17 protein-coding genes and 1 pseudogene (1 of these 18 running past the window's edge) are annotated in these 57,671 nt (G+C 63.8%); 12 read left to right on the forward strand and 6 right to left on the reverse strand.

Annotated features, from left to right (window positions below):
• The 9 genes and pseudogenes from CGA22_RS21645 to CGA22_RS21685 form a co-directional block, all read left to right on the forward strand.
• Positions 1 to 6,293 (forward strand): non-ribosomal peptide synthetase (locus tag CGA22_RS21645; protein WP_188258701.1); only part of this gene is annotated, 6,293 nt, incomplete at its 5' end.
• A gap of 3 nt (positions 6,294 to 6,296) precedes the next feature.
• Positions 6,297 to 19,874, forward strand: a pseudogene (locus CGA22_RS21650) (amino acid adenylation domain-containing protein); the annotation flags it as partial.
• Positions 19,875 to 20,535: 661 nt separating this feature from the next.
• Positions 20,536 to 21,798, forward strand: coding sequence for a glycosyltransferase (locus CGA22_RS21655; protein ID WP_041024151.1), 1,263 nt, complete (start codon positions 20,536 to 20,538; stop codon positions 21,796 to 21,798).
• 95 nt (positions 21,799 to 21,893) lie between these two features.
• Positions 21,894 to 29,159, forward strand: coding sequence for an amino acid adenylation domain-containing protein (locus tag CGA22_RS21660; RefSeq protein WP_041024152.1), 7,266 nt, complete (start codon positions 21,894 to 21,896; stop codon positions 29,157 to 29,159).
• A 90-nt stretch (positions 29,160 to 29,249) separates the two neighbouring features.
• Positions 29,250 to 30,437, forward strand: a complete 1,188-nt coding sequence (locus CGA22_RS21665; protein ID WP_041024153.1) for an FAD-dependent monooxygenase — start codon at positions 29,250 to 29,252, stop codon at positions 30,435 to 30,437.
• Between the two features lie 496 nt (positions 30,438 to 30,933).
• Positions 30,934 to 31,761, forward strand: coding sequence for a helix-turn-helix transcriptional regulator (locus CGA22_RS21670; RefSeq protein WP_041024227.1), 828 nt, complete (start codon positions 30,934 to 30,936; stop codon positions 31,759 to 31,761).
• 84 nt (positions 31,762 to 31,845) lie between these two features.
• Positions 31,846 to 33,270 (forward strand): AdeC/AdeK/OprM family multidrug efflux complex outer membrane factor, encoded by a 1,425-nt coding sequence (gene adeC / locus CGA22_RS21675; RefSeq protein WP_041024154.1) that lies wholly within the window; start codon positions 31,846 to 31,848, stop codon positions 33,268 to 33,270.
• Positions 33,271 to 33,276: 6 nt separating this feature from the next.
• The gene (locus CGA22_RS21680) at positions 33,277 to 33,483 is read left to right on the forward strand and encodes a hypothetical protein (protein WP_041024228.1); all 207 of its coding nucleotides are present in this window, start codon (positions 33,277 to 33,279) and stop codon (positions 33,481 to 33,483) included.
• Positions 33,484 to 34,011: 528 nt separating this feature from the next.
• On the forward strand, positions 34,012 to 39,621 hold the full coding sequence (locus tag CGA22_RS21685; protein ID WP_041024155.1) for a putative Ig domain-containing protein: 5,610 nt from the start codon (positions 34,012 to 34,014) through the stop codon (positions 39,619 to 39,621).
• Positions 39,622 to 39,919: 298 nt separating this feature from the next.
• Here CGA22_RS21685 and CGA22_RS21690 read toward each other — a convergent pair whose 3' ends face one another.
• From CGA22_RS21690 to CGA22_RS21700, 3 genes are all read right to left on the reverse strand, one after another.
• A complete protein-coding gene (locus tag CGA22_RS21690; RefSeq protein ID WP_041024156.1) occupies positions 39,920 to 41,500 on the reverse strand; it encodes an aldehyde dehydrogenase (NADP(+)) in 1,581 nt (526 codons plus the stop codon).
• Positions 41,501 to 41,513: 13 nt separating this feature from the next.
• Positions 41,514 to 42,506 carry an AraD1 family protein gene (gene araD1 / locus CGA22_RS21695; RefSeq protein ID WP_041024157.1) on the reverse strand — a complete coding sequence of 331 codons (993 nt, stop codon included), beginning with the start codon at positions 42,504 to 42,506 and terminating at the stop codon, positions 41,514 to 41,516.
• A 157-nt stretch (positions 42,507 to 42,663) separates the two neighbouring features.
• On the reverse strand, positions 42,664 to 43,986 hold the full coding sequence (locus CGA22_RS21700; RefSeq protein WP_041024158.1) for an MFS transporter: 1,323 nt from the start codon (positions 43,984 to 43,986) through the stop codon (positions 42,664 to 42,666).
• Between the two features lie 193 nt (positions 43,987 to 44,179).
• Here CGA22_RS21700 and CGA22_RS21705 point away from each other — a divergent pair, with 193 nt between their 5' ends.
• The 3 genes from CGA22_RS21705 (at position 44,180) to CGA22_RS21715 (ending at position 51,707) form a co-directional block, all read left to right on the forward strand.
• A complete protein-coding gene (locus tag CGA22_RS21705) occupies positions 44,180 to 45,916 on the forward strand; it encodes an IlvD/Edd family dehydratase (protein ID WP_041024159.1) in 1,737 nt (578 codons plus the stop codon).
• Positions 45,917 to 46,139: 223 nt separating this feature from the next.
• Complete coding sequence (locus CGA22_RS21710) at positions 46,140 to 46,859, forward strand: FadR/GntR family transcriptional regulator (RefSeq protein ID WP_041024160.1); 720 nt, start codon at positions 46,140 to 46,142, stop codon at positions 46,857 to 46,859.
• A gap of 141 nt (positions 46,860 to 47,000) precedes the next feature.
• Positions 47,001 to 51,707, forward strand: coding sequence for a dermonecrotic toxin domain-containing protein (locus CGA22_RS21715; protein WP_041024161.1), 4,707 nt, complete (start codon positions 47,001 to 47,003; stop codon positions 51,705 to 51,707).
• A gap of 162 nt (positions 51,708 to 51,869) precedes the next feature.
• Here the strand turns inward: CGA22_RS21715 and CGA22_RS21720 are convergent, their stop codons facing one another.
• The 3 genes from CGA22_RS21720 to pepN all read right to left on the reverse strand — a co-directional run.
• Positions 51,870 to 54,245 (reverse strand): efflux RND transporter permease subunit, encoded by a 2,376-nt coding sequence (locus tag CGA22_RS21720; protein ID WP_041024162.1) that lies wholly within the window; start codon positions 54,243 to 54,245, stop codon positions 51,870 to 51,872.
• A 43-nt stretch (positions 54,246 to 54,288) separates the two neighbouring features.
• The gene (locus CGA22_RS21725) at positions 54,289 to 55,341 is read right to left on the reverse strand and encodes a WD40/YVTN/BNR-like repeat-containing protein (RefSeq protein ID WP_041024163.1); all 1,053 of its coding nucleotides are present in this window, start codon (positions 55,339 to 55,341) and stop codon (positions 54,289 to 54,291) included.
• 518 nt (positions 55,342 to 55,859) lie between these two features.
• Positions 55,860 to 57,671 carry the 3' portion of an aminopeptidase N gene (pepN, locus tag CGA22_RS21730; RefSeq protein WP_041024164.1) on the reverse strand. 846 nt of this gene lie beyond the right edge of the window, so the window shows 1,812 of its 2,658 coding nt (coding positions 847–2,658); its start codon lies beyond the right edge, outside the window — the gene reads right to left on this strand; it ends in the stop codon at positions 55,860 to 55,862.

Here is a 57,671-nt window from a genome sequence, read left to right on the forward strand (position 1 = left end):
AGGACGGCGAAGTACGCCAACGTTTCGCTCCGGCCGACCTCGGTTTCACCTTGGTTGAGCATGACCTGCAAACCCTAGACGTCGAGGCCCGGCAACAGGCCGTCGAACAGCTGTCCCAGGAAGAAGCTCGCGCCGCGTTCGACCTGAGCACCGGCCCGTTGATTCGCGGACGCCTGCTGCGCCTGGCCGAAGACGAGCACATCCTGCTGGTGACCCAGCACCACATCGTCTCCGACGGCTGGTCGGTGGCGGTGTTGATCGGTGAGTTCAACGCGCTGTACGCCGCGTTCAGCCAGGACCGCGAAGACCCGCTGCCGCCCCTGGCCCTGCAATACGCCGACTACGCCGCCTGGCAACAGCAGCACCTGCAAGGCGAACGCCTGCAAGCTCAGACGCAATTCTGGAAAGAGCACCTCACCGGCGCCCCGGCGCTGCTGGAACTGCCGGCCGACCACCCACGGCCCCAGGTGCAGAGCTACCAGGGCGCCGCCCTGACACTGCAACTGCCCGCCCCGTTGAGCGCCCGCCTGCGACGCTTCAGCCAGCAGCGCGGCCTGACCCCGTTCATGACCCTGCTGGGGGCCTGGTCGATCCTGCTGTCGCGCCTGAGCAATCAATCGGAAGTCGTGATCGGCACGCCCGTCGCCAACCGTCCACGGCGTGAAACCGAAGCGCTGATCGGCTTCTTCGTCAACACCCTGGCGCTGCGCATCGACGTGCCGGCCGACAGCCCGGTCGAGCAGTTGCTCGAACGCATCAAAGCCACCACCCTCGACGCCTACGGCCATCAGGACCTGCCGTTCGAACAAGTGGTCGAAGCCCTGCAACCGGAACGCAGCCTCGGCCATAGTCCGCTGTTCCAGGCCATGCTGGTGCTCGGCAACACGCCACAAGACCAGGCTTTGGAATTGCCGGGTTTGAGCCTGAGCCCACTGGCCCAGCCGACCGGCACCACCCAGTTCGATGTGAGCCTGTCCCTCAACGACGACGGCGAAACCATCAGCGGCCAGTTCGAGTACGCCACCGACCTGTTCGACGAAAGCACCATCGCCCGCTGGGGCCAGCACCTGCTGCACCTGCTCGATGGGATGCTGGAGGACGCCACACAGCCGGTGGCGACTCTGCCGTTGCTGGATAACCAGCAACGCCGGCAATTGCTGGAGACGTTCAACCCTGCCCCCGTCACCCTGGATGAAAGCCCGAGTCGCTTCCCCCATGCCGTCTTCGCCGCACAGGCGGGTCGCACGCCGGATGCAGTGGCGTTGATCGGTGCCGGGCAAACCCTGAGCTACGCCGAACTCAATGCCCAGGCCAACCGCGTGGCCCACGGCTTGATCGCCCTGGGCGTAAGGCCTGACGACACCGTTGGCCTCTGTGCGCGTCGCAGCCCGGAGATGGTCATCGGCCTGCTGGGCATCCTCAAGACCGGGGCGGCCTATGTACCGCTGGACCCGCAATACCCGGCGCAACGCCTGAACCACATGCTCGCCGACAGCGCGCCGCGGGCCCTGGTGCGCCAGCAAGGCCTGGACGAGTTACCGGTGCCGCAAGGCCTGGCCACCCTCGAACTGGGCAGCCCGACGCTGCTGCTGCAGCCGGCCCATGACCCGCAAGTGAACGAGCTGAACTTCGGTCATCTGGCCTATGTGATCTACACCTCCGGCTCCACCGGTTTGCCCAAGGGCGTGATGGTCAAGCATCGCGGCCTGCGCAACCTGCTGGACTGGTACCTCGACGACCTGGCGTTCCAGGCCGGCGATGCGGTGCTGCTGGCCTCGTCCTATAACTTCGACCTGACCCAGAAGAACATCCTCGCCCCGCTGATGGTCGGCGCCTCGTTGCACCTGGCCGAAGAACCGTTCAACCCGAACGCCATCGTCGCCCAGATCGCCGAGGCCGGGATTACCCACCTCAATATGTCCCCCAGCGCCTTCCACGCCCTGGTGGATGCCGACCGGCACGCGGCACTGGCCTGCCTGAAACGGGTAGTGCTGGGTGGCGAACCGATCCAAGTCGCCATGCTGGAAAAACTGCCGCTGCCACGGCCGGCGATCATCAACAGCTACGGGCCGACCGAGTGCAGCGACGTGGTTGCCTGGTACACCGCCGACAGCGACCTTGAGCGCTACCGGCACCGGTCGATCCCCATTGGCCGGCCGATCCGCAACATGCAATTGCATGTGTTGGACAGCCACGGCCAGTTGCTGCCCCTGGGCGTGCCCGGCGAAATCCACATCGGCGGTGTCGGTGTGGCACGGGGTTACCTCAACCTGCCGCAGCTCAGTGCCGAACGCTTCATTGACGACCCGTTCAGCGAGCGCGCCGAAGCGCGCCTGTACAAGACCGGCGACATTGGCCGCTGGTTGCCCGACGGCACGCTGCAATACCTGGGACGCAACGACGATCAGGTGAAAATCCGTGGCCTGCGGGTCGAGCTGGGAGAAATCGAAGCCGCTCTCGCCGCCCTCGCCGGGGTCCGTGAAGCAGCCGTCGTCCCCCGCGATCACCAGACCGGCAAGCGCCTGGTGGCCTACCTGTGCGGCGAACCGGCGGCCGCCACAGAGTTGCGCGCCGAACTCCTCGGCCGCCTGCCCGAGCACATGGTGCCCAGCGCCTTCGTCGTGCTGGACGCGCTGCCACTCACCCCCAACGGCAAGCTCGACCGTCGCGCCCTGCCCGAACCGGATCAGGACGCCTACGCCAGCCAGGCCTACGAGGCACCGCAAGGCCCGGTGGAACAGACTATCGCCGATATCTGGCAACAACTGCTGGGCCTCGAACAGGTCGGCCGTCACGATGGGTTCTTCGAACTCGGCGGCCATTCGCTGATGGCGGTCAGCCTGATCGAACGCCTGCGCGAACACGGCCTGAACGCCGACGTGCGCAGCGTCTTCGGCGCACCGACCCTGCGGGACCTTGCCTCGGCCCTGACCGACACCACCAGTACGGCTTTCCAGGCCCCGGCCAACCGTATCCCGGCCGATTGCAGCAGCCTGACGCCGGACATGTTGCCCCTGGTGGACCTGACGGCGGACCAGCTCGAACGCATCGTCGCCGCGGTACCCGGCGGCGCCGCGAACATCCAGGACATCTATCCCCTGGCCCCGTTGCAGCAAGGCATCCTGTTCCATCACTTGCTCGGACACGAAGGCGACGCCTATCTGGTGCGCTCGTTGCTCGAGTTCGACGACCGCCAGCGCCTCGATGCCTTTATCGGCGCCTTGCAGCAGGTGATCGATCGCCATGACATCCTGCGCACCTGCGTGCAGTGGGACGGCTTGCCCCAGGCGGTGCAAGTGGTGCAACGCCAGGCCCGCCTGCCGGTGCACAGCGTCACCCTGGACAGCCACCAGGACCCGCTCAGCCAGCTCGAAGCCCTGAGCGACCCACGGCAACTGCGCCTGGATCTGCGCCAGGCACCGCTGATGCGGGCCTGCATCGCCCGGGATCCGCGTTCCGAACGCTGGATGCTGGCGCTGCTCAATCACCACATGGCAAGCGATCACGTCACCTTGGAAATCGTCCTGGAAGAAATCCACGCCATTCTCCACGGACAAGGCGACAGCCTGGGCACACCGCAGCCTTATCGCGACTTCATCGCCCAGACCCGGGCCACCCCGGCCCAGGTCCACGAGGCCTACTTCAGCCGCCGGCTGGCGGATGTCGATGCGCCCACCGCGCCGTTCGACCTGCTCGAAGTACAGGGGGATGGCAATCACATCGAAGAGGCCAGCGTGCAACTGAGCCTGGAACTCAACCTGCGCCTGCGGGCCCAGGCCAGGGAACGGGGCATCACCCCGGCGGCGCTGTTCCATGTGGCCTGGGCGCAAGTGCTGGCCCGCTGCACCGGACGCGACGATGTGGTGTTCGGCACCGTGGTCGCAGGGCGCCTGCAAGGCTCGGCGGGGGCCGAACGGGCCCTGGGGGTGTTCATCAACACCTTGCCGGTGCGGGTGCAACTGGCCGGGGCTGGCGCCAACGACAAGGTCCTGGCGACCCATCGCGACCTGATCGAACTGCTGGCCCACGAACAGGCCTCCCTGGCCCTGGCTCAACGGTGCAGCGACGTGCCCAGCGCCTTGCCGCTGTTCACCACCCTGCTCAACTATCGGCACCAGCGCGACGACAGCCAGTTGCAATGGCCGGGCATGCGCATCCTGAACAGCGCCGAGCGCACCAACTACCCGCTGACCTTGTCGGTCAACGACTATGGTGATGCCCTGGGGCTGACGGTACAGAGCGTCCGGGCGGTGGACCCGCAACGCATCTGTGCGCTGATGCAACGGGCCCTGGAACAACTGACCCAGGCCTTGATGTACACGCCGCGGATTCCACTCACGCAACTGGACGTGCTGCCGCCCCAGGAACGCAGCCTGCTGCTGGACACCTTCAACCAGACCCGCGAGGACTACCCGACGCACCTGTGCATCCAGCACCTGTTCGAAGAGCAGGTGCTCCGCACACCGGACGCCTGTGCCCTGGTCGATGCTCGGCAAGCCTTCACTTACGCCGAGCTCAATGCCCAAGCCAATCGCCTGGCCCATCACTTGATCGCCACCGGCGTCCAGCCGGGGGATCTGGTGGCGATCTGCGTTGAGCGCAGCGCGGCGATGATCAGCGGCCTGCTGGGCATTCTCAAGGCCGGCGGCGCCTACGTGCCGCTGGACCCGAGCTACCCGGCCGAACGCCTGGCGTCGATTGTCGAGGATGCGCGGCCACGCCTGCTGCTGGCCGATCCGGTCGGCCGCGCAGCCGTCGGCACGTTGCAGGAAGGCACCCGCTACCTGGCCATCGAACAGGCAATGGCGGCGCAGACGAGTACCCGCGATCCGCGCTGGGATGCCACCGGCCTGACCCCGGCGCACCTGGCCTACGTGATCTACACCTCCGGCTCCACCGGCAAACCCAAAGGGGTGATGATCGAGCACCGCAATCTGGTCGCCTCGACGCTGGCCCGGCGCACGGTGTATGGGCCATCGATCGACAAGCGCTTCCTGTTGCTCTCGTCGATAGCCTTCGACAGCTCCGTGGCGGGGATCTTCGGCACCCTGGTCAGCGGCGGCACCTTGTGCATCCCGGCGGCCGAAGCCGCTCGCGATCCGCAAGCCATCGCCCGCTTCATCGGCGAACAGGCCATCACCTCACTGCTGTGCGTGCCGTCCCTGGGCCGGCTGGTGTTGGCGAGCCTTGCCAGCGAAAACGGGCACGGCAGCCTGCGGGAGATGATCGTCGCCGGCGAAGCCTGCCCGGCGCAATTGGTACAGGAATGTGCGGGCCTGGAACCGGCCATCGTTCTGTACAACGAGTACGGCCCCACCGAGGCCACCGTCTGGGCCACGGTGCATCGTTGCACCGCCCAGGACCAGGGCACGGTACCGATCGGTCGTGCCATCCCGAACAGCCGCCTGTACGTGCTCGACGAACAGGGCCGGCCGGCCCCCCTCGGCGTGCCGGGTGAACTGTACGTGGGGGGCGCGGGCGTCGCCCGGGGCTACCTGGACCGTGCGCAACTGAACGCCGAGCACTTCCTCGCCGACCCGTTCAGCCCGGACGACGAGGCGCGGATGTACCGCACCGGCGACCTGGTGCGCATGCGCGCCGACGGCGTACTCGACTTCCTCGGACGCAACGACCAGCAGGTCAAGATCCGCGGTTTCCGCATCGAGCCCGGCGAAATCGAAGCCCTGATGCTGACCCTGCCGGGGGTGCGCGAGGCGGCCGTCATCGCTCGCGAAGACAGCCCGGGGGCGCTGCGCCTGGTGGCGTACCTGAGCGTCGAGCCGCATCTGGCCGGCCGCAACGCCAGCAGCACCTTGCGCCCGTACCTGACCTCGCAGTTGCCGGACTACATGGTCCCGGCGGCGTTCGTGGTGGTCGAGCAACTGCCGTTGAGCCCCAACGGCAAGCTCGACCGCCGCGCCCTGCCCGCGCCTCGCAGCGAGGACTTCGCCTACCGCGAGTACGAAGCCCCCAACGGCGAAACCGAAGAACTGCTGGCGCAGATCTGGGCCGACCTGCTGGGCCTGGAGCGGATCGGTCGGCACGACGACTTCTTCGAGCTCGGTGGCCACTCGCTGCTGGCGGTACAGGTCACCCTGCGGGCACGAGAAACCTTCGCCGTCGAAGTGCCCCTCAGGAGCCTGTTCGAACACCCATCGCTGCTGGCACTGGCCGACCTGATCAACACCCTGCAACTGGCCCAGTACGAGTCGGATGAATTGATGGACCTGCAACAAGAAATGGCTTCGCTGTCTGAAAGCGAACTGCTCGCTATCGTCTCCAAGGATGCTTAACAATTGAACGAACATAACGATAGTCTCGACCAGTTGAAACGTGCCGCACTGCTGCGCCTGCTCAAGCAGCGCGGCGCCACACGGGTCATCGAAACGGCTCCCGACGACATCACCGGCGCGGATCGCGAGGGCCCGCTTGCGCTGTCGTTCGCCCAGCAACGTCTGTGGTTCCTCGATCAGTTGGACCCTACGGCCAGCGCCGCCTATCACATCCCCGCCTCGCTGGTGCTGCGCGGCGCCCTCGACCGGACCGCGCTGAAGAGCGCCCTCGATCGTCTGGTGGCGCGCCATGAAAGCCTGCGCACCACCTTCCGCCGCGACGGCGAACAACCGGTGCAGGTAATCGCCCCGGCCGATTGCGGCTTCAACCTGCTGGAACAGGACCTGCGCCACCTGCCTCGGGACGAGGCCGGGCGGCAAGCCACTCGACTGGCGGAAGAGGAAGCGGCCCGAGCGTTCGACCTGCTGCACGGTCCGCTGATCCGCGGCACACTGCTGTGCCTGGCCGACGATGAGCATCGGCTGTTGATCACCCAGCACCACATCATCTCCGACGGTTGGTCCATTGGCCTGCTGGTCAAGGAATTCGCCGCGCTGTACCAGGCATTCAGTGCCGGCCAAGCCGATCCGCTGCCGCCACTGGCCCTGCAATATGCCGACTACGCCGCCTGGCAGCGCCGTCAACTGCAGGGCGAGCGCCTCGACCAGCAAGTGGAATTCTGGCGCGCTCACCTGGCCGGCGCCCCGGCGTTGCTCGCGCTACCCACCGACCGGCCACGCCCGGCGGTGCAAAGCTACCGGGGTGAAACCCTGGGCTTCGACCTGCCTGCCACACTGTCCGCAGCCATCGCCCGGTTCGCCCAATCTCGCGCCGCAACCCCGTTCATGACCCTGATGGCGGCCTGGGCGGTGTTGCTGGCACGGATCAGCGGCCAGCAGGACCTGGTGATCGGCACCGTTGCCGCCAACCGCGACCGCCAGGATGTGCAGTCGCTGATCGGTTTCTTCGTCAACACCTTGGCCCTGCGCATTCGCCTGGAAGCCAACCCGACCCTCGAGCAGGTGTTGCAACAGGTCAAGGACCTGATGCTGGAGTCCTCCAGCCGCCAGGACACCCCGTTCGAGTTGGTGGTCGAAGCCCTCAAGCCGCCGCGCAGCGCCAGCTACAGCCCGGTGTTCCAGACCATGCTCTACACCAACGCCGGCGGTGCCGGCGGCCAGTTGCACCTGCCGGGGCTGGACCTGGAGTTCCTGCCGTCGCGCAAGGACAACACCCAGCACGACCTGTCCCTGCACATCGACGAGGGTGGCCCGAGCCTGTCGTGCAGCCTGTCGTACTCCACCGCGCTGTTCGATGCCGCCACCGTCGAACGCCTCGCGGCGCGCTTCGAACGCCTGCTGCAGTGTTTCACCGAAGCGCCGGACACCCGCATCGGTGCATTGGAACTGGACCCGACCCTGGTCCTGCCGCCCATCACCACGCTGACGCCGATGCCGGAGCGCATGCCGCTGTCCTATCACCAGGAACGGCTCTGGTTCGTCGACACCTTCGAGACCGGTTACCTGTACGACGCCAACCCGGTCTATCACAACATCCCGTTGCTGCTGGAACTGACCGGCGAGATCAACCAATCGGCCCTGCAAACCGCCCTCGACGGCCTGCTGGCCCGTCACGACATCCTGCGTTGCCGGATCCAGAGCGACGGCGCGAGTGCCTGGCAGTGCTTCGACGGACCGGCAACCCTGCCTCTTGAACGAATCCAGGGCAACCCGGCCGACCTAGCGTCCCAGGCCCTGGCCGAGACCCGTCGGCCGCTGGCCATGAACGGCGGCAGCCTGGTGCGTGCCAGCCTGGTACAGGCGGACGAACGCAGCGCCGTGCTGGCGATTGCCGTGCATCATTTGCTGGCCGACCGCACCTCCATGCAACTGCTCAAGCGCGATCTGCTGGCCCTCTATGAAGCCGCCTGCGCCGAACGCAACGCCGAGCTGCCGCCCCTGCCGCTGGGCTATGGCGACTTTGCCGCCTGGCAACGCCAGCTCCCGGCTGCGGTGCTGGAGAACCTGCGGGCCTACTGGAGCTACCAGTTGCGCGGCAAGCTGCAAGCCCTGGAGCTGCCGCTCAATCGGCCGCGCATGGCCGTGCATGTATTCGCCGAAGCGACCCACGCCTTCACCCTCGAAGCGTCGCTGGTACGCCGCCTCGACAGCCTGGCCCGGGAAGTCGGCGTGAGCACCGACAGCCTGGCCCTCAGCGCCTTTACCGCGTTGCTGCGCCGCTATGCCGGCCACGACGAACTGGTGATCGGCACCACCGCCGCCTGCCGCGAGCCCGGCCTGAACGACGTGGTCGGGCCGCTGGACAACCTGCTGGTCATGCGCGGGTTCTGCGACAGCGACACCACCTTGCAACAGCTCTGGGAACAGACCAGCCACAACCTGACCCAGGCCCTGCGTCATCGCCACATGCAGTTCGACCAGTTGGTGCTGGCGCTGAATCCGGCCAAGGACATGAGCCGCACCGCGCTGTTCGACGTGCTGTTCAACTTCCAACGCGACAGCGACGCCAGCGCCCTGGCCGCGGGGCTGGCGGTCAGTACCCTGGAAAGCAACCTGGGCTACGGCAAGAACGACCTGCACCTGTTGATCAGCGCTGGCGAACAACGCTGGGCCGGGCATGTGGTGTACAACGCGGAGTTCTTCGACGCCGGGTTCATCCAGCAGCTGATGCGTCACTACGTGCGCCTGCTGGAAGCCTTTGTCGAGGATGCCCGGCAGCGCGTCGACGATGTACCCCTGCTGGACAGCGCCGAGCGGCAGCGGCAGATCATCGACTTCAACGACAGCGAAGCGGCCTGGCCCGACACCCTGACCCTGCAGCAGATTTTCGAGGAGCAGGCCCGCCAGACCCCGGAACGCATTGCCGTCAACCTCGGCGAAGAACAGCTGAGCTATCGCCAGCTCAACGAACAGGCCAACCGCCTCGCCCACCGTTTGCGCGCCGCAGGCGTGCGGCCCCAGGAACTGGTGGCCATCACGCTGGAGCGCTCGGTGCAAATGATCGTCGCCACCCTGGCGGTGCTCAAGGCCGGCGGCGCCTATGTGCCCATCGACCCGGCCTCGCCCCAGGAGCGCATTGCCTATGTGCTGCGCGACAGTGGCGCCCGCAAGGCCATCGCGCGCCAGGACATGGCGCCGTCACTGCAGGCGCTGGGTATCGAAGTCCTCGATCCGACCCTCGGCAACGTCGATGCCAGCGTCGCCAACCCGACCCACGTCAACACCCCGGAGCACCTCTGCTATGTGATCTACACCTCGGGTTCCACCGGTGAACCCAAGGGTGCGCTGCTCGAACACCGCAATGTCGTGCGCCTGCTGCACAACAACCGCCCGGACTTCCAGTTCAATGCCGAGGATGTCTGGTCGCTGTTCCACTCCAACGCCTTCGACTTCTCGGTCTGGGAAATCTTCGGTGCGCTGCTCCATGGCGCACGCCTGACCCTGGTGCCCGAGGCCTTGCGTCGGGATCCGGCAGCGTTGCTGGGCTTCCTCGAACGCGAGCAAGTGACCGTGTTGAACCAGACTCCTTCGGCGTTCCACCAGCTCAGTGCCGCCGCACTGGCGACGCCGGACGTGCGCCTGGCGCATTTGCGCTACGTGATTTTCGGTGGGGAAAGCCTGGAGCTGGGCAAGCTCGATGCCTTCCACCGTGCCTTCGGGCATGTGGCCCTGGTGAACATGTACGGCATCACCGAAACCTGCGTCCACGTCACCTACAAAGCCATTGGCGCGGCCGACATCGCCGCCGGCATCTCCAACGTCGGCCGGCCGATTCCGACCACCGTGGCCTACGTGCTCGACGCCCAGCAGCGGCTGCTGCCCGTCGGCGTGGCCGGTGAGATCTGCGTCGGCGGCCTGGGGGTCGGCCGCGGCTACCTGAACCGTCCGGCCTTGAGCGCCGAACGCTTCATTGCCGACCCGTACCGTCCCGGCGAGCGGCTGTATCGCTCCGGGGACTTGGGCAAGTTGCTGAACAACGGCGAGATCGTGCATCTGGGCCGGATGGACGCCCAGGTGAAGATCCGCGGTTTCCGCATCGAGCTGGGGGAGATCGAAGCCAAGCTGCTGGCCTGCGAGGGCGTGCGGGAAGCCAAGGTGCTGGCCCGTGATGATGCGAACCAGGGCAAGCGCCTGATCGCCTATCTGATTCCCCGTGCAGGCGCGGTGCTGGAAGTGGCCGCCTTGCGTAAGCAATTGGGCGCGACCCTGCCCGACTACATGATCCCGACGGCCTTCGTCAGCCTGCACACCTACCCGCTCACGGCCAACGGCAAACTCGACCAGGAGGCCTTGCCCGAGCCGGATCTGGGCGCCATGTCCGAGCGCGGCTACACCGCCCCCGAGGGCGCCACCGAAACCGCCCTGGCGCAGATTTTCCAGGAATTGCTGGGCCTGGAACGCGTGGGTCGTCATGACAGTTTCTTCGAACTCGGCGGGCACTCCCTGCTGGCTGCGCAACTGGTTTCCCGGGTGCGCCAGCAGTTGGGCTGCGAGCTGATGCTGCGCGAGCTGTTCAGCCACCCCACCGTGGAGGAACTGGCACGGGTGGTGGGTCAGCCGTACACCACCGAGGCCGAGACCATCGGCCTGGTCGACCGCAACGGGCCGCTGGCGTTGTCGTTCGCCCAGCAACGCCTGTGGTTCCTCGACCAGCTCGATTCCGGCGCCGGCAGCGCCTATCACATGCCGGCGGCCCTGCTGCTGCGTGGCGATCTCGACCGTGTTGCCCTCAAGGCCGCGCTGGACCGCCTGGTGGCCCGGCATGAAAGCCTGCGCACCACCTTCGAACGCCATGGCGAGCAGCCGGTGCAGGTCATCGCCCCCGCGGACTGTGGCTTCGCCCTGGCCGAACAGGACCTGCGCGCACTGCCCTATGAACAGGCCAGCATCAGCGCGTCACGCATCGGCAACACCGAGGCCCTGGCGCCGTTCGACCTGAGCCGTGGGCCACTGATTCGTGGACGCCTGCTGCGCCTGACCGATGACGAACACATCCTGCTGATCACCCAGCACCACATCATCTCCGACGGCTGGTCGGTGGGTGTGCTGGTCAAGGAGTTCGCCGCCCTCTACCGGGCCTTCAGCCAGCAGCAGCCCGATCCCCTGCCGGCATTGCCGATCCAATATGCCGACTACGCCGCCTGGCAACACCAGGCCCTCGATGGCGAACGGCTCAATCGCCAGGCCGAGTTCTGGCGCGAACACCTGGAAGGTGCGCCGGCCCTGCTGTCCCTGCCCACCGACCGCCCACGTCCGGCGATGCAGAGCTACCGGGGCGGCGACGTTGCGGTGACCATCGCCCCGGCATTGCGTGAGCGCTTGGAGCAGTTCTGCCAGGCACACAACGTGACCCTGTTCATGGCGCTGCTCAGCGCCTGGTCGGTGCTCATGGCGCGCCTGGGCAACGAACGGGACGTGGTCATTGGTGTACCGACCGCCAACCGCAGCCGCACCGAGACCGAAAACCTGATCGGTTTCTTCGTCAACACCCTCGCCCTGCGCGTAGACCTGACGCAGAACCCGAGCGTGGCGCAACTGCTGGAGCAGATCAGACAGACCACCCTGGCGGCCCACGAGCACCAGGACATTCCTTTCGAACAAGTCATCGAAGCCGTACAGCCGCCGCGCTCCCTGAGCCATAACCCGCTGTGCCAGGTCGCCCTGTCGCTGGACAACACCCCAGGCGGTGGCGAATTGAGCCTGCCCGGCCTGACCCTGGTGCCTGTGGCCCAGGCCCATGAAACCTCGCAGTTCGACCTGATGCTGACCCTGGGCAATGACGGCGGCACGTTGTCCGGCGTGATCGAATACGCCAGCGACCTGTTCGACCGCGTCACCGTAGAGCGTTTCGCCCAGCATTTCCAAATCCTGCTGGAAGCCATGGTGGCGGATGTCGAACAGCCCGTGCTCGGCTTGCCGTTGCTCAGCCCCGCACAGCGCCAGGCCTCGCCGGCGGCGTTACCGCCCAAGGCCGTGTTTACCCCCGAACCGTTGATTCATCAGCGCTTCGAACAACGCGCCGCCGCCCAGCCCCAGGCCATTGCCCTGGTCTTTGGCGACACGGCGTTGAGTTACCAGGCCCTCAATCGCCGGGCCAACCGCATCGCCCAGACGCTGCTGGCCCAGGGCGTGCGCCCTGACGACCGGGTGGCGATCCTGGCCCAGCGCGGCGTGGAAATGGTCTGCGCGGTACTGGCGGTGCTCAAGGCCGGTGCGGCCTATGTGCCGCTGGACCCGGCCTATCCCGCCGAGCGACTCGGCTACCTGCTGGACGACAGCAACCCCGTGGTGCTGCTGGCGCAACCGACGTGCCTCGCCGCCCTGCCCGAGCACGCCGTGCCGGTGGTGCGTCTCGACGATGACCTCACGGCAGATGAGCTGGCGGAACTGGACCGCAATCCGGACAGGCTCGGCCTGACGTCGCGACACCTGGCCTACGTCATCTACACCTCGGGTTCCACCGGTTTGCCCAAAGGGGTATTGGTGGAGCACGGCAACGTGGCGCGCCTGTTCGACGCCACCGCGGAACTGTTCGACTTCGGTCGCAACGACGTCTGGACGCTATTCCACTCCTTTGCGTTCGACTTCTCGGTATGGGAAATCTGGGGCGCGCTGAGCTATGGCGGCAAGCTGGTGGTGGTGCCGAGCGAAGTGGCCCGTTCACCCGATGATTTCTATGCACTGGTCTGCCAGCAACAGGTGACCGTGCTGAACCAGACGCCGAGCGCCTTCCGCCAGTTCATCGAGGCCCGTGAGCGCAGCGACCTGGAACACGGCCTGCGGGAAGTGATTTTCGGTGGCGAAGCCCTGGACTTCCGCAGCCTGCGGCCGTGGACCGCGCGCACGGCACTGTCCCGCACGCGCCTGGTGAACATGTACGGCATCACCGAAATCACCGTGCACGCCACCTACTACCCGGTCAGCCAGGATGAAATCGACGCGGGCGCGCCAAGCCTGATCGGCCCGCCATTGCCTGACCTGTGCCTGCGGATTCTCGACGACTACGGACAACCGGTGCCGGTGGGGGTCAATGGCGAGATCTATATCGGCGGCGCCGGTGTGGCTCGGCATTACCTCAATCGCGACAAACTGAGCGCCGAGCGCTTCATTCCCGACCCGTTCGCGACACACGCCGATGCCCGGCTGTACCGCACCGGCGATATCGCCCGCTACCGCGCCGACGGTGGGGTGATCTATGTGGGCCGCAACGACTCGCAGATCAAGATCCGCGGCTTCCGCATCGAGCTGGGCGAAATCGAAGCCCAACTGCTGGCCTGCGCCGAAGTCCGTGAAGCCCTGGTGACCGTGCGTGAAGACCAGCCCGGCGACAAGCGCCTGGTGGCGTACCTGATCGCCCATGAAGGGGTCGTCGTGGAGTCGTCGGCCTTGCGCAGCCAACTGGCGAGCGTGCTGGCCGAGCACATGGTGCCCAGCGCCTTCGTGACCCTGGCGAGCTGGCCGCTGACCACCAACGGCAAGCTGGACCGCAACGCCTTGCCGGTACCGGATGCCTCCGCCGCCGCGAGCCAGCGCTACGAGGCACCGCTGGGCGCCATCGAAATCACCCTGGCCAATGCCTGGCAGGAGCTGCTCGGGGTAGAACGGGTGGGTCGCCAGGACCACTTCTTCGAACTCGGCGGCCATTCCTTCCTGGTCATCAGCCTGATCGAACGTCTGCGCCAGGCCGACCTGCAACTGGACGTGCGCACGGTGTTCTCGGCGCCAACCCTCAAGGCCATGGCCGCGGTCCTGGCCGGCGGCAACAACACGCAGCGGGTCGTACCAGAGAACCTGATTCCCGCCGACTGCACCGCCATCGAACCGCACATGCTGCCGCTGGTGACCCTCAGCCAGCAGGAAATCGAACAGATTGTCGCGGATGTTCCCGGCGCCGCCGCCAATGTGCAGGACATCTACCCGCTGTCGTCGTTGCAGGAAGGCATTCTGTTCCATCACCTGTTGCAGTCCGAAGGCGATGCGTACCTGATGCGCACAGTGGTGACGTTCAGTCGCCGCCGGTTGCTCGATGACTTCCTCGCTGCGGTGCAGGTAGTGATCGACCGCCACGATATCCTGCGCACCGCCCTGCGTTGGCAGGGCCTGCCGCAGCCGGTACAGATCGTCCATCGCCAGGCGCAACTGCCGGTGGTGACCCTGGATTGCTTCCCCGGCGAAGACGCCTTGCAGATCCTGCGTGACACGACCGACACCCATCATCTGCGCCTCGACCTGCAGCGGGCGCCGTTGATTGCCGCATACATCATTCAGGACGAACCCCGCGGGCAATGGTTGCTGGCGCTGCTCGACCACCACCTGGTCAGCGACAACGTAACATTGCGGTTGATCATGCTGGAGATCCAGGCGGTCCTGGCCGGCCAGGCCGACAGCCTGCCGCCGTCCCAGCCTTACCGTAACTTCATCGCCCAGGCCGCCAGCGTGTCCCAGGCCGACCACGAAGCCTATTTCCGGCGCTTGCTGGCGGACGTCGATTCCACCACAGCGCCTTATGGTGTGCTGGATGTGCGTGGAAACGGCGCCGGGATCAAGCGCGCGGTCAAGCACCTGGGCGATGAGCTCAGTGCCCGCGTGCACCGCACGGCACGCCAGCAAGGGGTGCCAACCTCGGTGCTGTTCCATGCGGCCTGGGGCCTGGTGGTGGCCGCGACCAGCGGCCGCGACGACGGGATTTTCGGTACGGTGCTGTCGGGTCGCTCCCAAGGCACCGCCGGTGCCGACCACGCATTGGGGATGTTCATCAACACCTTGCCGATGCGCATCCGCTTGCAGCAGCACACCGTCAGCGACATTGTTCATGACGCCTACCAGCAATTGAGTGAACTGCTGACCCACGAACAGGCCTCCCTGGCCCTGGCCCAGCGTTGCAGCGCAGTGGACGCTTCATTGCCGCTGTTCACGGTGATCCTCAACTGCCGTCACGGCGACCTGGTGAACGCCTCCGGAGAAAACGTCGAGGACATGGGCGAGCACGAAGGCATGCATTTCATCGCCTCGGAAACCCGCACCAACTACCCCATCGAAATCGCCGTGGCGAATGTGGCTGGCGGCTTCTCCCTGACCGCCCAGTCCATCACCGGCATCGATCCGCAACGCATCGCCGCCTACCTGGGCCAGGCCGTGGCCGCCTTGGTGGACGCCCTGGAACATTCCCCCGAGCGCCTCGCCAGCAGCCTCGACGTGGTGCCCGCCAACGAACGCCAGTTGCTGCTCGAAGACTTCAACCGCACCGCCAGCGATTTTGGCCCGGCGCAACCGATCCACCAGCTCTTCGAAGCCCAGGTGCAGGCCAACCCCGACGCCGTGGCTTTGGTCTGCGAAGAGCGCCAACTGAGCTATCGCCAGCTCAACCGCCGCGCCAACCACTTGGCCCGGCAGCTGCTTGAACTGGGCGTGCAGCCCGATCAGCGCGTGGCCATCTGCACCGAGCGCAGCCTGGAGATGATCGTCGGCCTGCTGGGCGTGCTCAAGGCCGGCGCGGCCTACGTGCCCATCGACCCGGCCCACCCGGCCGAGCGCATGGCCTTCATGCTGCAGGACAGCCAACCCCAAGCACTGTTGACCCAATCAGCACTGTCCCTGCCGTCCGGGGAACTGCCGGTGGTGCTGCTGGACATCGTGGAATCGTTGCAAGCGGCGGACGATGCGGCGTTCGACAGCAACCCACAGATTCCAGGCCTGACCGCGGACCATCTGGCCTATGTGATCTACACCTCCGGTTCCACCGGCCAGTCCAAGGGCGTGATGGTCGAGCACCGCTCGGTGTTCAACTTCTGGCATGTGCTGACCCGCACCACCCACCAGCACTGCCCGACCCCGGCTACCGTTGCCTTGAACGCCGGGTTCTTCTTCGACATGTCGATCAAGGGCATTGCCCAGCTGTTCTCCGGTCATCGCCTGGTGATCATCCCGCAACTGATCCGCGCCAGCGGCAGCGAGTTGCTGGACTTCCTCGAACAGCACCAAGTGCATGCCTTCGACTCCACCCCGTCGCAGCTCGACACCCTGCTCGCCGCCGGCCTGCTGGAACGTCAGAGCTACCAGCCGGTGAGCGTGCTGCTCGGAGGCGAGGCGATCAACGCCGCCACCTGGGAGAAGCTGCGCAACTGTCAGAGCATTCGTTTCTACAACATGTACGGCCCCACCGAGTGCACGGTGGACGCCACCATCGACCTGATCCGCGACTTGGGTGAACGGCCGAGCATCGGCCGACCCTTCGCCAACGTCCAGGTCCACGTGCTGGATGCACGGGGCGAACCGGCACCGTTGGGGGTGGCCGGGGAAATCCATATCGGCGGCGTCGGCGTGGCCCGGGGTTACCTGAACCGGCCGGAGCTGAGTGCCGAGCGTTTCATCGCCGACCCGTTCAGCAGCGAGCCGAACGCCCGCCTGTACAAGACCGGCGACCTTGGTCGTTGGTTGGCCGATGGCACGCTCGAATACCTGGGCCGCAATGACTTCCAGGTGAAGATTCGCGGTTTCCGCATTGAGTTGGGTGAGATCGAGAATGCCCTGGTGGCTTGCCCAGGGATCCGCGAAGCCGTGGTGATCGCTCGTGAGGACAGCCAGGGTGACGCGGAGAACAAACGCCTGGTGGCCTATGTCTGCGGCGAACCGGTCCCGGCCGAGCAACTGCGCAGCGCTCTGTTGAGCGAATTGCCCGAGTACATGGTGCCCAGCGCTTTCGTACACCTGGACGCCCTGCCGCTCACCGCCAACGGCAAGCTCGACCGTCGTGCCCTGCCCGAACCCGGCCAGGACGCCCTCGCCAGCAAAGCCTACGAGGCGCCGCTGGGTGACACCGAGATCGCCATCGCCGAGATCTGGAAAGGCCTGCTGCACCTGGATCAGGTTGGCCGTCACGACGGCTTCCTTGAACTGGGCGGTCACTCGCTGCTCGCCGTGCAGTTGCTGTCCAGGCTGCGCCGCAAGCTGGGCGCGCGGATCACCCTGCGCGAGCTGTTCGACGCACCGACGGTGCGAGGCCTCGCCGCGCTGGTCCACAGTGCATCGCCCAACGAGGCGGCATCGATTCCACTGGCCAATCGCTCGGGACGGCTGCCGTTGTCCTTCTCCCAGCAACGGCTGTGGTTCCTCGATCACCTGGACCATGCGGCCGGCGCCGCCTATCACTTGCCCCTGGCCTTGCGCCTGACGGGTTCGCTGGACAAGGCTGCTTTACAAGCCACGCTCGACCGCCTGGTGGCGCGCCATGAAACCCTGCGTACCCGTTTCGAGTTGGTGGACGGCGAGCCGGTGCAAAAAATCGCCCCGGCCGACTACCGCTTCCAGCTGGAACAACAGGACCTGCGCCCGATGTCGGCCGACGAACGCACGGCCACGTTGGAGCACCTCGGTAAACTCAACGCCACGCAGTTGTTCGACCTCAGCCAGGGACCGTTGATGCGCGGCCAACTGGTGCAACTGGCGGACGACGAGCATGTGCTGTTCATGACCTTGCACCACATCGTCTCCGATGGCTGGTCCAACAGCGTCCTGGCCCGGGAAGTGAGCGTGCTCTACAGCGCATTCGCCCAAGGCCAGAAAGACCCGTTGCCACCGCTGGCGCTGCAATACGTCGACTACGCCGCCTGGCAGCGCAAATCCCTCGAAGGCCCGGCGCTGCAGGCGCAGATCGACTTCTGGCGGCAACACCTGGAAGGCGCCCCGGCACTGCTGAACCTGCCGCTGGATCGCCCGCGTCCGGCGATACAGAGCTATGCCGGCGGTATCGTCGACTGTGCCTTCTCGGCGTCCCTCAGTGCCGAGCTGCGTGCCTTCAGCCAGGCCCAGGGCACCACGCTGTTCATGGTGCTGCTGGCCGGCTGGTCGGTGTTGATGAGCCACCTGAGCGGACAACACGATGTGGTGGTCGGCACGCCGGTGGCGAACCGTCAGCGCCCGGAGCTGGAAGCGCTGATCGGTTTCTTCGCCAACACCCTGGCGTTGAGGGTCGATACCGGGCGCGACAGCCGCGTCGACGGGTTGCTGACACGGATCAAGGACCAGACATTGGCGGCCTACAGTCACCAGGACCTGCCCTTCGAGCAGGTGGTCAGTGCGCTGCAACCGACTCGCAGCATGAGCCACAGCCCGTTGTTCCAGGTGATGTTGAGCCTGGACAACACACCACCGGCGCCGCTGCAACTGCCGGGGCTGGCGGTGCAAACCCTGGAAAGCCCGCACAACACCACTCAGTTCGACCTGTCGCTGTCACTGGTCGACAATGGCGAGCGCATCGGCGGCAGCCTGCAATACGCCAACGACCTGTTCGACCGGGAGACCGTACAGAACATCGCCGGACTGTTCGCCAAGGTGCTGGAAAACCTGGTCACCGACCCGCAGCAGTCCATCGGCCAGTTGCTGGAGAACACGCCGCCGCTGGAGCGCTCGCTCACCGCCGTGGCCTCGCCGACCGGTACCGAAGACTGCCCGGTCCCGGCCTTGCCTTACGAAGCCCCACGGGGCGATACCGAAATCGCCATCGCGGCGCTCTGGCGGGACCTGTTCAAACAGGAGCGCATCAGCCGTCACGACGACTTCTTCAGCCTCGGCGGTATTTCGTTGATGGCGGTGCAGATGGCTTCGCGCTTGCGCAAGGTACTCGGCAAGCCCATCGCCGTGCGCGACCTGTTCGTCGAGCCGACCATTGCCGGTTTCGCCAGGACCCTCGATGGGCAAGCACGACCGGGGGCCAACAGCAACCTGGTGCCGATCCGTCGCAGCGGTTCCCAGCGGCCGCTGTATCTGGTGCATCCACTCGGTGGCGAGGTGCAATACGCACGGGACCTGGCGCCGTCGCTGGATCCCCAGGTTCCGGTCTATGGCCTGGCCGCCAGTGGCCTGGTGGCCGGAGAAGCGCCGCTGTCCGACGTTCCGTCCATGGCGACGCGTTACCTGGCGGGCATCCGCCAGGTCCAGCCACAAGGGCCGTACCGGATTGCCGGTTGGTCGGCCGGTGGTTTGATTGCCTATGAAATGGCCCGTCAACTGCTCGCCAGCGGTGAGGTCGTGGAATTCCTTGGCATCATCGACGCGTCGGCACGCCCTGAACCGGTGCCGACACAAGCGGTGAGCGAAGCGCAGTTCCTGATGGCCTGGCTCCCCGAGCAAATCGCCCCCGACCTGCTCGGACAACTGACAGAACTGGCGCAACACTCGGCCATCGACGCGATGCTGACGCTGTGCATCACCCACCGCCTGTTACCGGAGGAACTGCCCCACGACATCGACGCCGCTCTGCTGCGTACCCACCTGGGGGTTGCCTATGCGATGCGGCAGGCCATCGGCGCGTACGTCAGCCCATCGAGCCCGCTCAAGGTATCGCTGTTCACCGCGAGCGAACAGCAACGCAATGACCCGACCCTGGGCTGGCGGGGGTTGCTCAATGACCAGGTGAACGTGACCGCCCTTCCCGGCACCCACAACACCGTGGTCAAGGCCCCTCACGTGGCCCGGTTGGGCGAGGCAATGTCACAGGCCCTGAAGGATTGCGCCATGTCATAGGATCGGGGTTGCGCGGGTCAGTCAGCATGGACGCTGGCCGACTACCGCTATCGCGAGCAGGCTCGCTCCCACACGAGATTTGGGGTGGACGCAGCCTTTGCATCCACCCCAAGACCTGTGGGAGCGAGCCTGCTCGCGATGACGTCAGCACATTCAACATCCCCGTGGCAGACACCCCGCTATCGCGAGCAGGCTCGCTCCCACATTGGATGAGTGGTGTACGCAGCCTTTGCATCCACCACCTGACCCTGTGGGAGCGAGCCTGCTCGCGATGACGTCGGCACATTCAACATCTCCGCGGCAGACACCCCGCTATCGCGAGCAGGCTCGCTCCCACATTGGATGAGTGGTCTACGCAGACTTTGCACACACCACCAGCCCCTGTGGGAGCGAGCCTGCTCGCGATGACGGCGGCACATTCAACATCTGCATGACAGACACTCCGCTTTCGCGAGCAGGCTCGCTCCCACATTGGATTGAGAGGGGCACGCCTACCAACCGTCGAATGTCCCCATTTTCCGCCACAGACTTTTGCTTCCCGCCAATGCTTAATGCCCCCCGACAGGCTGAACCGTTTTAGTAGATGGACTCTACGGACGGGCTCTGATCGATGCTGATCAGGGAGGCCTACCACCGCAAGATCACTCTGGAGGGAACCTTAATGCATGTGATCATTACGGCCGTCGGCTCAGCCGGTGACGTTCATCCATTTGTCGGCATCGGCCGCACGCTCGTGGCTCGCGGGCATCGGGTCACGTTTTGCGCCAGCGCGGCGTTCGCGCCGTTGATCGAGCGCTGTGGTTTCAACTTCTTGCCATTGGGTACCCGTGAGGAATATGACGAGGTCATGGCTGACCCGGCGTTGTGGCATCCGCGCACGTCATTGCCCACCCTCTGGAAAACCATCGCCAGCACCCTGCGCGAACAGTACCGGCTGCTGGAACAGGCCTGTGACGACGAAACGGTCATGCTGGGGTCCTTGTGGGCATTCTCCGCGCGCCTGCTGCAGGAGAAACACGGTATCCCGCTGGTCACCGCGCAGGTGTCGCCGTTCGGTTTCTGGTCGGCCGCCGCGCCCGCGACCCATCCACCAGGCGCCAACCTGCCGGCCTTCGTACCCTATCCCGTGAAACGGCTGCTGCTGGGGGTGATCGAACGGGCATTTCTCGACCGGGTCATGGCCCCGGAGCTCAACAGCTTCCGCCAGGAACTGGGGCTCGCGCCGACCAAACGCATTATCAGCCAATGGATTTCCTCGCCTGATCGGGTGCTGGGGCTGTTTCCAGACTGGTTCGCCCCCGTACAACACGACTGGCCTGCCCAGACCGTCCTGACTGGTTTCCCGTTGTTCGATGAGTCCGGGCTCCAACCGCTCGACGCCGAACTGGAAGACTTCCTGAACGAGGCTTCACCGGTGGTGTTTACCCCGGGTTCGACCATGGTCAATGGCGAGCAATATTTCACCGCGGCGGTTCAGGCACTGAAATTGGTCAACCGTCGCGGCGTGTTTCTGACCAGCCAGCCGGTGGATCCTTCAGTGTCCAGCGAAGGCAGGATTCTGGTACGGCGCTACGTGCCGATGAGTCGCATCCTGCCCCACAGCGCGGCGCTGGTGCATCACGGTGGTGTCGGGACCACGGCCCTGGCCATGGCCGCCGGCGTGCCGCAGATCGCCACGCCATTCGCTCACGATCAGTTCGACAACGCCGCACGAATGGAGCGCCTGGGTTGTGGCTTGCGGGTCTTCCCGCCCGCCTCCGCCGAGTCGCTGGCGGCGGCACTGGACAAGGTCTTGAACAGCCAGGAAGTACGCGCCAGTTGCGACCGCTACCGCACACTGATTCCGAGCGGTGACAGTGCCAGTGAAGCAGCGGCCCTGCAGATCGAGGCACTCGCCCGGACTGCCAGGTCACGCGCAGCCTAAGGCAAGCATTGCCCAGCGTAATCATGGATGAAACAGCCACCGACAGAAGAACGCCAACCGTTTTTCTGTCTGGCTTTGAAAAAAGGACGACGAACATGGACGCGCTCTACCCGCTGACTGCCCCACAACTGGACATCTGGTTGGATCAAGTGCTGCACGGCGACAGCCCGCTGTACAACATAGGCGGGTATGCCTGCATCAACGGTCCGGTCGACGCCGCAAGGTTGAAACAAGCCATCGACCACGTGGTCAGTCGCCACGACGCCCTGCGCATTCAACTGGTGCCCGGCTCGGCGGATCATCCCCTGCCGCGGCAGCGCTTCCTGGAATCGGCCAGCGCACCGCTGACCTTGCACGATGTATCGGCAGAAGCCGATCCGCAGGCCAGCGCCCTGGCCCTGCTGCAAGTCAACCTGCAAACGCCGTTTTCCTTTGACGGCGGATTGCTGTTTCGCACGGACCTGATCAAGGTTCGCGACGACCTCCATTACTTTTTCGTCAACGGCCACCACCTGATCATCGACGGCTGGTCCTTCGCCATGATCGGCCGGGCGATCAGCGAGGCGTATACCGCCGCGCTGGATCCGGCGGAAACGCCACTGCCGGCGCCGACCTACCAGGCGTATGTCGACCAGCAGCGGAACGCCAAGAACTCACCTGCCTTCCAGCGACAGCGCCAGTACTGGCTGGACAAATACCGCAGCGTGCCCGAACCCCTGCTCGCGCCCCGTCACCCCGGTCGATTCGAGCAACGCCTGGCCCCCAGCCAGAACCACGCCTGGCGCTTGCCGCGGGCGCTCTACGATCGTCTCGGTGAACGGGCCAAGGCCTGCGGACAGGCGACGGTTTTCCACGCCATGCTGGGCCTGCTTTACGCATACTTCGCGCGGGTTGCGCAACGCGATGAGATCGTGATCGGCATGCCGATCCTCAACCGCGCCAATGCCGCACACAAGGCCACGGTCGGCCTGTTCGTCGGCATGAGTCCGGTACGCCTGAGCCTGGGCACCGAACTGAGTTTCAGCGAGTTGGTCGCCAGGATCGCCCTGACACTCAAGCAGGACTATCGCCATCAACGCTATCCCTTGAGCGAACTGAACCGTGAGCTGGGCCTGCAGAACCAGGGCCGGCGGCAATTGTTCGACCTGGTGGTGTCCTACGAACAAGACCAGGACACCTGGTACGGGGCCGCGCCCGCCCAACCGGTCAAGCTCAGCAACGGCTACGAACAGATGCCCCTGGCGATGCACATTCGCGAAGCCGCGCCGGACGACGATGTGTGGATGCACTTCATCTACAACGAGGCCTGGTTCGACGCGGCGCAGATCGAGGCCTTGCAACAGCGCTTCATGACCGCACTGCACGGTGTGGTCGATGATTTCGACGTGCCGGTCAAGGCCCTCGACATCATGCCGCCGGTCGAGCGCTACCGGGTGGCGAATGAATGGAACCACACCCCTGTCGACTACCCCAGGGACGTACTGCTTCATCAACTGATCGAAAACCAGGTCGCCGCACGCCCCGAAGCCACAGCGGTGCGTTTCGAAGACCGGACGCTGACCTACGACGAACTGAATCGACGGGCCAATCAGGTGGCCCACGCCCTGCTCGAAACCGGTATCGGCCCCGACGCACGGGTCGCCATTTGCCTGGAACGCAGCCTGGAAATGGTGGTGGGCCTGCTGGGCATTCTCAAGGCGGGCGGCGCCTACGTGCCCCTGGACCCGGGGTATCCTGCCGACCGCTTGCGCCACATGTTGAGCGACAGTGCCCCCAGCGCCCTGCTGACCACCCGTGTCTTGCTCAGCAGCCTGCCCGCCGTGACGATGCCGGTGCTGTGCCTGGACAGCGACCTCGAGCAGCTGTCCCGCCAACCACAGCACAACCCGGACCCCGTCGCCCAGGGATTGACCCCGCGACACCTGGCCTACGTGATCTACACCTCCGGTTCCACTGGCCTGCCCAAAGGCGTCATGAACCAGCATGACGGGGTGGTGAACCGATTGCTCTGGGCCCGCGACGCCTACCAGGTCGATGAACACAGCCGCGTCCTGCAAAAAACCCCGTTCAGTTTCGACGTGTCCGTCTGGGAGTTCTTCCTGCCGCTGCTCAGTGGCGCGCAACTGGTGGTCGCCGCTCCCGGCGGGCATCAGGACCCTCGCTACCTGCTGGACATCATGGCGAGCGCCGGCATTACCCTGCTGCACTTCGTGCCATCGATGCTGCAGGTCTTCCTCGATCAGGTCACGGCGCAACCATTGCCAGCCTTGAAGAAAGTCCTGTGCAGTGGCGAAGCCTTGCCCTATGCCTTGCAGACGCGTTTTTTCGAGCGCCTGCCAGGGGTACAGTTGCACAACCTCTACGGCCCCACCGAGGCGGCCATCGACGTGACGGCCTGGCAATGCCGACCCGATGTGCACCCAGGCATCGTCCCCATCGGCCGACCGATCGCCAATACCCAGCTGTACATTCTCGACGCCAACCTGCAACTGTTGCCGCCGGGCATCGCCGGCGAGCTTCACATCGGCGGCATCGGCGTCGCGCGGGGCTACTTGAACCGTGAGCAACTGACCGCCGAACGGTTCATCCGCGACCCGTTCCAGGCCGACCCACAGGCGCGCCTGTACAAGACCGGTGACCTGGGTCGCTGGCTGCCCGACGGCAGCATCGAGTACCTGGGCCGCAACGATTTCCAAGTGAAGATCCGTGGCCTGCGTATCGAACTCGGTGAGATCGAAGCACGCCTGGCGGCTTGCGCAGGCGTCAAGGAGGTCGTGGTCATTGCGCGCCAGGAAACCGAAGGCGATGCCTGTCTCAGCGCCTACCTGGTGGGCGAGCCCGGCTGTGTGTTGTCACCCCAGGCCCTGAGTGCAACCTTGCGCCAGCACGTGCCCGACTACATGGTGCCCCGGCACCTGATCCAGCTCGAACAATTGCCCTTGAACGCCAACGGCAAGCTCGACCGCAAGGCCTTGCCGGAACCCGCGCAATCCTTCGGCAGCACCGACACGACGGCGCCGCGCAATGCCCTGGAACAGACACTGGCCGAACTCTGGGCGGACAACCTGCAACGCCCCGTGCCCGGCGTCCACGACAATTACTTCATGCTCGGGGGCGACTCCCTGAAAGTCATCCACCTGCAGATCAAGGCTCGTGAACAAGGGATCGCCCTGACACTGGCACAGGTCTATCAGCACCCGACCATCGCTGAACTGGCCCAGAGCCTGCAGGCGCAGGCCGTCGCGCCGGCGGACCTGTCGCCCTCGGCCCATGTCGCCCCGTTCGCACAGGTGCCGGAGGCGATCCGCCTGGCCAATGAAGGTGAGTTCGAGGACGTTTTTGCCGCCTCGCAACTGCAAGTCGGGATGATCTACCACTCGATGATGCATCCGGATTCGGCGATCTATCACGACATCTTCCGCTACCGCCTGCGCCTGCGCTGGGATCCGCTCGCCTGGGACCGCGCCTGTCGCACGCTGATCCGCCGCCATCCGGCATTGCGCATGTCGTTCGACATCGGCCATGCCGAAACCCCCATGGCCCGGATTCATTCAAGGGTCGAGCCGCCGGTGCAGATCATCGATGCCGTGTCACTGAGCCCTGAAGCACGGGCCCAGGCGATTGCCGCCTACGTGGAGGAGCGCAAGCGCTACCGCGAAGACTGGCAACGGGCGCCGCTGTATCAGTTCTGCGTGTTTGTCGCGGCCCGGGAAATCGATCTGGTGTTGAGTTTCCATCATGCGATTCTCGATGGCTGGAGCGTCGCCACCCTCATGCGTGACCTGATCACGCTCTATACCTCGGAACCCGATACCGACGCACTGCCCGTGCTGACGACCACACCCGCCGACTTTGCCGCCCTGGAGCAGGACGCCATGACGTCCGACGTCCACCGGCACTTCTGGCGCGAATACCTGCACGACGCACCCGCCGCTTCCATGACCAGTTGGGTCTCCGTGGTCACCCCCGACCCGGCCCCACACCGCTCGGCCTGGCGGGAACTGCCCCCGGCCGACCTCGCGCGGCTCGAGGCGTTCTGCCGCGCCCAGGACCTGCCATTGCGCGCGGTCCTGCTGGCCGCCCACGGTTTCGCCCAAGCCATTCTGTCCAACCAGACGGAAGTGTTGTGTGGCGTCATCAGCCATGGTCGGCCGGAATTCGAAGATGCAGCCTCGGTGCTGGGCCTGTTCCTCAATACCCTGCCCATCCGCTTCAGTACCCAGGGCCGCAATTGGCTCGAAGTGATCCGCGCGCTGATCGCCCAGGAGCAACAGGTGTTCGCCCACCGGCGCTATCCGTTCGCCCTGATCCATCGCGAAACCGCCGTGGCCCTGGACGTGGTGTTCAACTACGTCGACTTCTATGTGCTCAAGGACATGCTGGCGCAGGACGAGGAAATCCTCACCGAATGGGACACCACGGAAGCCAGCAACTATGACCTGCTGACCACCGTGGGTCGCCATCCCGCCAACGGCTCGCTGATGCTGAAGATGGACTACTGCACGGCGCGGGTTGCCACCAGCCAGGTCGAGGCCTATGCCGATTACCTGCTGCGCACCCTGGAGCTGATGATCGCCGGGCCCGGTTCCGCGCCGAGCATACCGGCCTGGCTACCTGCCCCCGTCCAAGCCATGCCGACGGCGGTCACGCCAATGCCCCATGACAATCTGTCGTCCTTGTTGCTGGACCGCCTGGCGGGCCACGACGAGCAGATTGCCGTGAGCTTCGAGCAGACCCACTTGTCCTATCGCCAACTGAGCGACACCTGCGCGCAACTGGTGAGTTGGCTGCACCGACAGGGTATCGGCCAGGGCGATCGGGTGGCGATCATGATGCCCCGCTCGCCCGAACTGATCGTTGCCCTGCTCGGCGTCGTGCAGGCCGGCGCGGCGTATGTGCCGATTGACCTGAGCTATCCCCATGAACGTATCCGGCTGATTCTCGAAGACTCCCAGCCGAGCCTGCTGTTGTTCGCCGATGCGTCGGCCACCCTGGCGGCCACGCTGGCCGGCGAGACGGTCAAACGGCATTGGAACGACGTGGCCGCCGGGTTCGACGACGATCTGGCCCGCAGTCATGAGCTGGTCGCCCACATTGCCGCCGGCATCGCCGGCGAAGATAACGCCTACCTGCTCTATACCTCGGGCTCGACGGGACGCCCCAAGGGCGTGGCCATGCCGCACCGTGCACTGACCAATCTGGTGCTCTGGCAGAACCGCCAGCAGAACACCGGCATACCGTTGAAGACACTGCAGTACTCGCCCATTTCGTTCGACGTCTCGTTCCAGGAGATTTTCTCCACGCTATGCGGCGGTGCAGAGCTGGCCATGATCGACGAAGGGCTGCGCTATGACTTCATCCGGCTGCTGAAATTTATCCAGCTGCAAGACATCAATCGGCTGTTCCTGCCCTACGTCGCCTTCCAGGGACTGGCAGAAGTCGCCCAGCAACTCGATCTCCGCCCCGCCTCGCTGCGCCAGATCAGCGTGGCTGGCGAACAGCTGAAAATCACCGCCGAAATCCGCAACCTGCTGGATAGCCTCGACGATTGCCGAGTGGAAAATCACTACGGTCCGACCGAAGCCCATGTGGTCACTCGCCTGAAGCTGGAAGGCGCCGCGGCGTCCTGGCCGAGCATGCCGCCGATTGGCACCGCCATCGATGGGGTCCGCATGCATGTCTTGGATGCCACAGGCAACGCCTGCCCGGTCGGGGTCACGGGTGACTTGTTCATCGAAGGCATCTGCCTTGCGAACGGCTACTGGAATCGACCTGACCTGACTGACGAACGCTTCATCTATCGTCAGTTGGAGGGCAAGACCCGGCGTCTCTACGAAACCGGCGACATCGGGTTCTACCTGCCTTCGGGCGACCTCGTCTATCAGGGTCGCAGCGACGCGCAGGTGAAGATCCGCGGTTATCGGGTCGAACTGGGGGAAATCGAGGTGGCCATGCTCGGCTCCAGCCGGTTCGGTGCCGACATCCAGCAGGTGGCGGTCATCGACAAGGCGGCTGCGGACGGCGCTCGCTATCTGGTGGGCTTCGTCCAGGCCATGCCGGGGCGCGAGCCGGACCTGGATCAACTCAAGGCCGAGATGCGCCTGGCGCTGCCCGACTACATGGTGCCGAACACCCTGGTCGGCATCGCGCGGATCCCCCTTGGCCCCACCGGCAAGATCGACCGTCGGCAACTGCAGAAGATCGAGGTGCAAACCACCCTGCTGCGTCCGTTCACCGCGCCCAGGAATGCCACGGAAGACTTGTTGCAAGCCTATTGGCAAGAAGCCCTGGACCTGGAAGACATCAGCGTGCACGACAACTTCTTCGAGCTCGGCGGCAATTCGCTCAAGGCCGTGCAACTGGTGGCCATGCTGACCCGGCACCAGGGGCTGGAGCCGTCACTGTCCGACTTCATCCAGGCGCCGACCATTGCCGAATTCGCCCAGGTCCTGCAGCGGACCGACACCGCGTCCTCCGACACCGGCGCACTGGTGGACTTCAAGAATGCCAGCCGGGCGCCGACGCTGTTCCTGGTCCACCCCATCGGTGGGCATGTGCTGTGCTACGCCGCCCTCGCCCGGACCCTCAAGGATCAGGTTCATCTCTACGCGCTGCAAGCGCCAGGGACCTGGGATGCCCGTGAGCCGCTGCAATCGGTGCAGGCCCAGGCCGTTTGCTACGCGGACGCCATTGAACAGGTCGTGCCCCAAGGCCCGTTGAACATCGGCGGCTGGTCCTATGGCGGCATCGTGGCCTATGAGCTGGCGAGCGAGCTACGGCGGCGCGGACGGCGCCTGCACAACGTGTTCCTGCTGGACACCATCGTGCGCGTCAAACAGGGCGAGGTCCGGATAGAACGCAGCGAGTTCATGAACTGGTTCATGTGGGAATTGCTCAGCGGCGACGGCCAGAAGGAATACGACTACCAGGCCCTGGACTTCTCGTGCATGACCGACGAGGACGCCTTCGACGCAATCAAACAGCATGGTATCGAGCAAGGCATCTTCGACAACAACATCAGCCGCACGGCCTTGAAGCAATTGTTCCAGGTGTTCCATGCCAACTGGCAATCGCTGCTGGACTACCGCTTCCCGCCGATGGACCTGCCGATCACGCTGTTCGCCGCGGATGTCGAGTTGCCCGACGTGCTGCAGGCGCCCCATGAGCAGGTGGGCACCGCGTTTCACGACCCGTATCGCGGCTGGCGGACGATTGCGCCCCAGGTTCAGCGGGTGGCCGTGGAAGGCGACCACCTGACCATGATGCGCGAGCCGCACATCGAACGGGTGGGCGACATCATCCGCTCACGAATGGACTCGGCCCGGGCTGCACATGCCGGTGCCCTGGCGGCGTTGGCCTAGCAGTTGAATCTGTGGCGAGGGGAAATCCCCTCGCCACAATGATTCATACAAATCTCAAGTGAATAGCACCACGGAACAGGTGAAACCAACATGACAGAACCCAGGAAAGCCATCGTGGCGGGCGCCGGTATCGGTGGACTGACCGCGGCCATCGCCCTGCAACGAGCGGGCTGGCAGGTCAAGGTCTTCGAAGCGGCCCAGACGCTGCGCACCGGTGGCACCGGTTTGTCCATCATGGCCAATGCCATGGCGGCGCTGCATTCGATCGATGCCCATGTGCCGGTGGAACAGGCGGGCCAGGCGATCCGACAGTTTTTCTTCAAGAAGCACAACGGCCAGCCCATTACCCGCATGCCGATCCACGAGGTGGGCGAGCAACTGGGCCATCCCAATGTGAATATCCAACGCCCGTTGCTGCTGCGCGCCCTGGCCCAGCAGCTCGCACCCGACAGCCTGACCACCGGGTTGCGTTGCGTGGGCTACAGCCATCGCCCGGATGGCGTGACCGTACAGTTCGAAGATGGCAGCACCCAAGAGGCTGACCTGCTGATCGGCGCCGATGGCCTGAATTCGGTCATCCGCCAGCAGATGCTCGGTGAAACACCTACACGCCCTTCGGGCTATATCGCCTGGCTCGCGGTAACGCCGTTGCGCCATCCGGTGATGACCGAAGGCTACGTGGCCCATTACTGGGGGCGCGGCAAGCGGTTCGGGTTGTGTGACGTGGGGGATGGCCATGCGTACTGGTGGGGAACCTGCAACCGCGCCAATGCGGCGGATGACGCCTTGAACGTCAGTAAACAGGAAGTGCTCGGCGCCTATGCCGGCTGGGCACCGGAAGTCGTTGCCGCCATCGAGGCCACGCCCGAGAGCGCCCTGCTGAAAATGCATGCCCGGGATCGTCATCCCGTGAAGCAATGTCGCGACGGGCACGTGGTGCTGCTGGGCGACGCCGCTCACCCGATGCTGCCCAGCCTGGGCCAGGGTGCGGCACAGGCCATCGAGGATGCCGTGGTGCTTGCCAATTGCCTGGCACAGACGCCGGATCTAGGCAGCGCGTTGGCGCATTACCAGGCGTATCGACTTCCCCGGGCCAACGGGATCGTCAATGCCGCACGCTTCATGAGCGGCATCGAACAGGCCGAATCGACATTCGCCTGCTGGGCCCGGGAATGGTACTTCCGCCTGACGCCACAGAGCAGCTGGCGCAAAAAGAACCTCGACATCCTGTCGTTCAAGCCCGGCCTACAACCGGTCGCAGCCTACGTCAATGACTGAAATCGACTCGCGCATAGACAAAAAATGAAAAAAAATTCAAAAATAGGAGGCGTCCTACAGATTTGGAACTTTAATTCTGGACGTTTACCCCTAGAAAAAAAGCGCTATCGAGGCGTCGAAAACCAGGCACAAGAAGCAGCCAACGGCCCACCCGCTTCTATAACCTTATGTTTTTAGGGGTGAATTTTAAAATCAGCCAATCAGGCTGGCTAACCGTACTGACCAGGCATTTTGCAAAGGGAGAGGTTTTTGCCAGGAATCGTCAGCTAAAACAGGACCGTCGGACTGTCCCTGTTTTCCCTTACAGACTTTTCCTACATGAGAATGCTTAATAGTCCCACCGGCTGAATCGTTTTTCATGTGAATGGATTCACAGGTGATTTTGATCCTCAGGTCTTAAATCCAGAAAAGGCTTCAGCATTTTAGGAAGCGATCGGATTTTTCTTCGTCGACGGTCACTGAGATGCAAAGCAGTTTCGATATGCAGGATAAGCATATGAATCGACATGCGGTTTTTGGAGGTGCGCAAAACACGCACATCTACGCGGAGCTAGGAAAGCTGATTTCAAGTGTCGGACACGAGAGTTTCTTGACCAACATGCACCAACTGATCGAAACATCGGTGCCTGTCAGTCGACTCGAACTGAGTGAGTGGACAATTGACGATGCCCAGGCAACGGTCCTCGATGTGCAGTTGCTCGGGGATGCAGGCCAGCCGAAAAGCCCGCAGATGCAATCCGTCTGCCCTACCACTGCAATACAGCGCAACGACCACCCCCTGGTGAAACGGGTCCTGGAAGTGGACGACGCCCTGCTGATCCACCTGGGCGCACGGATGAAGAACGAAAGAGACAACAACTGCCTGGGTACTTCCCATCAATGCAGCCTGATTTCGCGCAAGGGCAATCGTCGCTGCGTGATCTCGTTGCACCGTCCCCAGGCACAGCGCGACTTTTCCCTGCAGGAACTGTCCTTTTTGAAATACCTCTCCGAGACGCTGTTGCCCTTGGGCGAGCGCCATGCCCATCTCAATCGGCAGTCGTCTATCAGGAGCCCGGGCAGTTCTACCTCGCATCCGCTGAACATTGCCGACCAGACACAGCTGCAACGGGATTTCGATGAGCGATTGAGCCCGTGTGACGTGACCCTTTCGGTGCGGGAAAAAGAGGTCTGCCTGGGGCTCCTGGCCGGCGGTACCGTCCCGGAGATAGCAGAAAAGCTGCAAGTCAAAAACAGTTCCATCGAAACCTACCTCAAACGCGCCGCCGCCAAGCTTGGCGTCAGCGGACGGCATGGGCTGGCGAAATGGATGATCGGATCCTGATGCGCACGCACGGGCAAGCACGGATCTAACCGAACCCCTGCCCGTGCCACCGGGGCCTGGCAGGCATCACGATGAGACAGGTCGATGCGTAAACTCCTGAGTCCCTTGACGGCCGCTACACTCCTGCTCGGCGGTTGCTCGCTGATCCCGGACTACCAGCGCCCCGATGCCCCCGTCGCCGCGCAATACCCCCAGACATCCGCCTACGCCCCGGCCCTGGTGGGCCCCGCCGCAGCCGATCAGGGCTGGCGAGACCTGTTCCATGATCCGGCGCTGCAGCAACTCATCGAGAGCGCATTGGTCAACAACCGCGACTTGCGCGTGGCGGCCCTGAACGTCGAGGCCTACCAGGCGCAATACCGGATCCAGCGCGCAGACATCTTCCCGGCGATCAGTGCCAACGGCACCGGCTCGCGCCAGCGGCTACCGAGCAGCCTGACGCAAACCGGCAAATCGGCCATCAGCAGCTCGTACTCCACCACGTTGGGCATCAGCGCCTATGAGCTGGACCTGTTCGGACGCATACGCAGCCTCAGCGACCAGGCGTCCCTCACCTATCTGTCCAGCGAAGAAGCCCGCCGCAGCACCCAGTTGAGCCTGGTGGGCAGTGTCGCCAGTGCCTACCTGACCTGGCGTGCCGACCAGGAATTACTGGCACTGACCCAGGACACGCTGCAGTCCTATGAACAAAGCCTGCGCCTGACAGAACGAAGCAATCAGGTGGGGACGGCCTCGGCCCTGGCCCTGAGTCAGTCACGCACCTCGGTGGAAGACGCCAGGGCCCGCCTGGCCCAGTTCCAGCGCCAGGTCGCCCAGGACTTCAACAATCTCACCTTGCTGGTGGGCACTTCGATAGCCGATGACCTGCCCGCTCGCCCCCTGGCCTCCGAGCTGCTGAGCGAGGTACCGGCCGGCCTGCCTTCGGACCTGTTGCAACGCCGCCCGGATGTGCTCGAAGCCGAGTACCTGCTGCAAGCAGCCAACGCCAATATCGGCGCGGCCCGTGCCGCCTTCTTCCCGAGCATCAGCCTGACCGCCAACGCCGGCACCTCGAGTAACGAGTTGTCCGGGCTGTTCAAGAGCGGGTCGGGCAGTTGGTTGTTCCAGCCCCAGATCAACCTGCCGATTTTCAATGCCGGCAGCCTTCGGGCGAGCCTGAACTATTCGAAAATCCAGAAGGATATCCGCGTCTCCCAGTACGAAAAATCGATCCAGACGGCTTTCCGGGAAGTCTCCGATGGTCTGGCGGCGCGCAAGACCTACAAAGAACAACTGGTCGCGCAGACCGATCTGGTACAAGCCAACCAGGACTACTACAGGCTGGCGGAGCGTCGCTATCGCATCGGCGTCGACAGCAGCCTGACGTTCCTCGATGCACAACGCTCGCTGTTCAGCGCCCGGCAGACCCTTATCGTCGATCGGCTGTCGCAACTGCTCGCCGAGGTCAATCTGTACAAGGCGCTGGGTGGGGGTTGGGTCGAACGCACAAACACCATGACTGTGAGGTGAATGAAGATGGACACATTCGAACCTGGAACACTTGTCCGTTTACGCTCGGGAGGCAAGACCATGGTGGTCAAGCCTGCCTCGTCGATCGCCCAGTTGCCCGACACCCTGCTGCTGCTCTGCGAGTACCGGGCCAAGAATCGACTGGTGCAGGGGTTCTATGCCGTGCGCGACCTGATCCCGGCGCCCACAGTCCCCGATGGAGAAAGAACCTGACCTTGCTTGGGCATTCAACATCTGTGCAAGCCGACCCATCGCCATCGCGAGCAGGCTCGCTCCTACAGGGGGGGTCGGGGTGTAAGCAGCATTTGCATACGCCCTTTTGGAGCCGGCCCTGCCCTAATGCCAGTCAGTTAAGAATCAAACGACACAAACCCTGTGGGAGCAAAGCTTGCTCGCGATAGCAAAAGATCAGTCGACATTGGTTGATGACTGACTTACCGCAATCGCGAGCAAGCTTTGCTCCCACAGGTTTGTGGCTTACTGATCGGCATGAGGGCTTGCCCGCGATGATGGCGGCATACTCAACACCTTTGTGACAGACCCTCCGCTTTCAAAGGTCGCGGCGTCAATGGAACGTTACTTTCCCAAGCAAGGTTCCTGACCGCTGATCAGGTAGTTCAGCTTTTTGACACTTCCCCGACATTCGGTCACAACTTTCCCGCTCCGTCAGGTCATAACCCTGTGGTCGCCGATGGAATATTGGCATCTACCGTGGTTCCAGCCCGATACGGAGATAAGCTCATGATTTTCAACGTACAAAATTTTGGCGCCAAAGGAGACGGTATTACCGATGACACCGCGGCCATCCAGGCAGCGATTGACGCGGCGGCAGCGGCAGGCGGGGGGCAGGTGTATGTCCCAGCCGGGACCTACATCGTTTCGGCCGGCGAGGAACCTTCCGATGGTTGCCTGATGCTCAAGAGCAACGTCCACCTGTATGGCGACGGCATGGGCGAAACCACCGTCAAGGTGGCCGACGGTTCCGACACCAAGATCACCGGCGTCATCCGCTCCGCCTATGGCGAAGAGACCCATGATTTCGGCATCAGCCAACTCACCATCGATGGCAACCGCGACCACACCACCGGCAAGATCGACGGCTGGTTCAACGGCTATATTCCCGGCCAAGAAGGCTACGACTCCAACGTCACCATCGACAGCGTCGAAATCAAGGACTGCTCCGGGTACGGCTTCGACCCCCACGAACAGACCGTCAACATGGTCATCAAGAACAGCGTGTCCCATGGCAATGGCCTGGACGGCTTCGTGGCCGACTTCCTCAGCGACAGCACCTTCGAAAACAACGTTGCCTACGACAATGACCGGCACGGTTTCAACGTCGTCACCAGCACCCACGACTTTACCCTCACCAACAACGTCGCCTATGACAACGGCGGCAACGGCATCGTGGTGCAGCGCGGCAGCGAGAACATCCCCTCCCCCAGCAACATCACCATCACCGGTGGCGAGGTGTACGGCAACGGCGCCGAAGGGGTGCTGATCAAGCTGTCCAGCGACGTGACGGTCACCGGCGTCGACATCCACGACAACGCCAGCGCCGGGGTACGCATCTACGGCAGCAACCACGTCGAGATCATCGACAACACCCTCAACAACAATTCACTGGGCGGTGCCGTCCCCGAGATCATCATCCAGTCCTACGACGACACCCAGGGCGTCTCCGGCAAGTACTTCAACGGCAGCGACAACACGATCCAGGGCAACCTCATCAGTGGCAGCGACCTGTCGACCTATGGCGTGGCCGAGCGTAACGAAGACGGCACCGATCGCAACGCGATCATCGCCAACACCATCAGCCACACCAGCAAGGGCGCGACGCTCGTCTATGGCGATGGCAGCTACGTCAGTGCCACGGAACCGATGACCACCGTACAAGGCACGGCCGGTAACGATACGCTGCTGGGCACCAGCGCCAGCGAGATCTTCTACGGCGGCGCCGGCAACGACACCATCAACGGCGCAGCCGGCGGCGATATCCTGGTGGGCGGCGCGGGCGTCGATAAACTCACCGGCGGTACCGGTGCCGATACGTTCCGCTTCGCCAGTCAGTCCGACAGCTACCGCAACGCGACCACCAGCTTCGATGACACCATCACCGACTTCGACGTCACCCAAGACAAGATCGACCTCGCCGGCCTGGGCTTTACCGGCCTGGGCAACGGCCGTGGCGGCACCCTGCAGATCAGCTACAGCGCCAGCAATGACCGCACCTACATCAAGGATTTCGACGCCGACGCCAGCGGCAATCGCTTCGAGCTGATTCTCTCCGGCAACCTCGCCAGCACCCTGACGGCCAACAACTTCATCTTCAACCGGGTGGTCACCGGCACCAGTGGCAACGACTCGCTGGCGGGCAGCGATTCGGCCGACACCCTGCTCGGCCTGGCGGGCAACGACAGCCTCAATGGCGGCGCCGGCGACGACAAGCTCGATGGTGGCGCCGGCATGGATACCCTCACCGGCGGTGCCGGGGCGGATACCTTCGTGTTTTCCAACCGCCTGGACAGCTACCGCAACTACAACACCGGCGGCGCCAACCTGGGCGATCTGATCACCGACTTCAACGTCGCTTCCGACAAGATCGACCTGTCGGCCCTGGGCTTCACCGGCCTGGGAGATGGCAAGAACGACACCGTGTACCTGGTGCTCAACAGCGCCGGCACCAAGACTTACATCAAGTCCCTGACCGCCGACGCCAATGGCAACCGCTTCGAAGTGGCCTTGGACGGCAATTACCTGAACACGCTGACCAGTGCCAACTTCGTGTTCGCGACGACGTCGCCGACCAACCATGCGCCGGTGGTGGCGACGCCGTTGCTGGACCAGAATGCGACGGAGAACACACCATTCAGCTACGTCGTTCCCGCCACCAGTTTCAGCGATCCGGACAACGACAGCCTCAGCTACACCGCCAAACTGGCCGACGGCAGCGCCCTGCCCAGCTGGCTGGTGTTCGACGCCGCCACGCGCACCTTCAGCGGTACGCCAAGCGACACTGCCTCGGGTACCTATTCCATACAAGTCACCGCCACGGACGGCAGCAACGCCACTGTCAGTGACAGTTTCACCCTTGCCGTACAGGACGTACCCACCTCAGTCATCATCAATGGCACGCCGAACAACGACACGCTGACCGGCACCGCGGCCAACGAGCAGCTGTTCGGTGGCGCCGGGAACGACACACTCAATGGCGGCGCCGGGAACGACATCCTGGTGGGCGGTACCGGGGTGGACAAACTCACCGGCGGCGCGGGTGCCGACGTGTTCCGCTATACCTCGAAGCTCGACAGCTACCGCACCAGCTCCACCAGCGCCAGTGACCAGATCCTCGACTTCGATGTGGCCGCCGACAAGATCGACGTCTCGGCGCTCGGCTACACCGGCCTGGGCAACGGCCTGAATGGCACCTTGCAACTGACCTACAGCGCCTCGACCAACCGCACCTACCTCAAAGACCTGACCGTCGATGCCAACGGCAACCGTTTCGAAGTGTCGCTGGCGGGCAATCTGGTCAGCAGCCTGACGGCCAGCCACTTCGTGTTCGCCGACCAGAACAGCCCCGGCAACGTGGCGCCGGTCGTGGCCATCCCGCTCCTCGACCAAAATGCCAGTGAAAGCACGCCGTTCCGCTACACCGTGGCCCACGACAGCTTCACCGATGCCAACCAGGACGTATTGACCTACACCGCGACCCTCGCCGACGGCAGGGCCCTGCCCGCGTGGCTGACGTTCAATGCCACCAGCCTGACCTTCAGCGGCACACCGACCAGCACCGCGTCCGGTAGCTATGACGTACTGGTCAAGGCCACCGATCCTTCAGGCGCCTCGGTCAGCGACAACTTCGCCCTGGTGGTCGCCGACGCCCCGGCCAACACCATCACCGGGACCAACGGCGCCGAGACCCTCAACGGTACGGCCGGCGCGGACCTGATCCTGGGCCTGGGCGGCGACGACACGATCAAGGCCGGCACCGGCGCGGACATCGTCGATGGCGGTGCCGGACGCGACTCCCTGTACGGTGGCGACGGCGCCGATACCTTTCGCTACACCAACGTGCTCGACAGCTACCGCGACTACGACACCGGCGGCGTGACGGCCACCGACACGGTCTATGACTTCACCGTGGGCGTGGACAAGATCGACGTGTCCAGCCTGGGCTTCATCGGTCTCGGGGACGGCACCAACGGCACCCTGTACATGACCCTGAACTCGGCCGGCGACAAGACCTACATCAAGTCCGCCGAAGCCGACGCCGATGGCAACCGCTTCGAGATCGCCCTCAGCGGCAACTACCTCAACACCCTGACCGCCAGCGATTTCGTGTTCGGCGAGCGTGCCCAGCAAGACATCCTCTACCTGCCGACCCTCGGTCAATCCAATGCACGCCTGCTGCGCATGACCGAGGACGACGATCAATCCGGCACCTCCATGCTGGTCAACGACCTGGACCGCTACACCACTTACGATGTGCGCAGCCAGTTCACCGACGCCGACGGCAATGGCATCGACATCGCGGTGGGCGGCAGCACCGTCAATGGCTTGTCGACACTGAGCCCCGAAGAGCTGAAGTTGTGCTGGTGGCTGACCGACACCAACCAGCCCGGGCCCGCGCTGTTGCGCGCCGTGACGTTGCTGAAGGATCAGCTCACCGAACTCAAGTCCATCGATAACGTCACCATGGGCATTATCTGGGGCCAGGGCGAGGAAGCCGCCCAGGAGATCGCTCGCGCCACCGACAAGCAGGCTGCGGCCGCTGCCTACAAAACCGCGACGCTGAAGGTGTTCGACTACCTGCATGCCCAGTTCGGCAATTTCAGCGTGTACCTGATGGAAACCGGTCACTACGAACAGGACGCAGCGCGGGCCCGTGGCTATTCCGAGGACAAGATTGCTTCGATTGTCGAAGGTGTCGGTTATGTCCGCGCCGCCCAGGAAGCCATGGCCGCCGAGCGCGCCGACGTCAAGCTGGCGGTGGACTACACCGACCTGCCATTGCGCTACGAAGTCGATCCGCTGGTGTACCCCGACGACGTCTGGCATCTGCACGAGGAATCGGCGGAAATCGTCGGCCAACGACTGGCCGACTACATCGCCGATGACCTGGGCTTCCATGGCAATCCCAACGACAACAACAGCGTGCAGGACATCTTCGACCACGCCAACCAGGGCGGGATGATCACGGGTACCGACCAGGCGGACACCTTGGTGGGCACCTCGGGCAACGATACCCTGGACGGTGACCTGGGAGCGGACAGCTTGACCGGTGGCGATGGCAACGACATCTACGTGGTCGATAACGCGTTCGACAGCGTGGTGGAAACCAACACCTCGGCCTCGCAGATCGATACGGTAAAGGCCTCGGTCAGTTGGACCCTGGGGGCCAATCTCGAGAACCTGGTGCTCACCGGCGTCTCGGATATCGATGGCACCGGCAATGAACGACGCAATTTCATCACCGGCAATAACGCCGACAACGTGCTCGACGGTGCCGCGGGCAACGACAGCATGAGCGGCGGCGATGGTGATGACACGTACTATGTCGACAATACCGGCGACACGGTGATCGAAACCAACAGCAATCCGCTGACCGGAGGCATCGACAGCGTGCACAGCCGCCTGGCGAGCTACACCCTCACCAGCAACGTCGAGAACCTGTACATCGACACCCCCGACGCGGCCAACGGCACGGGCAACGCATTGGACAATACGCTGTTCGCCGGGGCCGGTAACAATGTGCTGGATGGGCGTGAAGGCAATGACACGGTGTCTTTCGCGCAGGCGCTGGCCGGGGTCACCGTGACCCTCTCGACGTCCGCGCAACAGAACACCGTAGGCTCGGGCCTCGATACGTTGAAGAACGTCGAGAACCTGACCGGCAGTGCCTACGCCGACACCCTGACCGGCAACAGCGCCGGAAACATCCTGGATGGCGGTGCCGGCAACGATACGCTGGTGGGAGGCTCGGGGGATGATCGGCTGATCGGGGGGGCCGGCACCGACAACCTCACCGGTGGCACCGGCGCGGACACTTACGTGTTCAATGCGCTGGCAGACATGGGTACCGGCGCGGCGCGCGATGTGATCAACGGCTTCAAGAGTGCCGAACTGGACCACTTGGATCTCACCGGCCTGGACGCCAACCCGTTGACCGCCAATATCGATGCCTTCACTTTCATTGGCAGCAACGCCTTCGACGCCACCAACGCCACCGGTCAGCTGCGCTTTGCCGACGGCATTCTCTACGGCAGCGTCAACGCCGACGCTACCGCCGAGTTCGAGTTCGAACTGGTCGGCGTCAAGGAACTGCACGCCAGCGACTTCACGGCGTGAACTTTATGTGAGGGCTGGGCATGTCCGAATGCCAGTCAGTTAGCCATAAACCTGTGGGAGCAAAGCTTGCTCGCGATTGCAGTAAATCAGTCAGCAACAATGTCGACTGGTCTGTCGCTATCGCGAGCAAGCTTTGCTCCCACAGGTTTCCGCGCCGTTCGATTAGGGCAAGCCCACTCCCACAGGGGCTCAGTGGTGTAAGCAAATCCAGCATTCACCCAGGAACCATTGTGGGAGCGAGCCTGCTCGCGATGGCGGCCGTCCATCGAACCTCAATGGAGCGGCCGCCCCGCGATCGTCAGAGCGCCTCGCGCCCCGGTACTCCGTCCACCAACCGCAGGATCCCCAGCGGATTGGCATTTTTCAGAGGTTCCGGCAGCAGGTTGTCGGGGTAGTTCTGGAAGCACACCGGCCGCAGGAAGCGGTCGATGGCCAGGGTTCCCACCGACGTGCCACGGGCATCGGAGGTGGCCGGGTAAGGGCCGCCGTGGACCATCGAATCACACACCTCGACACCCGTCGGGTAACCGTTGAGCAGGATCCGGCCGACTTTCTGCTCCAGCAACGGCGTCAGTTCGCTGAACCGCTCGAAATCACCCGGCTCGCCGATCATGGTCGCGGTCAGTTGGCCGTGCAGGCCGTTCAGTGCGGCGCTGAGTTGCGCCTGGTCGGCCACTTCGACGAACACGGTGGTCGGACCAAACACCTCTTCCTGCAACGCCTCGTCCCCTTCGATCAACAAACTGGCGTCAGCCTTGAACAGCTGCGGCTGGGCCTGGTTGCCTTCCTGTGCGCGCCCGGCCAGGTGCTCGATGCCCGGGTGGGCCAGCAACTTCTGCAAGCCCTTGCCATAACTCTGCAAGGTACCGGCATTGAGCATGGTTTGTGGCGCCTGGTCACCGATCAGCGCGGCGACCTGCTGGGTAAATGCAGTGAACTGCGGCGAGCGGATCCCAATCACCAGGCCCGGGTTGGTGCAGAACTGGCCGCAGCCCATCACCACCGAAGCGGTCAGGTCGCGAGCAATACTGTCGGCGCGGGTCGCCAGCGCTTCAGGCAGGATGATCACCGGGTTGATGCTCGACATCTCGGCAAACACCGGGATCGGCTGTGGGCGCGCGGCGGCCATGTCGCACAGGGCACGCCCACCCCGCAGGGAACCGGTGAACCCCACGGCTTGGATCGCCGGGTGCTTGACCAGCCACTCACCGACCCCACCGCCGTAGATCATGTTGAAGACACCGGCCGGCATCGCGGTTTTTTCGGCGGCGCGGATGATCGCGTCGGCCACCCACTCGGCTGTCGCCATATGGCCGCTGTGGGCCTTGAACACCACCGGGCAGCCGGCCGCCAGGGCCGACGCGGTGTCGCCACCGGCCGTGGAAAAGGCCAACGGAAAATTACTGGCGCCGAACACCGCCACCGGCCCCAGGCCGATGCGGTACTGACGCAGGTCCGGGCGCGGCAGCGGTTTGCGCTCCGGCAAGGCGCGATCGATACGCGCCCCATAGAAATCACCGCGGCGCAGGACTTTGGCGAACAGGCGCATCTGCCCGCTGGTACGACCACGCTCACCCTGGATACGTGCAGCGGGCAACGCGGTTTCACGGCAGACCACGGCGACGAACTCATCGCCCAAGGCGTCCAGCTCATCGGCAATGGCCTCGAGGAACTCGGCCCGGCGCACCGCGCTCAGGCTGCGGTAGGCCGGATAAGCTGCAGCCGCCGCCTTGGCGGCTGCATCGACCTCTTCGGCCGTAGCCTGGATGAAATCACCCGGCAAGGCTTCGCCAGTGCTGGCGTCGAGGCTCTGCAGACGCGTCTGGCCGGCCGCGCTGCGCGCCCCACCGATGTAGTTGTGACCAAGGATCTGGTTCATCGCAAGTCTCCTCTTAAAGTGTGCCGATAGTACCCGGGTTGAACACCGCGTCCACCGGGGCAATGCCGTTGACCAGCGGTGCGCCGAATTCGGCCTGGCTGATTTCGAACACATCCCCCGGCTGGGTACGGATGCCATCGGCGAACGACAGGGTCGCGGTACCGAAGAAGTGCACGTGCACATCCCCCGGACGCAGGAACTGACTGTACTTGAAATGGTGGAATTCCAGGTTTTCGAGGCTGTGGCACATGTTGGCCTCGCCGCTGAGGAATTCGTTCTGCCACAGCACTTCGCCGTTGCGCAGGATACGACTGGTCCCGGATAGATGTTGAGGCAATTCACCGACACGAAGTTCCGGACCAAAGCTGCAGCTGCGCAGTTTCGAATGGGCCAGGTACAGGTAATTCTTGCGCTCCATGACGTGGTCGGAAAACTCGTTGCCCACCGCGAAGCCCAGGCGATAAGGCTTGCCGTCGAGACCGATGACGTAGAGGCCGCTGATTTCCGGCTCCTCGCCGGCGTCTTCGGCGAACGGCGGCAACGGGAACGGATGACCCGGACGGACGACGATGCTGCCGTCGCCCTTGTAGAACCACTCCGGTTGCACGCCGGCCTGGCCGGCCTGGGGTTTGCCACCTTCGACGCCCCACTTGAAGATGCGCATGGTGTCGGTCATCGCGGCCTCGTCGCCAGCCTGCTGGTGCATCTTGTCCCGGGCCGAAGCACTGCCGAGGTGGGTCAGGCCGGTGCCGCTGACCAGCAAGTGCGCCGGGTCCGGGTGATCCAGCGGCGGCAGGATGCGCAGCTCAGCGAGCAATCGCGGGTAATCATGGTCGGCGCCGAATCCGAGGCCAATGACCTGCTGTTCAAGTTTCACACCCGCCTCGATGGCCGCCAGCGCCAGCTCACGCACGGTCGTCGCGCACTGCACTTCCCGCACCCGGTCGCCGTCGACCACACCGACGCGGCGCTCACCGTTATCCAATTCGAACTGAACTAAACGCATGGTTTTCTCCTGTAAACACAACTCAAATACAGCGCCAGGCCCCTGTGGGAGCGAGCCTGCTCGCGATGACGGCGGCACATTCAACAGGGATGCAAGCTGACCCGACGCTATCGCGAGCAGGCTCGCTCCCACAGTGGATCGGGGCGCCTCCCCGGAATCAGGTACGCGTCGCCCCCCGCGCACTGGCCGCGAACTGGTCCGCTGGCAGCACATGCTTGCGCTCCAGCAGGCGATACACCACGCCGGTCAACACCAGGCCGAACACCATCACACAGGACAGGAAGTACAGCCCCGATGCCAGGTTACCGGTGTATTCCTTCAGCGCACCGATCACGAACGGCCCGATGTAGCCACCCAGGTTACCCACCGAGTTGATCAACGCAATGCCCGCCGCCGCACTGGCGCCGGCAAAGAATCGTCCCGGCAAGGTCCAGAACACCGCCGTGCAGGAAAACAGTGCAAACGCCACCAGGCACAGCGCCGCCAGTTGCAGCACCGGCACCGACAGCCAGGCGCTGAGGAACAGCCCCATGGCGCCCAAGACATAGAGCACGGCCAGGTGGCCGTAGCGATCATTCAAGCGGTCGGAGCTGCGAGGAATGATCAGCAACCCGACGATGCCAAAAATATAAGGCACCGAAGACACGAAACCGGTCACCAGGTCACTGCCGCCAAACTGTTTGATCAGCGTCGGCAACCACAGGCCCAGACCATAGATACTCAGGGTCACCGGCAGGTAGAACAGCGCCAACAGCAAGACCCGTTTGTCCTTCAGGGCGTGCAGCGGATTACCGTGACGGGTCTGGCCGTACTCCTGCAAATCCTTTTTCAATTCCCCGGTCAGCCAGTCCTTCTCGGCCTGGTCCATCCACTTCACCTGTTGCGGGCCATCCGGCAGGTAGCGTAATACCGGCCAGGTCAGCAGCACCGCCGGCAGGCCGATGACAATGAACAACCACTGCCAGCCGTGCAGGCCCAATACGCCGTCCATGCCCAACAAGCCGCCGGACACGGGACCGGTGATCATCATGGCGATGGGTTGGGACAGAATGAATAGGCCCAGGATCTTGCCGCGATGGCGAACCGGGAACCATTGGGTGATGTAGTACAGCACGCCGGGGAAGAAACCGGCTTCGGCCGCGCCGAGCAAGAAGCGCATCACATAGAAGCTGTGGGGGCCCTGCACAAAGGCCATGCCGATGGTGATGGCGCCCCAGGTGATCATGATCCGGGCGAACCAGCGCCGGGCACCGAAGCGCTCGAGCATCAGGTTGCTGGGAATCTCCAGCAGGAAATAACCGATGAAAAACAGCCCTGCGCCCAGGCCGTAGGCGGCATCGCCGATACCCAGGTCGGCCCCCATGTGCAGCTTGGCAAAGCCCACGGCAGAGCGGTCGACATAGGCGATCAGGTACAGCAGGATCAGGAAGGGAATCAGCTTCAGCGTGATGCGACGGATAAGCCGCAATTCCTGGCTCATGGGACCGGTCTCCGATTGTTGTTGTTATGGAACCTCGGGGGATTTCTCTCGCAAATGCACGCCAGGACAATCCCTCCATTGAGCCGGACTATATAGTAATACTATTTACCCAACAACACTTCCAAACCGTGTAAATTGCGCTTATGTTACGCTTCATCCTGAACAATATAGTCATACAATAAGAGAATCGATCATGGCTGATAAAAAACCCTCCCTGCGCTCGGCCCAATGGTTTGGCACCGCCGACAAAAACGGCTTCATGTACCGCAGCTGGATGAAAAATCAGGGCATCGCCGACCATCAATTCCATGGCAAGCCGATTATCGGCATCTGCAACACCTGGTCGGAACTGACCCCGTGCAACGCGCATTTCCGGCAGATCGCCGAGCACGTCAAGCGCGGCGTGATCGAAGCCGGGGGCTTCCCGGTGGAATTCCCGGTGTTCTCCAACGGCGAATCGAACCTGCGCCCTACCGCCATGCTGACCCGCAACCTGGCGAGCATGGACGTGGAAGAGGCGATTCGCGGCAACCCGATTGACGGCGTGGTGTTGCTCACCGGCTGCGACAAGACCACCCCCGCCTTGCTGATGGGCGCCGCCAGTTGCGACGTACCGGCCATCGTCGTCACCGGTGGCCCCATGCTCAACGGCAAGCACAAGGGCCAGGACATCGGTTCAGGCACGGTGGTCTGGCAATTGAGCGAACAGGTGAAGGCCGGCACCATCACCCTCGACGATTTCCTCGCGGCCGAGGGCGGCATGTCCCGCTCGGCCGGCACCTGCAACACCATGGGGACCGCCTCGACCATGGCCTGTATGGCCGAAGCCCTCGGCACGTCACTGCCCCATAACGCCGCGATTCCGGCCGTGGACGCGCGCCGCTATGTGCTGGCCCACATGTCCGGCATGCGTGCGGTGGAAATGGTCCGCGAGGACCTGAAGCTGTCGAAGATCCTGACCAAGGAAGCCTTTGAAAACGCCATCCGCGTCAACGCCGCCATCGGCGGCTCCACCAACGCGGTGATCCACCTCAAGGCCATCGCCGGGCGCATCGGCGTGCAACTGGAGCTGGACGACTGGACACGCATCGGTCGTGGCGTGCCGACCATTGTCGACCTGCAACCCTCGGGACGCTTCCTGATGGAAGAGTTCTACTACGCCGGTGGTTTGCCCGCCGTACTGCGGCGTCTCGGTGAAGCCAACCTGATCCCCCACCCGAACGCCCTGACCGTCAACGGCAAGAGCCTCGGCGAGAACACCAAGGACGCCCCGATCTACGGCAAGGACGAAGTCATCCGCACCCTGGACAACCCGATCCGCGCCGACGGCGGTATCTGTGTGCTGCGCGGCAACCTGGCGCCATTGGGGGCGGTGCTCAAGCCCTCCGCCGCCACCGCCGAACTGATGCAGCATCGCGGTCGTGCGGTGGTGTTCGAGAACTTCGACGAGTACAAGGCGCGGATCAACGATCCGGAACTGGATGTGGATGCCAGCTCGATCCTGGTGATGAAGAACTGCGGGCCCAAGGGTTATCCGGGCATGGCCGAAGTGGGCAACATGGGCTTGCCGGCCAAGCTGCTGGCCCAGGGCGTGACCGACATGGTGCGGATTTCCGACGCTCGCATGAGCGGCACCGCCTATGGCACCGTGGTGTTGCATGTGGCACCGGAGGCCGCGGCCGGCGGTCCGCTTGCAGCGGTGAAGGAAGGTGATTTCATCGAGCTGGATTGCGCCAGCGGCCGCCTGCACCTGGACATTTCCGACGCCGAACTCGCCGCCCGCCTGGCCGACCTGGCCCCGCCACAGCAGCTGCTGGTGGGTGGCTACCGCCAGCTGTACATCGACCATGTGCTGCAAGCGGACCAGGGCTGCGACTTCGACTTCCTGGTGGGCTGCCGCGGCGCCGAGGTGCCGCGACACTCTCATTGATCCCACCAAATCCCTGTGGGCTTTTGTGGGAGCTGAGCTTGCTCGCGATAGCGGTGTAACAGACAACAGAGATGTTGACTGGAAGGGCCTCATCGCGAGCAAGCTCAGCTCCCACAAAGCCCCACAAGGGATTTGTGTCCACCTCAAAATCGCACTAGCGACCCGCCCTCGCTGCGCCTGCTATCATGCGCAGCATCTCCCCCACCGGATCGCGCCGTACCCCATGGATTACCGCAAACCCTCCGACCGCAAAAGCATGCACGCGCGCATCGTCCAGGAACTGGGCATGCAGATCGTGTCCGGACGCTTCAAGCCCGACGACAAGTTACCTGCCGAAGCCTTGCTGTGCGAAGAATACGCCGTGAGCCGTCCGGTCCTGCGTGAAGCCACCCGGGTGCTGGTCGCCAAGGGCCTGGTGTATTCGCGGCCGCGAGTGGGCACGGTGGTCAAGGCCCGGCGGGAATGGCACATGCTTGATCCGGATGTGCTGCACTGGCTGATGCAGAGCAGCCCACAGAACGAGTTCTTCGGCTTGCTGACCAGCGTGCGCAGCATCATCGAACCGGCCGCCGCCGCCCTGGCCGCACAGTTCGCCACCGACGCCGACATCGCCGCCATCCGCGAAGCCTACGAGCGCATGGACGCGGCACCGACGCCCGAAGCGCTGTTGCAACCGGACCTGGATTTCCATAGCCGGATCGCCGACGCCACCCACAATGACCTGCTCGCCAACCTGTGCAACATGTTGTCGGTGGCCATCGCCGAAGCGCTCAAGCATTCCAACCAGCGCCCCAACCTGCATGAACTGGCGATGCCACGGCACAAGGCGATCCTCACCGCCATCGAGAATCGCGACGCCCTCGGCGCCCGCCATGCGACGTTGGTGCAACTGGACGACGCCCGCAGCGCACTGAACGTGGTACTGGGCAACGACCCCAGCTGATCCCCCGCTAGTGTTGCCGAACAGCCCCGGCACACTTCCTCCCGGGCACGGTGGTATCTATCTACCACCCACACCGGACTGAGCAGTCGATACTTTTCAAGCCGTCATCCCGACGGCCATGTTTTGTGAAAAGGACTTCTCATGACCACCCCCTCCGCCGCCGGCTCGATCCCCGCGCTGGCCCAAAGCGTCAGTCTGCACTTTGCCAGTCGCCCGACCTTCGAACAGGTCGCCCGACGCATGCTCGAACAAGCGATCAAGCAAAGAGACCCCTGGCTGAAGATCGACCTCTCCAAGACCCAATTGGCAATGCCAGACCCGGCCACGCGCGGTTGGCATTTCCAGCCTTTGATGTCCGCAGTCCTCGATTACCTGGCCAGCGGCACGCCCCCGGACTTCGACCCACAGGGCGCGCTTGACTGTTTTCTCTCCGACAGCCCGCCACGCCGCCTTTGGTCAGGCGCTCGGGGACTGGACATGCAGCTCATCAAGAAATCCATACTTGAACTGGCCTGGACCCTGCCGATCGGGTTGGAGGATGCGCTGGTCCGTTACTGGAACGAGGACATCGACAGCGGTGACCAGACCACTACAAGTGGCCGAACCAGCCGCTGGTGCTGGCTCAGCGATGTACTCAGGAACACACTGAGTATCCGTGGGCTGCAACAACCCGGGCTCACGGATACGGCACGGGAAGCCCTGGACCAGATCGTCCGTTGGCCGGACCGGGCGCTGCGCTTTTGTCGCAACCGACAGGCACCGGTGTACGCCTACAGCCTGGAGACCCGGCTCACCCAGGGCACCCACAGCAGCGTGCTGGTCGGCAGCGATATCCTCCTGGTTCGCGTCACGAGGGGCACCACCGAATTCCTGCTGTGCAGCCCCGGCAGCGCCGTGCGGTCCTTTACCTCCCTGGAAGCCTTCAATCAGCATTGGGGCGAGTCGATTGCAGGCCAATACACCGTCGACACCATCACCTGCCAACGCTACGAGATCAGCGACAACGTCTTCGAGCGCCAGGCGGCGATGTTGCTGGAGCAGCAATTGGCCGACTTGAAAGCTGTACAACTGCCAGCCCGGATCGACCTGCCGGAGCTGAAACGCCTCTACGCCGACTTGAGCGACCCGGCGCGCTCCCTGCTGGAGACTCCCCGGCCGTCGCCCGACACGTCGGCACGCCTTGGGCCGCTGTTGCCCGAATGGCTGAAAGACGCCTCCATCGTCGACCAGACGACCTTCCAGCACTACAGCCTGGCCCTGGCCAGCGCGAAAAAACGCCATCAGGGCCAGACCTTCCTCAGCGACATCGACGACATCAGGGCCTTTACCGCCGACGCCCTGCTCAACCACCTGCGGGATACCAATGACAAGCGACCGGACAAGCTGCCAACGAGCCGCTACCAGCCCGACGATGTGGTGCTGACGTTCAGTGTTTCGGCGGGCTATCCCGGGACCATCGGTCTCACCGAGAAGCGGCAGATGAGCCTGACCGAACTGGCCATCCACAATCTCGTCGCCCGCCCCAGCGGCACCTTCACCCTCAGCCATTGCCTGGGCCAGACGCTGCCGGCCTGGCTGACGCCGGGTTTCATAACCGGCTTGATCGAACAGGTCGATATTGGCGCGACCTATCCTAGCTATCTGCAACAGCACTTGCTCGGCGATTCGCCCCAGGCGCAGAACCGGCAACGGATCTTCGCCGAGCAGCTCCCGGCGCAACTGATGCTCGAGGCGTTGAAGCAGAAGCTGAACCGCGAGAACGGCGTGACCCTCCAAGGTCTGCGGTTGCTGGAGGCCGTCCTGCAACCCGACGCGGCGAGCCAGCAGGTCGAGGGTCGCCCGGCGGTGATTCGCCACCTGGCTTTGCTGCGCAAGCCCCAGGCACAGCCCGATATCGTGACCAACATGTTCGTCATCGAAGCGCAGGACGTCGCCACCGGCCCGCACCTGTTGTATCGGCCGCTCTACGCGCCCTCGCTGCAAGAATTCCCCACGCGCGAAGCGCTGTTGCAGGCCATCGCCGCCACCGGAAGTCTGCAGGACAGCATCCTGACCTGGCTGCCCGACTCCGCACGCCCGATCTACGCCAACGGTGGTTTCCTGGAACCCCATATCGTGCGGTTCTTCAGCGGTGACGAATTCAGTGTTCCCGACAAACCCGCCCCAGCTACCCTCGCCGTCGACGACACCCGCGGCGAACTAATGCAATCGCTGCAGGAGGGCGAGCTGATGCAGTACCTCTACGGCTGCAACGCCCAGGCCCTGGTCACCCAGGCCGACCGGGACTCGGTATCCAACAGCGAGAGCCGCTGGGCGGTGCTGCTCGAAGGTGGCGGCCTGTTGTTCAACACGCTGCTGTTTCCTTTGCTGCGCGGCCCGGCCATGACCACCGTCTGGCTCTGGAACCTGATGGCCAGCGCCCAACAGGACATTCCGGCGCTGACCGGTGAGGACCCGGTGGCCCGGGAGCTGGCGGCCGTCGATCTGCTCGTCAACCTGGCCCTGTTGGTGAGCCAGTTGCCCGCAGGTCACGGGCCTGCGACGCGTGCGAGCGTGCCCGAGTCGATAAAGGAGCAGGCCATGCGCCCTCCAGCGCCCCGCGCCATCGCCGAGCAGTGGCCTGCACCGGAGGCGCCTACCCTCGTGGAGGGCACTGTCACCTTGCCCGACGCCCACACCGATACCGGCAGCGGACGCCTGGATTTCAATTTCGCCAGGGCCAGTGGTCGCCTGACGCCGGTACTTCAGGCCAGGCTGCAGCGCTTGCAGGTCTCGCCTCCCGCTTCCCCGCTCGCACCGATTGAGAACGGTCCCTACAAGGGCTTGTATGTGATCGATAATAAATGGCATGCCAAGGTTGAAGGTGCCCTGTATCGGATCACGCCTGAAGCGGGTGGCAGCGCAACCATCGTCGACCCGCTCGATCCACTGGACCCCGACAAGAACGGTCCGCCGCTGCGAGTCGATACAAACGGACACTGGCACCTGGATCTGCGCTTGCGCCTGCTCGGTGGTTCACCGCCCAAGCGGGTGGACGCACAGCGTCGCATCAACCTGCAGCGAGCCCAGCAGTTGACCGAAGAATCCAGCCGGTTGGAGGCGCAAGATGCCGATCGACAAAAAGCCCTGGACGTGGCCCAGCAAGTCATGACCCGGACCGAGGAAGGCAGTAACTACACCGAAGCCCAGCGGGCGGCGAAACGCAAGATTTTCTATGACCTGCTCAAGGAGCAGACCGAGATGTACCTGACGCTGGCGAACAGTGCGGCCGAACGCACCAGTCTGGGCATCGGTTTCCCGTCCGGCTACATGCATGTGCTGATGGAAAACGTGATCAACAATGCCCGCAAGGCGTTCGTGATCACCGAACAGGAACTCCTGGCCCTTCAGCAAGCACATCCTCAGTTTGGAGAGTCTGCGAACATCAAGGAAATTGTCATCCGTGACGTCGAGTCCTATATGAAGTACCTCGACACCAAGAGCAACATCAATGACCGGGCGATCCACTGGCTGGAACTCAAGGACGATTACCTGGAGCGGCTATTGAACCTCGATGCGTCGGGCGCACGGGCGTTCGAACGGCTGACCCGCAACCGTCCCGCCAATGAGAGTAACGCCTTCGGCATTAAAATCCGCCAACTCACCACGCTCCCCATGCTGTCGGTGAGGAACCGGCAATCCGCCCTGCCTGATCGCCTGCTTCACATTCTCATACCGTTGATGGAGCACATCCGCTCCCACGATGACCTGCAAACATACGACGTCTCCCCGTCAGACAGAATCGAAGTGCTGGAAAGCCTGACCGAGCATTATGGCAAGACCCTGGATACGCTGAAGGGGACGAAAGCCCTTTACCTGGATGACCTCAACGAATCCTATTTCGACAGGGTGGTCCAACTGGTCGAGGACCTTTACCAGGAGGTCTCCGGCAAACTCGCCGCTGAAATCAAACCCGAGCCAAAACCGCGCAAGCGTGTACCGAAACGCCCCAGGACCGGCGCCGGGGTGCCGCAGAAAAAGCTGATCAGAACCCGCCACAATGGCGTCTTGATCGGCGACCTGAAACCCGCCGGCACGAGCCTGCCCATCGAAGTCGTCGAAATGCACTCCAAAGGCAGCAACCAGATTCTCGCCACCTATTCGCGCCACGAGGATGTCTGGGATGTGGTCGATGTACGCCGCCCGACCCCGGCGCCCCAGACACGATCGATCAAGGCGATCCGGGCCCATGGGCGAGAACTGCTCGACGAGCTGGACAAGCGCATGAGCCGCGCCGAAAGCTACAAGACCCACTGCCGTCATCCTCAGGAAATCGAGGAAATCCTCAACAATGAGGCGAGTCACTTCCGCACGCTTTCCGAAGAACTCGACCGGGCGCTCACCGCATCGCCAGCCTCGCGCACTCCGGCAACCGAAGCGCTGGGCCGACTGCTGTCGGACGCCGCTACCCAACTGACCACCAAGGGCAGTGACCTGCGCATCGAACTGAGCCTGAAACTGCCACCCACCGACGGCAACCTGCGGTTCCTGTTCGAGAAAAACCTGATACAGGTGGCCCGGCTCGGCGACCGCACGGCCCTGCAAGGCACCCGCAAGGATTTCCTCCAGGAATACGCCATCAACGACCGTGACGGCTTCCCGATCTGGTACGCGCATTTTCATTACGAAGCGGCCGACACGCCGAAAGAAAACTTCAGCGTCGCGCACCTCAAGACCAAGGAGCAACGCAAGGAGCACTACCATTCACTGCTGGCCAAGGCCACCAGCCCTTATGCAGTGGTGAACGTGCACCGGGGGCAGATCAGCAAGTCGCTGGCGCAGAGCAGGTTCTTGCCGTTGGCGCCCTGACAAAAGCTATGGCGCTGCTCCTGTGGCGAGGGGATTTAGCGAAGCGTCGCACCGCCCCGCTCTGTGGGAGCAAAGCTTGCTCGCGATAGCGACAGACCAGTCAACATTGTTGCTGACTGGCTTATCGCTATCGCGAGCAAGCTTTGCTCCCACAGGTATCGATCAATGGGCAAACAACGAATTACCCCGCTGCCCCGCCAGTTTCTCAGGCTTGATCAGGAACCGCGCCAGCGCCGGCAACAGCCACAACGCACCGAACATGTTCCACAGCAGCATGAAGGTCAGCATCAACCCCATGTCCGCCTGGAACTTGATGGCCGAGAAGATCCAGGTGCACACCCCGATCGCCAGGCACAGGCCGGTGAACAGCACGGCCTTACCCGTGGACTTCAGCGTCTGGTAATAAGCTTCCTGCAACGGTAACCCGGCCCGCAGGAAGCTTTCCAGGCGGCTGTAGATGTAGATGCCGTAGTCGACGCCGATTCCCACCCCCAACGCCACCACCGGCAGGGTCGCGACTTTCACGCCAATGCCCATGAAGGCCATCAGGGCGTTGCCCAGCACCGAGGTCAGCACCAGCGGCAGCACGATGCACAGGGTCGCCGCCCAGGAGCGGAAGGTGATCATGCACATGGTCGCCACGCAGATGTACACCAGGATCAGGATGGTCAGTTCCGATTCCTTGATCACTTCGTTGGTCGCTGCTTCGATGCCGGCGTTACCGGCGGCGAGGATGAATTCCAGGCCGTCGCGGTTGTTTTCCTTGGAGAAGCCCTGCACCGCCTTCACCGCGCGATCCAGGGTCTCGGCCTTGTGGTCGTTGAGGAACACCAGCACCGGTGCCAGGGAACAGCTGTTGTTGTACAGGCCATCGGCCCGGGCAATGGAGTTGTTCAGCACGTCAGGGTTGCGCGACAGGGTTTCCCATTTCAGGTTGCCCTCATTCATGCCCTTGATCATCTGCTTGGACACGGTCACCAGGGAAATCGCCGATTGCACGCCCTCGGTGTTCTGCATCTTCCACATCAGCTCATCGATCGGTGCCATGGCTTCATAGCGCGAGCAGCCTTCGGCCTTGGTCTTGACCATCACCACCAGCACGTCGGAACTGGTGGAGTAATTGCTGATGATGAAGTTGTTGTCCTGGTTGTAGCGCGAGTCCGGACGCAGTTCCGGCGCACCCTGGTCGAGGTCGCCGATCTTCAGGTTCTGGCTGTACCAGAGGCCGCCACCGAAGGCGAGCACGGCCAGGGCAATGGACACCGGCGCGACCTTGGCGCTGGCGAAGTTCGACAGCGACCGCCAGAACGGATGCTCGCGGGTCGCGTCTTTCTTGCTGCGCTCGATGGCACGCTTGCTGATGCCGACGTAGGAGATGGCCACCGGCAGCAGGATCAGGTTGGTGAACACGATCACCGCCACGCCGATGGACGCCCCGATGGCCAGCTCGCGGATCACACCGATGTCGATGATCAGCAAGGTAATGAACCCCACCGCATCCGCCAGGATCGCGATCATCCCCGGCAGGAACAGTTGCCGGAAGGTGCGCCGCGCCGCCGTCAGGGCGTTGTCCGCCTCGCTGGACTGCAGGGCGATGCCGTTGATTTTCTGCACCCCGTGGGAAATCCCGATGGCGAAGATCAGGAACGGCACCAGCATCGAATACGGATCCAGCCCGAACCCGGCCGCGTGCATCAACCCCAACTGCCAGACCACCGCCACCAGCGTGGTGCTCAACACCGCGACGGTGCTGCGCATGCAGTGGGTGAACCAGTACAACAGGACCAGGGTGATGACGAAGGCCACGCCGAAGAACATCACCACCATGATCAGGCCATCGATCAGGTCACCGACCTTCTTCGCGAAACCGACGATGTGGATCTGTACGTTGGGGTTCTGGGCTTCGAACTTGTGGCGGATCTTGTCTTCGAGCTCATGGGAGAACTTCTGGTAGTCCAGCTTCAGCAACTTGCCCTGGTCCTGGGGATCCGGGTAGGACTCCAGCAACGGGATGTCGACGATGCTCGATTTGAAATCGTTGGCCACCAGGCGTCCGACCTGACCGGACTTGAGCACGTTGTTGCGCAGCAGCTCGAGGCTGTCGGCCGAGCCGTTGTAGCTCTGGGGGATCACCTCGCCGCCGGCAAAGCCCTCTTCCGTCACTTCGGTCCAGCGCACGCTCGGGCTCCACAGCGACTTGAGGCCGGAACGGTCGACACCGGAAATGTAGAAGACCTCGTCATGGATCTGGCGCAAGGTCTCCATGTAGTCCTTGGAGAAGATGTCGCCGTTGGTGGCCTCCACGGAAATCCGCACGGTGTTGCCGAGGTTCGCCAGGTCGTTGCGATGTTCGAGCATCTTCTCGATGAACGGATGCTCAAGGGGGATCATTTTTTCGAAGCTGGTGGACGGACGGATCAGCGTGGCCTGCCAGAACAGGAAAATACTGACCAACAGGCAAATGACGATCACTGCCGGGCGGTTGTTGAAAATCAGGCGCTCGAGAAACGTCGCCTTGTCTTGGTGATGACTGCTCATGGGGTCCGCCTTCTTGTTATTGTGCCCGACTCATATCCGCGGCTCATTTGTTCAGTTCAGCGCCGCTGGCCGTGGTGATGCGCACGCCACCCTGCCCTGCCAGGATCAGGTTGCCATTGCCCGCCGCCGTGACGGCGGCCACGGAAATCCGGTCCGGACGGTTGAAGACGCTGAAGGTCACGCCGTCATCGGTGCTGCGCACCACGCTGCCGCCGTTGCCGACGATCACGATGGAGCCGTCCGGCAACAAGGTCGCGCCTGAAAGACCAAACTCCAGGACACCTCGGGCGGCCTTGAGCTCGACCTGCTCCCAGGAGCCGCCAAAATCGGTGGAGCGGTAGAGGTTGCCGCGCAAGCCGTAGGCCAGCAGCGTCGAAGGTTGGGCGGTGCCGATGACGCCGAACAGTGAACCTTCGTATGGGCCTTCGACCTTTTCCCAGGTCTGGCCCCAGTCGGCGGAACGGAACATGCTGCCGGCCTCGCCGACGATGAACAGCCCGGCGTCTTTGACCGAGGCGATGGCGTTGAGGTGGAACTGATCTTCGTTGTCGAGACGGTCGCTGGCGTCTTCCCAGTGTTTGCCACCGTCGGTGGTTTCGAGCAACGCGCCGTAGGCGCCCACGGCGAAACCCTGGCTGGCGTCCTTGAACCAGACGTCCAGCAGCGGCGCTTCACGGGTGAGGTCCTCGTACTGTCGGGTCCAGGTGCTGCCGCCGTCTTCGCTGGCGAGGATCTGCGCATCGTGCCCCACGGCCCAGCCATGCTTGTCATCGACGAAGAATACGGCTGTGAGCAGTTGGCGGGTCGGCACCTTGGCCTGGGTCCAGGAACGGCCCTGGTCGTCGGAATAGACAATGTGCCCACGATCACCGACCGCCACCAGGCGCTGGCCGGCGTGGACGACGTCGAGCATCAGGGTCTTGCTGGCCTTGGCCGACTCGACCGAATAGATGACGTCGGTTGTCGTGGCTGCAACGGCCAGCGCCGGAGCCGACAACACCACAGAGCCCAGCAGCGAGAGCGCCGAGGCCAGCAACGCGACTCGGCGCAGCACCGGCTGGCGGGCGCGACCCATGGCCATGACAGGCTCGTTCATAGACCTTTTCCCCCATTATTATTGTTAGGCCATGCGGCCTTTCAGGGCGCCGTAGGCAGCTCGATCGGGGCGCAAACCTGCAATCTAGAGCCACTTCGGAAGCTGACCTATCCTATCGGGCTTTCGGAAGACCTGACAATCGACGCCGCGTTATCTTTTGTTAACCAGGGGGGTTGGCGCAGGGGGTGAATGGTGGGGTATTCGGTGGGGTGATAAGCGATTATTTCAGAACCGGCATTGATCGTTCCCACGTTCCGCGTGGGAATGCAGCCATGGACGCTCCCCGTCCGCTTTGAGCCATGACGCAGAGCGTCACCAGATGCGTTCCCACGCGGAGCGTGGGAACGATCAGTGCCCCTGCGGGGGAACGATCAATCGAGTCAAGCCAGACTCTTGCTCACCACCTCGAACACATCGCTGGACAGCCCGCCTGATGCGAGGATGCACTCCAGTTATCGATCGTTCCCACGCTCCGCGTGGGAACGATCAGTGCGCCTGCGTGGGAGCGATCAACCGAGTCAAGCCAGGCTCTTGCTTACCACCTCGAACACATCGCTGGACAGCGCGCCGGACGCCAGGATGCGTTCCAGTTCGGCTTTCATCAGCGCCTGGCGGGCGCTGTCGTATTTGCGCCAGCGGGTCAGCGGCGCCAGTTGTCGCGAGGCGATCTGCGGGTTGAAGCCGTTGAGCTGGATGACCAGGTCCGCCAGAAAGCGGTAACCCGAGCCGTCGGCGGCGTGGAAGTTGATCAGGTTCTGCCCGGCAAACGCACCGATCAGCGCCCGCACCTTGTTCGGGTTCTTGATGTTGAACGCCGGGTGTTCCATCAGCGCCTTGACCCGCGCCAGCCCACCCGGCAGCGGGCTGCCGGCCTGGACGCTGAACCACTGGTCCATGACCAGCGGGTTGCCCTTGAAGTTTTCCGCAAACACTTCCAACGCCCGGGCCTTCTCGGTTTCGAACGGCGAATTGACCAGCACCGCCAGTGCAGTCAGGCGTTCGGTCATGTTGTCGGCGCTGTCGAACTGCTCCAGGGTGGCACTCAGCACCTCGGGCTTGTCCGTCAGCATCAGGTACGACAAGGCGATGTTCTGCAACGCGCGGCGGGCAAAATGCTCGGCTTCGGCCACATAGGGCGTGCGTTTCGACAAGTCGCGATTGGCCTCGTAGCGCAACCACAAGGCCTCGAACAGGTTGTCGGCCAGTTGCTGGCGAGCGAACTCACGGGCGGCATGGATCGCCTCGACGTCGGCCACTTCGCTGATTTCCGTCAGATAGGCTTCGCTTGGCAACGAGAGCATTTCCGCGACCATGGCCTGATCCAGGGATTCGTCCGACAGTACTGTGCGCAACGCGCTGACCAGACGTGGGTCCAGCACCAGGCTCTCGCCCTTCTGATGCTGGGCAATCAGTTCCTGCAACACCTGCACCGACAGTTGCTGGCCGGCATCCCAGCGGTTGAAGCCGTCGCTGTCGTGCTGCATCAGGAACATTAGTTGGTCGCGGTCGTACGGGAAGCTCAGCTTCACCGGCGCCGAGAAGCCTCGCAACAAGGACGGCAGCGGTTTTTCGGCGATGTCGACGAAGGTGAAGGTCTGCTCGGCTTCGGTCACCGAGATCACTCGGGACGTGCCGTCTGCCGCCGCCTCGCCGCTCAGGCGCAGGGGGATCTCGGCGCCCTGGCTGTCCAGCAGACCCAGTTCGACGGGAATCACGAACGGCAGTTTTTCCGCCTTGTCCGGGGTCGGCGGGCAGCTCTGGCGGAAGGTCAGGCTGTAGGTCCGGGCGGCCGCGTCAAAGGACTCGCTGACCGCCAGCCGTGGCGTACCGGCCTGGCTGTACCAGCGCTTGAACTGGGTCAGGTCGACGCCGTTGGCATCTTCCATGGCCTTGACGAAATCGTCGCAGGTCACGGCCTGGCCGTCGTGGCGCTGGAAGTACAGGTCGCTGCCCTTGCGGAAGCCCTCAGGGCCCAACAGCGTATGGATCATGCCGACCACTTCCGAGCCCTTTTCGTACACAGTCAGGGTGTAGAAGTTGGAAATCTCGATGAAGCTGTCCGGGCGCACCGGGTGGGCCATGGGACCGGCGTCTTCGGCGAACTGGTGGGTGCGCAGGTAGGCCACGTCCTGGATGCGCTTGACGGTGGCGGAGTTCATGTCGGCCGAGAACCCGGCGTCGCGGAACACCGTGAAGCCTTCCTTGAGCGACAGCTGAAACCAGTCGCGGCAGGTCACGCGGTTGCCCGACCAGTTATGGAAATACTCGTGGGCAACGATGGCCTCGACCCGCTGGTGCGCAGCATCGGTGGCGGTTTCGGCACGGGCCAG

It is taken from the genome of Pseudomonas sp. PSB18 (assembly GCF_014596565.1).
GTDB lineage: Bacteria > Pseudomonadota > Gammaproteobacteria > Pseudomonadales > Pseudomonadaceae > Aquipseudomonas.

Coding starts and splice junctions, on each gene's coding strand:
- CGA22_RS21680 (WP_041024228.1), top strand. CDS start 33,277: ATGGACACATTCGAACCTGGAACACTTGTCCGTTTACGCTCGGGAGGC.
- CGA22_RS21665 (WP_041024153.1), top strand. CDS start 29,250: ATGACAGAACCCAGGAAAGCCATCGTGGCGGGCGCCGGTATCGGTGGA.
- CGA22_RS21690 (WP_041024156.1), bottom strand. CDS start 41,500: ATGAACCAGATCCTTGGTCACAACTACATCGGTGGGGCGCGCAGCGCG.
- CGA22_RS21685 (WP_041024155.1), top strand. CDS start 34,012: ATGATTTTCAACGTACAAAATTTTGGCGCCAAAGGAGACGGTATTACC.
- CGA22_RS21655 (WP_041024151.1), top strand. CDS start 20,536: ATGCATGTGATCATTACGGCCGTCGGCTCAGCCGGTGACGTTCATCCA.
- CGA22_RS21710 (WP_041024160.1), top strand. CDS start 46,140: ATGGATTACCGCAAACCCTCCGACCGCAAAAGCATGCACGCGCGCATC.
- adeC (WP_041024154.1), top strand. CDS start 31,846: ATGCGTAAACTCCTGAGTCCCTTGACGGCCGCTACACTCCTGCTCGGC.
- CGA22_RS21725 (WP_041024163.1), bottom strand. CDS start 55,341: ATGAACGAGCCTGTCATGGCCATGGGTCGCGCCCGCCAGCCGGTGCTG.
- araD1 (WP_041024157.1), bottom strand. CDS start 42,506: ATGCGTTTAGTTCAGTTCGAATTGGATAACGGTGAGCGCCGCGTCGGT.
- CGA22_RS21715 (WP_041024161.1), top strand. CDS start 47,001: ATGACCACCCCCTCCGCCGCCGGCTCGATCCCCGCGCTGGCCCAAAGC.
- CGA22_RS21720 (WP_041024162.1), bottom strand. CDS start 54,245: ATGAGCAGTCATCACCAAGACAAGGCGACGTTTCTCGAGCGCCTGATT.
- CGA22_RS21660 (WP_041024152.1), top strand. CDS start 21,894: ATGGACGCGCTCTACCCGCTGACTGCCCCACAACTGGACATCTGGTTG.
- CGA22_RS21670 (WP_041024227.1), top strand. CDS start 30,934: ATGAATCGACATGCGGTTTTTGGAGGTGCGCAAAACACGCACATCTAC.
- CGA22_RS21705 (WP_041024159.1), top strand. CDS start 44,180: ATGGCTGATAAAAAACCCTCCCTGCGCTCGGCCCAATGGTTTGGCACC.
- CGA22_RS21700 (WP_041024158.1), bottom strand. CDS start 43,986: ATGAGCCAGGAATTGCGGCTTATCCGTCGCATCACGCTGAAGCTGATT.